General features: G+C 47.0%; 50 protein-coding genes and 1 pseudogene. 7 read left to right on the top strand and 44 right to left on the bottom strand.

Translation table 11 applies throughout. The features are described 5' to 3' along the window. Window positions 1-391: 391 nt before the first annotated feature. The 11 genes from GGU45_RS18555 to GGU45_RS18505 form a co-directional block, all read right to left on the bottom strand. The gene (locus GGU45_RS18555) at window positions 392-1,855 is read right to left on the bottom strand and encodes a sulfatase family protein (protein ID WP_435227279.1); all 1,464 of its coding nucleotides are present in this window, start codon (window positions 1,853-1,855) and stop codon (window positions 392-394) included. Further along, complete coding sequence (locus tag GGU45_RS18550) at window positions 1,852-4,443, bottom strand: glycoside hydrolase family 95 protein (RefSeq protein ID WP_435227277.1); 2,592 nt, start codon at window positions 4,441-4,443, stop codon at window positions 1,852-1,854. Before GGU45_RS18550 ends, GGU45_RS18555 begins: the two co-directional genes overlap by 4 nt. Window positions 4,444-4,624: 181 nt before the next feature. Continuing rightward, window positions 4,625-6,064, bottom strand: a complete 1,440-nt coding sequence (locus tag GGU45_RS18545) for a sulfatase-like hydrolase/transferase (protein ID WP_435227275.1) — start codon at window positions 6,062-6,064, stop codon at window positions 4,625-4,627. 63 nt (window positions 6,065-6,127) lie between these two features. Further along, window positions 6,128-7,624, bottom strand: a complete 1,497-nt coding sequence (locus GGU45_RS18540; protein WP_435227273.1) for a sulfatase family protein — start codon at window positions 7,622-7,624, stop codon at window positions 6,128-6,130. Between the two features lie 77 nt (window positions 7,625-7,701). Then, complete coding sequence (locus GGU45_RS18535) at window positions 7,702-9,303, bottom strand: sulfatase family protein (RefSeq protein WP_435227271.1); 1,602 nt, start codon at window positions 9,301-9,303, stop codon at window positions 7,702-7,704. A gap of 55 nt (window positions 9,304-9,358) precedes the next feature. Then, window positions 9,359-11,080, bottom strand: a complete 1,722-nt coding sequence (locus tag GGU45_RS18530) for a RagB/SusD family nutrient uptake outer membrane protein (RefSeq protein WP_435227269.1) — start codon at window positions 11,078-11,080, stop codon at window positions 9,359-9,361. Window positions 11,081-11,092: 12 nt separating this feature from the next. Continuing rightward, window positions 11,093-14,407 (bottom strand): TonB-dependent receptor, encoded by a 3,315-nt coding sequence (locus tag GGU45_RS18525; protein ID WP_435227267.1) that lies wholly within the window; start codon window positions 14,405-14,407, stop codon window positions 11,093-11,095. Between the two features lie 315 nt (window positions 14,408-14,722). Further along, the gene (locus GGU45_RS18520; RefSeq protein WP_435227265.1) at window positions 14,723-15,913 is read right to left on the bottom strand and encodes a FecR family protein; all 1,191 of its coding nucleotides are present in this window, start codon (window positions 15,911-15,913) and stop codon (window positions 14,723-14,725) included. Between the two features lie 63 nt (window positions 15,914-15,976). Continuing rightward, window positions 15,977-16,561, bottom strand: coding sequence for an RNA polymerase sigma factor (locus GGU45_RS18515; protein ID WP_435227263.1), 585 nt, complete (start codon window positions 16,559-16,561; stop codon window positions 15,977-15,979). A gap of 263 nt (window positions 16,562-16,824) precedes the next feature. Then, window positions 16,825-17,160, bottom strand: a complete 336-nt coding sequence (locus GGU45_RS18510; RefSeq protein ID WP_435227261.1) for a hypothetical protein — start codon at window positions 17,158-17,160, stop codon at window positions 16,825-16,827. 198 nt (window positions 17,161-17,358) lie between these two features. Then, window positions 17,359-17,691, bottom strand: coding sequence for a hypothetical protein (locus tag GGU45_RS18505; RefSeq protein WP_435227259.1), 333 nt, complete (start codon window positions 17,689-17,691; stop codon window positions 17,359-17,361). Window positions 17,692-19,284: 1,593 nt separating this feature from the next. Here GGU45_RS18505 and GGU45_RS18500 point away from each other — a divergent pair. Beyond that, on the top strand, window positions 19,285-20,508 hold the full coding sequence (locus GGU45_RS18500) for a hypothetical protein (protein WP_435227257.1): 1,224 nt from the start codon (window positions 19,285-19,287) through the stop codon (window positions 20,506-20,508). A gap of 185 nt (window positions 20,509-20,693) precedes the next feature. Here GGU45_RS18500 and GGU45_RS18495 read toward each other — a convergent pair whose 3' ends face one another. The 15 genes from GGU45_RS18495 to GGU45_RS18425 all read right to left on the bottom strand — a co-directional run bounded on the left by GGU45_RS18495 (window position 20,694) and on the right by GGU45_RS18425 (window position 37,625). Next, window positions 20,694-21,461, bottom strand: a complete 768-nt coding sequence (locus tag GGU45_RS18495) for an ABC transporter permease subunit (RefSeq protein ID WP_435227255.1) — start codon at window positions 21,459-21,461, stop codon at window positions 20,694-20,696. Beyond that, window positions 21,458-22,168 carry an ABC transporter ATP-binding protein gene (locus GGU45_RS18490; RefSeq protein ID WP_435227253.1) on the bottom strand — a complete coding sequence of 237 codons (711 nt, stop codon included), beginning with the start codon at window positions 22,166-22,168 and terminating at the stop codon, window positions 21,458-21,460. The genes GGU45_RS18495 and GGU45_RS18490 overlap by 4 nt, the downstream gene beginning before the upstream one ends. Beyond that, a complete protein-coding gene (locus tag GGU45_RS18485) occupies window positions 22,165-23,418 on the bottom strand; it encodes a nitrous oxide reductase family maturation protein NosD (RefSeq protein WP_435227251.1) in 1,254 nt (417 codons plus the stop codon). The genes GGU45_RS18490 and GGU45_RS18485 overlap by 4 nt, the downstream gene beginning before the upstream one ends. Continuing rightward, on the bottom strand, window positions 23,408-24,433 hold the full coding sequence (locus GGU45_RS18480; RefSeq protein WP_435227249.1) for a nitrous oxide reductase accessory protein NosL: 1,026 nt from the start codon (window positions 24,431-24,433) through the stop codon (window positions 23,408-23,410). The genes GGU45_RS18485 and GGU45_RS18480 overlap by 11 nt, the downstream gene beginning before the upstream one ends. A 249-nt stretch (window positions 24,434-24,682) precedes the next feature. After that, window positions 24,683-26,671: a Sec-dependent nitrous-oxide reductase gene (nosZ, locus tag GGU45_RS18475; RefSeq protein WP_435227248.1), complete on the bottom strand. Its 1,989-nt coding sequence runs from the start codon at window positions 26,669-26,671 to the stop codon at window positions 24,683-24,685. Between the two features lie 49 nt (window positions 26,672-26,720). Continuing rightward, the gene (locus GGU45_RS18470; RefSeq protein ID WP_435227246.1) at window positions 26,721-27,215 is read right to left on the bottom strand and encodes a c-type cytochrome; all 495 of its coding nucleotides are present in this window, start codon (window positions 27,213-27,215) and stop codon (window positions 26,721-26,723) included. Window positions 27,216-27,314: 99 nt separating this feature from the next. Beyond that, complete coding sequence (gene hemN / locus GGU45_RS18465; RefSeq protein WP_435227244.1) at window positions 27,315-28,691, bottom strand: oxygen-independent coproporphyrinogen III oxidase; 1,377 nt, start codon at window positions 28,689-28,691, stop codon at window positions 27,315-27,317. Window positions 28,692-28,760: 69 nt separating this feature from the next. Further along, window positions 28,761-29,465 (bottom strand): sulfite exporter TauE/SafE family protein, encoded by a 705-nt coding sequence (locus GGU45_RS18460; RefSeq protein ID WP_435227243.1) that lies wholly within the window; start codon window positions 29,463-29,465, stop codon window positions 28,761-28,763. Next, the gene (locus GGU45_RS18455) at window positions 29,466-29,903 is read right to left on the bottom strand and encodes a FixH family protein (RefSeq protein ID WP_435227242.1); all 438 of its coding nucleotides are present in this window, start codon (window positions 29,901-29,903) and stop codon (window positions 29,466-29,468) included. A gap of 163 nt (window positions 29,904-30,066) precedes the next feature. Continuing rightward, window positions 30,067-31,482, bottom strand: a complete 1,416-nt coding sequence (gene ccoG / locus GGU45_RS18450; RefSeq protein ID WP_435227241.1) for a cytochrome c oxidase accessory protein CcoG — start codon at window positions 31,480-31,482, stop codon at window positions 30,067-30,069. Window positions 31,483-31,485: 3 nt separating this feature from the next. Next, window positions 31,486-32,613, bottom strand: a complete 1,128-nt coding sequence (locus tag GGU45_RS18445) for a cbb3-type cytochrome c oxidase N-terminal domain-containing protein (protein ID WP_435227239.1) — start codon at window positions 32,611-32,613, stop codon at window positions 31,486-31,488. Between the two features lie 48 nt (window positions 32,614-32,661). Continuing rightward, window positions 32,662-32,826 carry a CcoQ/FixQ family Cbb3-type cytochrome c oxidase assembly chaperone gene (locus GGU45_RS18440; protein ID WP_435227238.1) on the bottom strand — a complete coding sequence of 55 codons (165 nt, stop codon included), beginning with the start codon at window positions 32,824-32,826 and terminating at the stop codon, window positions 32,662-32,664. 24 nt (window positions 32,827-32,850) lie between these two features. Then, window positions 32,851-34,974 carry a cytochrome-c oxidase, cbb3-type subunit I gene (gene ccoN / locus GGU45_RS18435; RefSeq protein WP_435227236.1) on the bottom strand — a complete coding sequence of 708 codons (2,124 nt, stop codon included), beginning with the start codon at window positions 34,972-34,974 and terminating at the stop codon, window positions 32,851-32,853. A 9-nt stretch (window positions 34,975-34,983) separates the two neighbouring features. Beyond that, window positions 34,984-35,139 (bottom strand): cbb3-type cytochrome oxidase assembly protein CcoS, encoded by a 156-nt coding sequence (ccoS, locus tag GGU45_RS18430; protein WP_435227234.1) that lies wholly within the window; start codon window positions 35,137-35,139, stop codon window positions 34,984-34,986. Window positions 35,140-35,210: 71 nt separating this feature from the next. Beyond that, the gene (locus GGU45_RS18425; protein ID WP_435227233.1) at window positions 35,211-37,625 is read right to left on the bottom strand and encodes a heavy metal translocating P-type ATPase; all 2,415 of its coding nucleotides are present in this window, start codon (window positions 37,623-37,625) and stop codon (window positions 35,211-35,213) included. Window positions 37,626-37,911: 286 nt separating this feature from the next. Here GGU45_RS18425 and GGU45_RS18420 point away from each other — a divergent pair, with 286 nt between their 5' ends. Together GGU45_RS18420 and GGU45_RS18415 are read left to right on the top strand one after the other, a co-directional pair. Continuing rightward, on the top strand, window positions 37,912-39,144 hold the full coding sequence (locus GGU45_RS18420; RefSeq protein ID WP_435227231.1) for a PAS domain-containing sensor histidine kinase: 1,233 nt from the start codon (window positions 37,912-37,914) through the stop codon (window positions 39,142-39,144). Window positions 39,145-39,147: 3 nt separating this feature from the next. Then, window positions 39,148-40,206: a response regulator gene (locus tag GGU45_RS18415; protein WP_435227230.1), complete on the top strand. Its 1,059-nt coding sequence runs from the start codon at window positions 39,148-39,150 to the stop codon at window positions 40,204-40,206. 547 nt (window positions 40,207-40,753) lie between these two features. Here GGU45_RS18415 and GGU45_RS18410 read toward each other — a convergent pair. From GGU45_RS18410 to lipA, 9 genes and pseudogenes are all read right to left on the bottom strand, one after another. After that, window positions 40,754-40,870, bottom strand: a pseudogene (locus GGU45_RS18410) (transposase); the annotation flags it as partial. Window positions 40,871-40,980: 110 nt separating this feature from the next. Next, window positions 40,981-41,376 carry a hypothetical protein gene (locus tag GGU45_RS18405; RefSeq protein ID WP_435227228.1) on the bottom strand — a complete coding sequence of 132 codons (396 nt, stop codon included), beginning with the start codon at window positions 41,374-41,376 and terminating at the stop codon, window positions 40,981-40,983. Window positions 41,377-41,497: 121 nt separating this feature from the next. Then, window positions 41,498-42,496, bottom strand: coding sequence for an MlaD family protein (locus tag GGU45_RS18400; RefSeq protein ID WP_435227226.1), 999 nt, complete (start codon window positions 42,494-42,496; stop codon window positions 41,498-41,500). 3 nt (window positions 42,497-42,499) lie between these two features. Further along, on the bottom strand, window positions 42,500-43,273 hold the full coding sequence (locus tag GGU45_RS18395; RefSeq protein WP_435227225.1) for an ABC transporter ATP-binding protein: 774 nt from the start codon (window positions 43,271-43,273) through the stop codon (window positions 42,500-42,502). A gap of 2 nt (window positions 43,274-43,275) precedes the next feature. Further along, the gene (locus GGU45_RS18390) at window positions 43,276-44,067 is read right to left on the bottom strand and encodes an MlaE family ABC transporter permease (protein ID WP_435227223.1); all 792 of its coding nucleotides are present in this window, start codon (window positions 44,065-44,067) and stop codon (window positions 43,276-43,278) included. 115 nt (window positions 44,068-44,182) lie between these two features. Continuing rightward, on the bottom strand, window positions 44,183-44,632 hold the full coding sequence (locus GGU45_RS18385; protein WP_435227221.1) for an SRPBCC family protein: 450 nt from the start codon (window positions 44,630-44,632) through the stop codon (window positions 44,183-44,185). Window positions 44,633-45,296: 664 nt separating this feature from the next. Then, a complete protein-coding gene (locus tag GGU45_RS18380) occupies window positions 45,297-45,929 on the bottom strand; it encodes an NAD(P)H-dependent oxidoreductase (protein ID WP_435227219.1) in 633 nt (210 codons plus the stop codon). A 57-nt stretch (window positions 45,930-45,986) separates the two neighbouring features. Next, the gene (locus tag GGU45_RS18375) at window positions 45,987-46,559 is read right to left on the bottom strand and encodes a YceI family protein (RefSeq protein ID WP_435227217.1); all 573 of its coding nucleotides are present in this window, start codon (window positions 46,557-46,559) and stop codon (window positions 45,987-45,989) included. Window positions 46,560-47,554: 995 nt separating this feature from the next. Further along, window positions 47,555-48,466, bottom strand: coding sequence for a lipoyl synthase (gene lipA / locus GGU45_RS18370; protein WP_435227215.1), 912 nt, complete (start codon window positions 48,464-48,466; stop codon window positions 47,555-47,557). Between the two features lie 411 nt (window positions 48,467-48,877). Between lipA and GGU45_RS18365 the strand changes: the two genes are divergently transcribed. Both GGU45_RS18365 and GGU45_RS18360 read left to right on the top strand, forming a co-directional pair. Next, entirely contained in the window at window positions 48,878-49,291 is a 414-nt protein-coding gene (locus GGU45_RS18365) for an OsmC family protein (protein WP_435227213.1), read from the top strand. 97 nt (window positions 49,292-49,388) lie between these two features. Then, window positions 49,389-49,520: a hypothetical protein gene (locus GGU45_RS18360; RefSeq protein WP_435227211.1), complete on the top strand. Its 132-nt coding sequence runs from the start codon at window positions 49,389-49,391 to the stop codon at window positions 49,518-49,520. A gap of 387 nt (window positions 49,521-49,907) precedes the next feature. On the opposite strand, the gene GGU45_RS18355 is transcribed toward GGU45_RS18360, so the two are convergent. From GGU45_RS18355 to GGU45_RS18325, 7 genes are all read right to left on the bottom strand, one after another. Beyond that, window positions 49,908-50,429 (bottom strand): DinB family protein, encoded by a 522-nt coding sequence (locus GGU45_RS18355; RefSeq protein ID WP_435227210.1) that lies wholly within the window; start codon window positions 50,427-50,429, stop codon window positions 49,908-49,910. 115 nt (window positions 50,430-50,544) lie between these two features. Continuing rightward, entirely contained in the window at window positions 50,545-50,982 is a 438-nt protein-coding gene (locus GGU45_RS18350; protein ID WP_435227209.1) for an SRPBCC family protein, read from the bottom strand. Window positions 50,983-51,021: 39 nt separating this feature from the next. After that, the gene (locus GGU45_RS18345; RefSeq protein WP_435227207.1) at window positions 51,022-51,888 is read right to left on the bottom strand and encodes a VOC family protein; all 867 of its coding nucleotides are present in this window, start codon (window positions 51,886-51,888) and stop codon (window positions 51,022-51,024) included. 23 nt (window positions 51,889-51,911) lie between these two features. After that, on the bottom strand, window positions 51,912-52,322 hold the full coding sequence (locus GGU45_RS18340) for an iron chaperone (protein ID WP_435227206.1): 411 nt from the start codon (window positions 52,320-52,322) through the stop codon (window positions 51,912-51,914). Next, entirely contained in the window at window positions 52,322-52,606 is a 285-nt protein-coding gene (locus GGU45_RS18335) for an RNA polymerase alpha subunit C-terminal domain-containing protein (RefSeq protein ID WP_435227204.1), read from the bottom strand. The genes GGU45_RS18340 and GGU45_RS18335 overlap by 1 nt, the downstream gene beginning before the upstream one ends. A gap of 9 nt (window positions 52,607-52,615) precedes the next feature. Then, window positions 52,616-53,143 carry a DinB family protein gene (locus tag GGU45_RS18330; RefSeq protein WP_435227202.1) on the bottom strand — a complete coding sequence of 176 codons (528 nt, stop codon included), beginning with the start codon at window positions 53,141-53,143 and terminating at the stop codon, window positions 52,616-52,618. Between the two features lie 53 nt (window positions 53,144-53,196). Further along, window positions 53,197-53,415: a hypothetical protein gene (locus GGU45_RS18325; protein ID WP_435227200.1), complete on the bottom strand. Its 219-nt coding sequence runs from the start codon at window positions 53,413-53,415 to the stop codon at window positions 53,197-53,199. 213 nt (window positions 53,416-53,628) lie between these two features. On the opposite strand from GGU45_RS18325, the gene GGU45_RS18320 reads away from it, so the two are divergent. Then, window positions 53,629-54,603 (top strand): GlxA family transcriptional regulator, encoded by a 975-nt coding sequence (locus GGU45_RS18320; protein ID WP_435227198.1) that lies wholly within the window; start codon window positions 53,629-53,631, stop codon window positions 54,601-54,603. A gap of 3 nt (window positions 54,604-54,606) precedes the next feature. Here the strand turns inward: GGU45_RS18320 and GGU45_RS18315 are convergent, their stop codons facing one another. Continuing rightward, the gene (locus tag GGU45_RS18315; protein ID WP_435227196.1) at window positions 54,607-55,449 is read right to left on the bottom strand and encodes an alpha/beta fold hydrolase; all 843 of its coding nucleotides are present in this window, start codon (window positions 55,447-55,449) and stop codon (window positions 54,607-54,609) included. A 340-nt stretch (window positions 55,450-55,789) separates the two neighbouring features. Between GGU45_RS18315 and GGU45_RS18310 the strand changes: the two genes are divergently transcribed. Beyond that, a complete protein-coding gene (locus GGU45_RS18310; protein WP_435227194.1) occupies window positions 55,790-57,232 on the top strand; it encodes an RtcB family protein in 1,443 nt (480 codons plus the stop codon). A 198-nt stretch (window positions 57,233-57,430) separates the two neighbouring features. On the opposite strand, the gene GGU45_RS18305 is transcribed toward GGU45_RS18310, so the two are convergent. Continuing rightward, window positions 57,431-57,671, bottom strand: a 241-nt coding sequence (locus GGU45_RS18305; protein WP_435227192.1) for a hypothetical protein, incomplete at its 5' end; no start/stop codon positions are given.

Genomic DNA, 57,671 nt, shown 5'->3' with positions numbered 1-57,671 from the left:
TCAACCAGTGGCACTATGATCGTTTGTGCAAACTTCATTCCTTGTCTCATTATAAAAACATGAGTGAGTTACTCAGGGATATTGTGTCTTAACAGCCATAAATTTATTAATAATATTAGAAGCATCCTTTTTCTTATAATTTTCAAAACCACCAAAATAATTTTCCGTGATTTGAAGAGGACATGTGTCATTGCTTCTTGACATAATATGGAGATCTACCAGCATTCTTTAATATAATAAAGCCTTAAGAGAAAAGATTCCCGCTTATGTGTACAAAAACTATTTCAGCACTTGTATTAAAGTCTAAAAAATTCATAAAACGCAAAATCACTTCTTGAGCAACGGTCTCATCCTGACCATTTGTAATTGAAATTTCCTCCAACAGCGACAATTAGAAATCAAATATCCGGGCGTTTAACGCATTCATCAACTTTGCAACTATTTCAGGATGTTCCACGGCCCTGTTTACTTTTTCGCCCGGATCCTCAGCAAGATTGTAGAGCTCAAAATTCCAGTCGCCTTTGGCAGTTCGGCCCGGTATCAATTTCCAATTACCTTCCCGGAACGCATACTGTCCGGAATAGGTATGATGGACCAGTTCGTTCCGGTGCATTGACGAAGCCGGGTTATACAGGACCTTTGCAAAACTTTTGCTATCCTTTCCGGCCGGCAGGGGCACACCTATTAATTCCGATGCCGTAGCCAGCATATCAAGGTTTGATATAAGGGCATCTGAAACAGCTTTCTTCTTTATCACCGCCGGCCACGAGACGATGAACGGAATGCGATGTCCACCTTCATACAACGCACTTTTAAATCCTTTCAGGTTACCGCAGGACCTGTGGCCATAATCCTTTCCATCATCGCTTGCCGGTGTACCACCATTGTCCGAAGTTACAATCAGGATCGTATTTTTGTCAATCCCCAATTCTTTTAATTTGTTCATGATCTGTCCAACCGACCAGTCAAATTCATAAACCATATCGCCGCGTTCTCCCGCCCTACTTTTACCCTTGGCAACGGCAGAAGGCGTACATGGACGATGCGGCGCCACCGGGGTAAAGTATAGAAAAAAAGGTTTCCTGGCGGTAGCAGCAGACTCAATGAACATTTCCGCTTCGTTCGTCAGGATGGGGCCGATGGCCGTATCACTCCAGTTCTCAGCCATCCAGCCTTCATGGACCTCGGCAGCCGATGTACCAGGAACTGTGGGCGTTTTGGCTGCCCTCCATTTATCAGGGCTACCCATCGCATACCTGTTTTTCAGAAAGGCATGAGGTTCCATATTCTGCCCGCCGGCTGAGCCAAAAAAATAGTCAAACCCCAAATCATTGGGGCCACCAAAAGTGGGCGTCATGAAGTCCACATTCTTTGTCCCCTTCAATCCCGACTCATGGAAATCCTTGGGCACAACGAACCCATATCCCGCTTTCTTTAAAAACCCGATACCGAGGTGCCATTTGCCAATGGCCGCGGTTTGATAGCCAGCCTTCTTAAACAGGTCTGCAATCGTCACTTCATGATTATCGATCAGCGGCTCATCGTATCCTGACCATAATACTTCCTTTTTTAAACGCGACTTCCATGCATACCGGCCATTGATAACGCTATACCGCGAAGGCGTGCACACCGATGATGCCGAATGCGCATCAGTAAACATCATTCCATTTGCTGCCAGCTGATCCATATTGGGAGTTGGTATCTTTGACTCCGGATTATAACATTGCGGATCCCCGTATCCCATATCATCAGCCATAATGAAGATCACATTGGGTTGGGCTTGCGGCTGCTTTTGTGCTGCTACAGCCACATTGCATAAAATAAGTACCGCTAAAAACGTCAGATTTCTTTTCATTTTGCTTTTAAGACAATTTGTTCGCCAATCGTTGTTTTCAAATAATACGTATATTCTTTAGGCTTTACAAAAGCCGTCGTTTCCTGCTTGGAGTGATCGATAAAATCCGTAGTCCGGACCGGTTCCATCAGTGGATTCATTGCGGTCCCCTCTAAAAGCCGGCCGCCGGTTATCTGAAGCGCAACAGGGCTCTTTACAGGTAATACTCCTCCTTTTTTTGACACAATCCGGGCGTCTGTTAACCGGTGATCTTTCCAATGTATATCCACTTCAAAATCCCCACGCGCCTTAAGACCTTTTATAGATCCCTGCTGCCATTTATCCGGAAGGGCCGGCAGCAGTTGCAGGTATCCATCGTGCGATTGCAGTAACATTTCCGCGATTCCTGCTGCAGCGCCAAAGTTCCCATCGATTTGAAAAGGCGGACAGGCATCAAACAGATTAGCGTAACAACCGGAGCCAGAAAAGGCAGGATCATTTTCTTTAATCAGGTGAATGAGTTTTGATAAGATGTTTAATGCCCGATTGCCATCATATAAGCGGGCCCAAAGATTCACCTTCCATCCCATGGACCAGCCGGTAGCCTGATCGCCACGGCGCTCCAGCACCCGTTTTACCGCGCCGGTTAATGCTGGACTACTGTTCGGCGTTATCTGGTTGCCGGGATGAAAAGGGTATAAATGCGACAGGTGGCGATGATGTACGTCCTGCTCTTTAAAATCCCACTGCCATTCCTGGAGCTGGCCAAACGATCCAATTTGGTAAGGCAGCAGCTTCTTTTGTTTTGTCCGGATCTCTGCATCCTGGCCATCCTTAATACCTAATATGCTTTGCGCCTCCAGGAAGCGGGAGAAACTTTCCCGGATAATGGCCATATCCATTGTAGGACCGGGACTAAGGGTTGCGTTTTTCCCATCCCCGTATTCAAAAGCATTTTCGGGCGAATGTCCTACCGGTGTTACCAAGTATCCCTCTTTGTTAGAAATGAGCCAGTCCTTATAAAACAATGCAGCGCCCTTCAGCAGCGGATAAACCTCCGATTTCAAAAAAGCCTTATCTCCCGTAAAAATGTAATGCTCCCACAAGTGACTGGTAAGCCACCCCGCCACCACCGGCCAAAAAGAACAGGCACAGATATCGATCGGATCCGCCTTGCGCCAGATACTCATATTATGATTTCCCATCCATCCCTGGTTGCCGTAGATCCTGAGCGCTGCTTCCTTGCCATTTATCGCCAACTCCTTAATTGCTTTAAAAAGCGGTTCATGGCATTCTGAAAGATTGGTAACTTCTGCCGGCCAATAGTTCATCTCCAGGTTGATATTGGTGGTGTATGCGCTGGCCCAGGGCGGTATTACTTTATCATTCCAGATACCCTGCAGGTTTAACGGCTGCCCCCCCTGGCGGGAACCAGCGATCATCAGGTACCTCCCGTATTGAAAAAAAAGCGTTACCAGGTCTTCATCGCCGCCTTTAGCATAATTCATAATACGCCGGTCGGTAGGCAACAGCGATTGTGGTGTTTGCGCATTTAGCGTAAACCGGACCCGGTCAAATAATTTCCGGTAATCCGCCTTATGCCTTCCCAGCAGCTTTTCATAGCTTATATTCCTGAGTTTTGCTAATTGCGCCCGGGTCCTTTCTGAAGCCAGCTCCGGGAACAGAGCCGGGCTCGTCTGAAAATCCTTATAACTGGTGGCAGCGGTTATATACAGCACAAATTCCTCTACATTTTTCAGGAGGATCGCACCTTCCCTGATCATCATATGGCCTCCCCGATGTTCAAATTTTATCCGGTTTTGAAAATACATGCCTAACCCATTCGCTTCATCTGCGTAAAGCACTTGTTTTGCAAACGGTTTTCTTGACCCATCGAGGTTAAAGATCTCCGGGTACTTGCGTTGATCATGGACCGCCTCCACCTGCGCCAGGGTTCTTCTCAGTACAAAACCCGGCGCCCGGCCGTTTAACAGGTATTGATCCCCCTCTCCCGTCAATTGCATCACCGGCTTGTGTGGCGTTGTTAACCGGATACTTCCGTTGATCTTATCAAGACCTGTTGCCTTCATTTTAAGCACCAGGACCCTGTCCGGGTTGGATGCAAATACCTGACGTTCGTACCTTGTCGTTCCTGCACTGTATTCAATACGCGCCACGGCAGTAGAAATATCCAGGTATCGTCTGAAGTCTTTAATAGCTCCCTTGTATTCAAAATCCAGGAGCAGGTCACTCATGGGCTGATAGCACTCCAATGCCCGGCCCAGCCATTGCCGCGTAATAAGGCTCTGGGCTTCTGCATATTTGCCGGTATTCATCAGCTCCATTACCTCGTTGTAATGTTCACGGACAGTGGGCACTTTGTAGCTGGTTGCGGGATCCCCGGAGTAGAGCGTACTCTCGTTTAACTGGATCCGTTCCTTAACAGGATCGCCGAAAATCATTGCTCCCATAAAGCCATTTCCAATAGGCAGAGCCTCCGTCCAGGTCTTTGCAGGCTTGTCATAATAAAGTTCCAGTTTGTTATTCTGAGAAAAGGCCGTGGGTCCCCAAAGGCAACCTACCATTATGTTGATCCATATGATCCTCATTGAAATGATTTTTTCTTGTTCGCAAATACCCACTTTACTCAACAGGCGGGCTGCACGTTTATTTGCCGGCACCAGACCTCCATGTATTGAAAGCAGGCGGTCATCTGGTTACAGGCAGCTTTCTGCCCCTAATGCTTCATCCAACTAATTTGCGGCCATCTATACGATGCGGCCAACGTTTTCATTCCCACGATCGTTCAATCTCCTTTCTTTCCGCTTTAATTTTCCGCAGCCAGGCCTCCAGCTGTGTTTTCATTTTCCGTGCTGTCTGTAAGTTTCTATCAATAATATTGTTTTTTTCAAAAGGGTCGTCTTTTAAGTTAAATAGCTCATACGTTTTACCGTTATTAACAGTTATTAACTTATAGTCATCCGTAACCCATGACTGACTATTATTGAATATAAAACCGATCGGTTTATTGCGCCGCACTTCCTTTTGCTCGATCAATTTCCATGCGGATCTCCCATCATACGTTCTATCCCCCGGCATATCAATATTGAGCAAGTCTAATATCGTAGGAAAATAATCAGAGGTAACCAACGGAACATCTGTGCTTGTTCCGCCTTTTAGTTTATTTTTCCAGATAACGAAGGCTGGTACACGCACCCCACCTTCATACAAAGCCCTTTTACGCCCCCTGAAATTACCGGCACTGCCGGGTGTTTCCGTTTCGGGACCATTATCGCTGCAATAAAAAATCAGGGTATTGTCCGCTTCTCCAATGGATTCAAGGTACTTCCAAAGTCGTCCTAGTTGTTCATCCAGCGCTGTTATTGCCCCATAATAATTTTGCTCATAAAAACCCAGCCCGGGATATTGATTGCGGTAAAACTGGTTGGTTACTATAGGCAAGTGAGGGGTATGAAACCAGATGGTTGAAAAAAAAGGATGGTAATTTTCCTTGGACTGTTGTATAAAATCGATAGCGTGGTCCATGATCAGCTTCGAATCATCGCCCTTTAGAGCTCCTGTTTCTTTCAACAATCCCGTTTTCCAGTAGTACGTTCCATAAACCTGCGTTTCTTCTTTACGTTCCTTTGCGGCCCATCCGTTTCTCAGGCTTTCGCCCTGTCCAAACTGCACCGGCTTTTCCAAAGGATTATAGGTCGGCACCTTCGACTCTGTTGAAAAATAAACGTCATACCCATGATCCGCAGGAACCGTAAAATGTATGATTTCCCCCGGGCGGCCTCCCCTGTTTGCATCCAGTTCTGTTTTAGAGAATGTCCCTAAATGCCATTTACCAAAATGCCCTGTTTTATATCCTTTTTTTTTCAAAACTTCAGCCAGTGTAATTTCATTTAAATCAAGATGTCCCGCGTTAGCATTAGGTACGCCAATACGGCAGGGGTTCCGCCCCGTCATTACACTGGCCCTGGTAGGCGAACATACGGCCGAAGCCGAATAGAAACGATTCAAAACAACTCCCTGCGATGCCAGGTGATCGGTATGGGGTGTTTTGACCTTCGTATTCCCATTGAATCCTACATCAAACCAACCCTGGTCGTCCGCCATAATCAGCAGGATATTAGGAGCTTTTTTTTGGGGTGATGTTTGAGAAGCTCCCCCGATTGGGTTACTCCAGAACACCCCAAAAAAAATCATATACTTTACACGCATAAACTGAATATTTTAATACAATGTTTCAAGACGCTTTCAGCCTTATTTTACAATTAAAAAAAACTATTTTTCGATGAAATGGTCTAATGAAGCCAGTTGTAAGGGATCATTCAATTGCTTTTGTTGCTTTATCAGCTCGTTATATAGTTTTGACAGCACCGGCCGATGATCTTTTGATGCCGCCAAGTCCTGCATTTCCTCGGGATCTTTTTCCAGGTTAAACAACAGCATCTTATTTATTTCAGGATAAACGATCAATTTATAATTCCCAACCCTAACGGCGCGCTGCAGGTTCATGTAGCCGCCATAGATGGCTTCATGTATCTTTTGTGTTGAAGTGCCCTTTGCCTGTTTTAAAAATGAGCGGAACTCTACATAATCCGGTTTCGGGATGCCAGCAAGCTCCAGGCTCGTTGCCATAATATCCTGCAAGTATACCGGTATATAGCAGGTAGTGTTTTTAGGTATACCCGGTCCTGCAATAATTAACGGCGGCTTCATACTGTGTTCAAACAGGCTTTGTTTGCCCATCAACCCGTGCCGCCCCATCGCCAGCCCGTGATCAGCCGTAAAAAATATATAGGTATTCCCCATTTGGCCCGTAGCTTCCAGGGCGTCCAGTATCTCCCCGATCTGCTTATCCAAAAAAGTGATGGCTGCATAATACTCCTGTGTATGCGTTTTTATAGCCAGTTGGGTACGCGGAAAGGGCGCCAGTGCTTCATCGCGAAGCGAAGGCCCGTTACCCATACCGTCTTTATACGGATATTCCGGAAGAAAACTTTTGGGTATTGATATTCTATTTAAAGGATACTGATCAATATACTCTTTGGGCGATTGCCGGGGATCATGCGGCGCATTAGAGGCCAGGTAAAGAAAGAAGGGTTTACCTTGCTTTTGTGCCTGTTTAATCAGCGCAATTGATTCCTGCTTATACCTTACCGACCAGTGCGTACCCCCGGCCCAGAGGCCCCCGAAACTGATATCGTAAGGAGACCAGGTATCGTCTGCCGGGCGCTGCGGCCTGTTATATCCCGGAATATTCAGATTTTTATTACTTACATAACCCGGCAGTTTAGCACCGGGGGGCGTTGCATATGCCGCCATTCCAGGCCGTATATCAGTTGCTACTTGAAAGACTTTGTGGGGATCCATTGAAATATGCCATTTACCAGTCATAAAAGTGCTGTACCCTGCTTTTTCCATGAGCTTGGCCCAGGTTTGACTGATTACATCATTGAGACGCTTATCATCCTCCAGCTGTTTAACATTCCAAAGCGTTCTTCCGGTCATCATCATGGAGCGAGATGCCACACATACCGCTCCATGCCAGGCTCCCATGTTGTACGCATTCAAAAAAGCCCGCCCCATTTTCGCAAGCCGGTCCATATTCGGTGTCTGAATTTCCTTGTTCCCCAGCGCGTGAATGGTATACCAGGCCTGATCATCAGTGTAGATCAATACAATGTTGGGTTTGGCTGAAGCCTGTCCCAAAGCGATTGCACTATTAAAAAACAACAACACCGATGCAAGTATGCGAACAAAATAAACGGATTTCATATTAATTTTCTTAACGAGCTACAACATAGTACAAGATCGTTGATGACTCGGGAATTGACAACCTCCGCCCCTCCTCCCTAATGCTTCATCCAGCTAATTTGCGGCCAGGCCGGGGCAGGGTCGTTTTGTTGTATGGCCCCCGGTGTGCTTCTTCCCTCAGTGATGTACCGGGTCAGCAAGGCTTTCAGGTCCTTTACTTTGTGCGGATGCCGGCTGTATAAATTATTGGTCTCTCCCGGGTCCGTTTCCAGGTCATATAAAAGAAAAGGCGTTTTCGATTGCAGACTATCATATCGTTTATCTGGCACCCAGGAACCTCCGGCGGTTTTTTCGTCGCATAAAATCAGCTTCCAGCTTCCCTTCTGGATGGCAAATTCACCTTTTGCAGAATGGTATACGATAGCCTCCCTTAACGGACGCGGACCATTTTTACCCAAAAGCAACGGGCTTAGATTATAACTGTCCTCTGCCGCATTATCCGGCACAGCAGTATGTACGATGGACGATACTGTAGCAAACCAATCAGCAAGACTCACCAATTCATTGGTAATGGTATGGGGCGCAATCCTGCCAGGCCATTGCACCACCAACGGAACCCGGTGCCCTCCTTCCCAGCTGTCTGCTTTGTAGCCCCTATAGATATAACTGGGATAGTGCCCGTGATCCTCCATAAAGCGTACATCCACATAGGGAGCAAACCCATTATCGGAAGTAAAAATAATCAGTGTATTTTCGTACAGCCCCTGTTTTTTGAGCGTATTTACGATAGTGCCCACCGTTTCATCCACCTGTAAACAGAAATCCAGGTACCCGTGTATGCCGGTTTTGCCGGCAAAGGATCTATCGGGCGCAATAGGTTTATGCGGCGCTGTAAGTGAAAAATAAAGGAAAAAGGGCCGGGAAGCCGATTGTTCTTCAATATACCGCTTTGCCCTGGCGGTAATATCGGGTAAAATGCCTTCGGGAGTGATGTCCTTTGACGCAGGCCCCGGACGAAAAAAACGGCTCATATCTGTACGTGTATACCTGGAATCCCCATCGATCCTGTCATACTTCTGAACAAACTTCCTGTTTTCAATATACATGTAAGGGGGCATATCTGCCGAAGCAGCAATGCCATAATAGTAGTCGAATCCGAGATCATTCGGCGTTTGCCTAAGCGGCTCCTCAAATTCAATATTGGTTTTCCCCGTTTTGGGATCAAACCGGGCCGCCGCACCGTCCTTAGTTGTATACTCCAGGCCCAAGTGCCATTTACCGATGCAGGCCGTATGGTAGCCCTTGCTTTTCAGCATATCAGCCAGGGTCAACCTGGAAGCATCAATCAATGGCCGGTCATAGCCGCTCACAACGCCCTGTTTGAGCCGGCTGCGCCAGTTATATCTTCCCGTTAAAATTGAATAACGGGAGGGTGTACAAACTGAAGAAGTCGTATGGGCTGCAGTAAATCGCATACCATTTTCCGCCAGACGGTCTATATTTATTGTCCGGATCTTTGCATCGGGATTATTGCAGCTAATGTCGCCATACCCCATATCATCCGCCAAGATAAAAATAATATTCGGATGCTGCTCCATTCCTGTCTGGGCTCTAATGCTCCCCCCAGAAAGGATCAACGCAAATATCAGCACAACGCTTTTTAAAATCCGGTCTCCCAAGAAAACATCAACGAATTTCATAACCTGATTTTTAACAATTTCGAAATCCAAAACACTTAGCATTTCACTTCACAAACTACTTATAACCGGGGTTTTGTTCAAGTACCGCACCGGTATTCCGCTCAATCTCGGCATAAGGTATGGGCCAGAGATTGTGATAGGACTCTATGGACATTCCCGATTTTTCGTTATACCGTTTGGTCCGATCATAGAGCATTCCCATCCGGCAAAGCGTTACCGTTCTCAGTTCTTCCACGTATAACTCACGAAGCCGCTCATCCAGCAAAAAGTCGATGCTCATCTGAGCTGGTGTTACCGGATGCGCATTAGCCCTTGCCCTTACCACATTGATGTCATCTGCGGCTTTACCCAGCTCATTATTCTTAAGATAAGCTTCCGCGCGTAGCAAATAGGTTTCAGCTAGGCGCATCAGGTATACATCTTTCTGGTACACATCACCACTGGAGTTAAGCAGTAAAATGCCGCCAAATGGAGCCTGAACCGGATTTCCTGCCGCATTTTTTTGCCACACTTCCTGGGGAAAATCACCTTCTGAGAGTGTAGCCTTTTTGAGTATAGGAAACCAATTGCGAATGGTGTCGGCAAAGCTGGTTGCTTTAGCCTTGTAACCATCTGCTACATAATATTTCCCATAAGCATCAGAGTTAGCGGGTGGACCATCCAGACGGATGTCGCGTACAATATTATACTTAGAGTTACGCATATCATTGGGATCGTCCCATACCTCATACAAAAAATAATCTGATGGCCGCATCCAACCCACACCCCTACCCGCAAGCTTATCATTAAACCCCTTGATGGCAGGTTGGGAAACGGGCGCGGCACCGCCAACAGATGCGGATACACGTAAATTTGAAAGAAACGGGATGATCGCCCATTGGATGGCATCCCTTGTTGCCGTAGCTGCATTTTGATAATCGGCCTGTATAATAAATATACCTTCCCTGTTTCCACTGCTGCGATTCTGGTTGTTGAGTTCAAAAAGATCCTTATACACATCTCCTTCCCTGGTAGCATGTCTACCAAACCTGTTTTTCATCAGGCTGAGCCCAGGATAAGATATTACAGCCGAAGCAGCGGCAACAGCACCCCCAAAATCCTTCAAAGAGATCAGCACTTCGGTTAAAAGGTGCTGAGCAGCCTGCTTATTTACCGCCCCGTCCGTAATTGCATCAACATTACCTAGCACCGGAATAGCCTCCGTGAGATCCTTTTTACATTGCGTATACACCTCATCGCGGGTACCTCTGGTGTAATCGCGCCTCGGCACAACGGTTTCCTCGAGTATAAGCGGAACCCCACCGTATAAATTTGCCAGGAAATTATAAGCCCAGGCCCTGAAAAATAAAGCCTGTGCCTTAAATTTAACCCGGTCGGCCTCGGGGATCACTGTAGATGTCGCACTGCGCGTTATAACTACGTTAGCGTTACTTACAACAAGATATAATCCCCGCCATATTGCTTCGGGAACCGTATAGGTTGGCACCATTGTATTTTTATAATCATTTAATTTGGCAGGCGGGGCGTAATCGGTGGCATTCACTGCAAAATCAGTAGCATACCGGAGCGGAAAGTAGGATTCCAGGTTATAGCCACCAAATAAAATTGCCCGCATCTGGTTGTGCAGATAATTAATGGAAGATTGAAAACCCGCTGCACTGTTAAAAGCATTATCCGCGGTATAAAAATCAAGCGGATCTTCTGCCAAAAAGCGATCCCTGTTACAGGAAAATCCAGATATAATAACAATAAATATAAAAACAAAAATCTTTTTCATATAATAATTACTTTACAAATCAACACTTAAACCAATTGAATAACTCTTCATGAGCGGATATGCAGACACATCCAGCCCCGTACCGGTTTCCGGATCCCACCCATCCCAATCAGTTATCGTAAATAAATTTTTACCATTCAGGAAAATACGTGCCCGCCTCAATGCTATTCTTTTTGAAACCGACTGTGGGAGGTCATAGGACAGGGTAAGATCCTGCAACCTTATAAAGCTCCGTTGTATGTACGGAGAAAAGTTTTGTCCAACAGCGGTCGTATAAAAGCCGAGCTGCCGGTAACGGGCATCGGGGTTTTCGGGGGTCCAGTAGTCAAAATGAAAGAAATTGTTGCGTTGCATGTTGTCCGGGTTTGGAACTGTTGCAGCCGGCTGGCCATAGTAATAGTTCTTTCCACCCTGTATCGAATTAATAAAAGCTTTTACTTCGAAGTTCTTATACCGAATGGTATTAAGCCAGCTAATCCGGTAGGAAGGATCGGTATACCCCTGGATTTTCCGGTCATCGGCGGCCGAGATCACTTTATCCCCATTTAAATCCTCCACTTTATAGGTACCGTAGGTAAACCCTGCCGGGATGATCCCTGCCCGGTAATCGGCTACCTGCCACATTCCGGTTATATTATAGTCATAAACCACACCAAAGGGCTTGCCCATGAAGATCTTTGAGGCGATCAGGTCATCTTCTTTGCCATCTCCGTTAGCGTCAATTCCCAGGATACTGACTACCTCATTCCGGTTTAAGGAAAAGTTGACGGACGTTGACCAGGTAAAATCTTCCTGTCGCACAGGATCGCCATTTAGCACCAGTTCGACGCCTTTGTTATTCAGTTTCCCAATATTCATCGGGATGCTGGCAAGCCCGTTGACCGAAGGGATATTCACCGTATACAGAAGATCTGAAGTGCTGGAGCTGTACAGATTCAGCTCTCCGGAAAATCTCCTTTTAAAGAACGAAAAATCAACGCCCACATTAAAGGTCCGGGTAGTTTCCCAGCGAAGTCCCTTGTTTGCCAGGCGGGTTATATTTTGTCCCTGCTGTGCCGCGCCGCCATCGCCAAACAGGTATCCATTGGAGAAAGAGGCTGCAAGCGTCGATAGTGTTTGATACCTGCCTACGGTACGGTTACCGTTAGCGCCATAAGACACCCTCAGCCGGAGATCATCCATCGAGGGAAACGCGTCTCTTAGAAATTCCTCGTTGCCCATATTCCAGGCAAAAGCTGCGGAAGGAAAGCGCGCTATCTTGTTGCCCGGCGCAAACCCGGAAAAACCATCGTTTCGAAGTGTACCGGTAAATATATAGCGATCTTTGAAACCATAAATAAGCCGGTACATCTGGTAAAGACTTGTTTCCTTCCAGGCCTCGGAAGTTACTTTCTGTAACTCCGCTTTTCCAAATTCCAGACCATTATATCCCAGTGCCGGGTTGTCAAAACCGGTAGCACTGGCATCCGTACTCTCATATTTGTTGATCTCATAACCATATACAAAAGTGGCATTGATATCATGCTGGCCAAACCTCTTCTTGTAACTCACAATATGATCCAGGGTTTGATTATATCGGGAATCGTTTGATTTGCTCGCAGTACCGGTAAAGTTCTGCCCATAAGGATTAAAATTATAGGATCGCCCCTGGATATAATTATTCCCAAAATTCACCCGATAATTCAGTCCCGGCAAAAAAGGAACACTTAGATCAGCGTATACCAGTGCAAAAAGGTTATTGCGCTTGTCAAAATTGTCCTGTTTGATTTCCAGTAGCGGATTCAATGCCGCATTATTAGGCAGCCGGATGAGCTCACCCGTAGAATCCTTATAGGCCATCTGAGGTGCCAGTTGCAGCACATTGGACAAAGCAGGTGAAACGCCGGAATAGTCGTTAATGCTGTAAGAAGATTGAATACCGGTCTTTAGCCAGTCGGTTATTTTGCTCTCCTGGTTCAGCCGGAAGCTGTAACGCCGGTAAGTATCGTTGATCACTACGTTCTCCTGGTTCGTGTAACCAAGGCTGAAATAATAGGAAGACTGCTCGGTTCTGCCACTTACACTTAGATCATGGTTCTGCAATAACGGCGTTTTATTGGTCAGCAGGTCCCACCAGTTCGTGTTTACGCCTTTCTGGATGCCGTCGGCAACTTCAGCAGGAACCAGTTTCAGCACATCCCAATTCGGATTGGGAGTAAGCAGATCATCACCCGTACGGCTCTGCTCGAGGTAACGATCTGCCCTGAGTTTCAGGTACCCATCGGCATCTACCGGCAGCATTTCCGTATTGCTGATGCGCTGAAAGGTCAGCGATGTATTGAGCGACAGCAAAGGTCTTTTACCACCCGTACCGGTCTTGGTAGTGATCAGTAACACTCCGTTTGAGGCCTGTGACCCGTAAATGGAGGCAGCACTGGCATCCTTAAGAACATCAACAGATGCGATATCCGAAGGATTGATATCACTCAGATCGCCCCGGTAGATAATCCCATCTAATACGATTAACGGGCTGCTGGTCCCGGATATAGACACCCGCCCTCTTATTGAAATGGAAGGTGAGGATCCGGCCTTGTTAACTGCCCCAACATTTAAGCCTGCAACCGTTCCCTGCAATGATTGAAGGATATTCACATTAGGAGATTCCTTAAATGCCTTCAGATCTGCTCTTGATACGGCTCCCGTCACATCTTTTTTACGGGCAGTTCCGTACCCAATGATCACAAGTTCATCCATCTTGCTTTCACTCTGATTTAAGGCAATTTTTAATGCGTTGCCTTTTGCAATGGCTTCTGAAACAGTGATTTCCCGGCTATCATATCCAACAAAGGTCACTACCAGTACTGCTTCGCTCGCTGCCTCAATGATAAACCGCCCATTTTCTCCGGTTTGAGTGGCTTGTTTTGTACCTTTTACTGTTATAGTTGCACCGATAAGCGGGTTTCCGGATACATCAGTAACCGCCCCTGTGATCCGGTCCGGAGGCGGAGGCGCTTTTTCTATCAGGCCGGCTACCTGCGGTTGTATTGAGGCCTGCTCCTTACTTTTAACTATAATGGTTTTATTAATGATCCGGTAAGTTAAAGGCTGGCCTTCAAAACAATCCTGCAATACCGCCTCCAATGTCCTGTCGCTGGCGCTGAGCGTTACTTTTCGGGCCTTTTTTATCAGGTCTTCGTCATACAGGAAAAGATATCCCGTCTGTTTTTTAATTTCACGGAACACCTTTTCAATAGACGTGTTAGCGACGTGGATATTAACGCGCTGAGCAAACCCGTTCGCATTTACTTTCAAACAGGCCACTATCAATAAAACAACGGCTAAACGCATAGCAAGGGTTTTAATTCGCCGGCCTGAAAAGCGGAAGGACCGGCTGCTTTGCATGGCAAAAGCACTCCGGTTTCTTTGCTTTAAGGTGAGCGGCAGATTTTGGTTTTCAGAAAACTGTGTTACAAAACAACAAAGAAACTTAAATGACATAACTTTGCTTACTCCCGATAACCTCGGGAACAGGTTTAGGTAAAACAATCTTAACTCGCTGTTTCAGCGAAGCAATCTATAGCATTGATTTATCTGAACATTCTGCCACTTCGGATGAGCCCCGGAGTGGCTTTTATTCAGACTCCATTTTATCCATATAATGTATTAGCGCAATACAATCGTTCCGTTCCTATTTTCAGCGCGGATGTCCGCAGCAATTTCCAGCATTTGCAACACTTCCGATAAGGGTGCTGTACGGCTGATATAGCCGGTCATTTTTTTGCCAGTCGGTCCCTTAAACACAATCGGTATATTATACCAGTTCTCAAGCTGCCGTGCGATAGCGACCATATCCTCCGATTCAAACTTAAATAAGCCATTCTTCCAGGCCATGACCTGGTCCAAATCTGCCGGTTCTATATCTACCTGGTTATCGTTATTATGCCGTAGCACGGCCTGTTGTCCGGGTACCAGTCTCACGGCCCTGTTTTCTTTCTCTTTTCCCTGTACCGGTGTTACCATAACACTTCCTTCCAGCAGTGTAACCTTTGAATCCGGCTCGTCATCGTAGGTATTTATATTAAAATGTGTCCCCAGCACTTCAGTGCTAAAACTATTTGAAATCACACGGAACCTGCGCTCCGGGTCTTTCGCTACTTCAAAATAGCCCTCCCCCTTTAGTTCAACCTTCCGCTCATTTCCTATAAACGCAACCGGGTAGGTTATGGAAGATCCTGCATTCAACCACACATGTGTACCGTCAGAAAGCTGCATATCAATCACTTTACTTCCTCTGGGATTGGTTAATGTATTATAGATTTCTTTTGTAAAAACGGTACCGTCAGCATTCTGATAAGCCCACTGTCCGTTCGCAAGCTTTATGAGCTTCATATTTCCCTGCTGCGTCAGCTGCCCCACCCCGGCGCTGTCCAGATAAACCGTTCTGCCATCGCTCAGGGTAATGGTTGCCCTGTTGCGGTCCGGAGCCGGAACGGTAACCTGCGCTCTGTTTAACCCGGGTGTTGGTTTATTTCCTTTATTTAGTAAAAGATATCCCCCTGCTCCGGCGACAAGAACGATTAAAGCTGCTACCGCCCACCGCCTCCAGTTAAAGAACCAGACTTTATTTCTTTCCTTATCAATGGCCTGTAACAGCCTTTGCTCAATACGGATGCGGGATTGATAGCTAGTTTTAAGAAGATCCTCAAAGGTCTCCGGATTACTAAACTCTTCATATAACAAACGATTAGACGGATCGGCACCCACCCAATCCTTCAAACGCTCATCCTCCTGCGGGGTGATGCCCCCTTTTAGCTTTTTTACTATTAATGCTGCAATCGTCTGATAATGGTCCATAAATAGTCTTCTTCTATGACTATACGCCAGAAAACGAATTTGTACTCAAAAAAAAGTCTTTTTTTAAAACTTTCCGAATTTTAAAAAAAACGGAAGTAGGATAATCATCTCTTTTCCCGTAAGGGAAAATCGTAGTTGTTTAATTGCCCGGGCTTTATGATTGCGCACAGACTGATTTTGGATGCTAAGTATTTTCGCAATTTCCTCATTGCTTTTTTCATAAATATAAGCCAGCACAAATACCCTTTTTACTTTTGGAGGTAGCCGGTCAATTTCCTGCTGTACCAGCCTCAGTACTTCAGCTCTCAGCTCCTCATTAAACTCCATATCCACATCGACTCCATTTAAATGAGCGAACATACTGGCCCATTCTTTATGTTTTTTGGACTTACGCAGCCAGTCAATACTAGCATTTCTTGCAGTAGTTCGAAGGAAAGCAGCAATATTTTTCTCATTTTCAAAATGTCCCCTGCTGTTCCAAAATTTAATAAAGGTTTCAGCCGTAATATCTTCGGCCTGGGCAACGTCTGTTACAATCTTTTTTACATAAAAGAATACAGAGGGATAAAACTGGTGATACAGGCTGGTAAACGCAGCCGGGTAACCGTTGTTAAAATGGTCGATCAATGCTCCTGAAATCCCTTCCATACGCTGCAATAATACAAAAACTAATTTACCGGATATATTCGATAACCTTCCATTTTTCTGTACACCTATTCCAAATGGCTACTTCCGGCTCCCTAAAACCCAATAAACCGGGAGATGATAAATACATTACTGTCCGGATGTAATCATCGTTTAATAAAGACTGTAAAAGAATTCTTACAACGGATGTATTAAAAAATGTGTAACTCATATTGATCTAATAAAATTGGTTGACTTTGAACCGGCAGTAACGTCTACAGACTGAACTAAATATCTATTTTTGTCGGAAAATGCCGGTGAAAATGACCATGATCCGCCGGAGCAGGCAGCTGTTCCAGTATATCCAACCAATCCTTTGCTTCCTCCTTTTTATTGCATGCCATGGCTATTTCGCTTGCTGCCTTAAATAAAAACTTCACAAGAACCAAGTCAAAATTGGTCCAGTCAGGAAACCATGCGTTCACATTATTATTGATATATTCTGGGCTCGAGCTCAATGGCTGCATTCGTTTATTATCTTTTGCCTCCGTAATATTTTCGATAAAAATGGCTGCATCATGCAGATAAGGATACGCTTTCGACTGAAAAAATGCTGTATCCATTGAATATTTTCATTGCCAATAAAAATGCTGGGCACACCAGGCTCTCACGGTCGGGCTCAATGAATATTGGATCCACCCACCCATTGGGTCGCCGCCAAGTGTGACTACCCCTGGCGTATTCAATCCATCCACATCAAAGTACTGTTTTGTATACCCCTTATTTTTATTGCGCTGGTTCCAGAGCCAGTTAATAAAGCTTTACCCTTCCTTTAAATGATCGCCGGTATAGCTGGGCCAATAGCTCAATTGCGTATTGAGATCATCATGAAAATCACCTTTCCTCGGCGGCGGGCTGCCATTGTCTGCGGTCCATATAGTCTGTACGGAAATAGCGGGGGCGCTGGGACGGGAGATCGCCCCCAACTTATATAGCCCCAGGTAATATTGCTTTGCGATTAGCGGATCCGGTATATTAACGGACGATTTTGACCAAAAAGCGTTCCACCAGTTTTTGTGGGCTGAAAAGCCCGTTAGTTCTTTTAACCTGTTATCTATGTCCGGTTGTACCCCCGGCCTGTCGTTTTCGATCACCCAGCTGCCGATTATTTTATTGCTGGCAGATTGACTGACATGCCTCCATTACTTTCCCTTTATTGTAGCCCAGCTTTTCAAGCCCGCTGCCAGCGTGGCTGTTATGGTTTTCCCGTTTGCTGCCGCCGCTGTTATAATTGTGCACGAGAAGACAGGGCACCAGCACTTCAAGCGCGCCATCTGTGTTCTGCACCAAAATACTCTCAAAAGAAAAATACCCAATGTTTTGCGTTGCATGTATATAGCATTTGACGGTCCCGCCAGGCAGCTTGGTTGGATATGCCGACCTTCTCCCAGATTATACGCAGTGTATAAATTTAAAAATCAATAATGAAAACACACTCTAACTTTTTGACTTCAACGGTATACTTTATGCTGACGATTTACACCTGCTCCATATTTTACCGTAAATATTTGCCTTAAATCAACACTAACCTTAAGTGCCATCCTGACAGTCCGGCATTTCGCAGAATTTCAAAAAATCCTCAACTACTTGGTTCGATATTTCCCCCCTACCTAGTACACAACCACTCTTAAGGAGTGGTTTTTTTGTGCCCATCAGGGACGGATCAGGGCCAAAAAAGCAACTTTATTGTTCGGCGTTCAAAATCGGGATCAGATCTAAATACATTTGCCGGGTATCTTTTCCGGCATCTATTTCAATGAAGTAGCTAAATCCCATTTTCTCGTAGAAGGTTAATGATTCACTGTAAGCATCCGCCATAATTAATTTGCAGGCGTTTTAATGCGCTTTTGGATGCAAAATGCTTTTTCTTCAACTTTCAGGCTACCATTGAAAACGCTAAAAAAGCAACTGTTTTTTCTACTGATTCCAGTAAGTAGGTAACGGCTAAAAGTTCCGTCAATTTATGATTGACATGACATTTACCCTTAATCGATCCTTTACAAATATTTCCGGAATATTGAAAACGTCTGTTTAAAACATGCTATTGATACATATAGGTACTGGGCGGGGCATTTTTTATTTCTTCTTTTCGTTTTAAAATACTATCTACACTCTTAAGAAACCTAATGACACCCAGTCCTTCCACATTTTCCTGACCAAGATCACAGCCCCTATCGATAGACAAGGAATTCATTTGATCATTGACTTTAAATAGAATTTCAGTATAAACTTTAGGCAATTGATCACAGTTATCTAAAAATGGAGTTGAGTGCTTCAACTTATCAATTCCTTCTGCAAAAAAAAGTGTCTAATTAATGAGTCTTCATTAGAAGAAATTGAAAATGGCACAGAAACAAATTTTCCGCCATTAAACATTTTGTATATTCCACCAAATAAATCGATCTCCCTATCAACGCCTTCCTTGATGATAAGGACGGACAATCCCTTTCGACTGTCTCTTTTTTCCTGCACAGCACAACTTCCCAAAATCAACATACAAAATATAAAATGCTTAACCATGTATCAAAATCAACGAATCTCCATATTCAGCACCCTGTGTATCAAACTTCTTAAACTATAAAAGAGCGGCCCTCAGGAATCAATAGAAACAACTCGAAATAAAAGACTTTTTTATCTTTTATTTTAAAAAAAACCTATCTTTGCGGCATAAGAAGCATTTATTTTTCATGGGGTCATTTACCTTAAAAAGCTGGTTTAGAGTGGGGCTGGCAAGCCTTATTCTTGTGGCATTTTATGGAACGGTGATGCGTTATAAAATAGCGTTCAGCCTTCCGTTCCTGGAACAAAAAAACCTGTTGCACGCGCATTCCCATTTTGCGTTTACCGGCTGGATCAGCCATTGCCTGTACTGTGGCCTGGCATTGCTGATAACCCCTTACCTATTAAACCGGCAACAAAAAAAATATGGTATGCTCATCGCCCTCAACATGGTGTCTGCCGTAGGCATGTTGGTGGCGTTCACGCTTCAGGGATATAAAGCCGTGTCCATCAGTTTTTCCACGCTCTCCATTTTTACTGCGGTGGCATTTGCCGTTTGTTTTATAGCAGACGCCCGGAATTTGCCGGCAGGGCATGCCGCAAAGCCATGGGCGGTTACCGGGTTGTTATTAAACGTTCTTTCTTCAGCCGGGCCATTTTCATTGGCATATATGATGGCCAGTAAAAATATCAGTGCCGATTTCTACCTGGGATCCATCTATTATTATCTTCACTTCCAATATAACGGCTGGTTCTTCTTTGGAACCATGGCATTGGCTGCGCCTTATTTAAAACAACAGCTCCCTTCATTAAATACCTATTACAAAGCATTTGCCATTACCATTATCCCTACCCTTTTCCTCTCGCTCCTTTGGGCAAAACTTCCTTCCTGGCTCTATGTCATTACCGTTGTGGCGGCCATCGCACAACTTATGGCCTGGGCCCTGCTACTGATAAAAGGGTGGAAATTGATCCCGCAACAATTAAAGACCGGCACCTCCAACTGGATACCTATCTTCTTTTATACAGCACTCATAGCGCTCACGATAAAATTTATACTGCAGGCGGCTTCCGCTATCCCAGGCCTGAGCCAGCTGGTGTTTGGGTTTCGGCCGATCGTAATTGCTTACCTGCATCTGGTACTGCTGGGAGCATATAGCCTGTTCTTTATTGGTCTTTTATTGGTCAACAATTTTCTACATCTCACAAAAACCACCAGGAGCGGTGCACTGCTTTTCTTATCGGGTGTGGCGCTCAACGAGCTTCTATTAGCCATCCAGGGGCTTGCAGCTTTTGTTTACCTGCCGGTGCCTTATATTAACGAACTTTTACTTGCAGCAGCAGCGCTTCTTCTTATAAGTGCATTGATGCTTACAGGGGCGCAACTGATTAAAAGCAGGAGCCTGAAATGAGGTTGTCATCACTCCAATAAAAGCCGGGGGGCTTTATTTCTTAATGCCTTTTTTGTCTCTATAACAAGCATAGGAAATGCTGATTTTCTGTGCTTCATTGTTTCTGTGGCAATCTTGGCAAACACAGGAGTCTTAGAATACACAGAAAGTTTCAGTGCATCTATGCGTCCGTGGCTCGCTTCTTCTTACAGATCCTTTTTCTTAAACCTTCGTAACGAAAAATAAAAAGGGACGACCACCCAAAGGATCAACAGGAAAAACGATATCGCCAGCCCTCCGCTGCTTCCAAAAAAACTTTTAAACACCGCCCCAGTATAGCCCATCATAGCAGACACATCCAGCCGCAACAAAATCAGGATCCGGCACAGATCGGTAGGACTTAGAGCGCTTAACAATACTACCGGTTTTTCTATGGGGTAGTCGGCAAACTGAAAAAACAGAAACAATACCAGGCCGTCAAACAGTAGTGCAAAATAGAGCCACAGCAAAATGGATACGCCAATACCCCGGGCTTTATCCCGGGCTATAATTGCACTTAAAAAAGCGATCGCTACGAAAATAACAGAAAGCAAAGAACCTGCGGCAATCATTATTAACGCGGTACCGGTATCGGCATACAATAGCAACGGGATACCTGCACCGGCCAGAAAAGCCACCACCATACTCAGTGACAACCCTGAAAATAACGCCCTCCAGATGGCGCTGCGTTTAACCGGCTGACTTACCAGCAACTCAACAAACTCCCCACTGTTATACACATAAATAGTGGCAAACAGTACCGATACCAGCGGCACCGTCAGCAACACCAGGTTCAAAACCGTAAGCAATCCTTTTGCCGCATTGTCTTCCAGGCCAAACGCACTCCAGGAAAACAAAGCCAGCATAAGGGCGTAGGCAATGATGATCTTATTCTTTAAAATATCGATCACTACATATTTCAATATACGTATCATATTGCTGCACTTTTCAATAATTGAACAATAGACCGGGCTACCGTACTTTCCCCCGTATCGCTCTTTAACGCAGGCGTGCTCTTATGCAGCACCAACTTTCCCTCCTGTAAAAATACCACATGGCTTACCAGGTCCTCCAGTTCACTTAAGATATGCGAGGTAACCAGGATTAACCGTCCGGCCTTTTTTTCTTTAGAAATCTTTTCTTTTAACAGGTCCGCAGCAACCGGATCCAGTCCTGCGGTGGGCTCATCCAGGATCAGCACCTGAGGGTGGAACAAAAAGGCAAGAACGGCGCTTACTTTTTGAGTAGTGCCCCCGCTCAGCGTCTGCATTCTCTTTTGTAAAATCCTTTCGATTCCGAACTGGTCATACAATTCCAGGTCCAGGGAGGTCTCATCGCTCCGGATACCTTTAATCATATTCAGCACCTGGCCAATGGTCATGTGTTCGGGGTAACGCCCTATTTGCGGCATATAACCGATTTGCCTGCGGTAGGTATCGCTATTGCGCACATCCTCTTCTTTAAACAAAACGGTGCCCGCATCGGGTCGCACCATCCCCAGTATGGTTTTTATCAGTGTTGTTTTGCCGCAGCCATTTGGCCCAACAAGCGCCACACATTCACCGGAGTTTAATTGCAGGCTCACCTTATCCAGGGCCTGTAGTTTTCCAAACCGTTTGTTAATTTCTTTTATTGTTATCATAATGTATAAGGGCGCATCATGGGCTTTTCATCAACAAAATTATCCGGCGTCAGGCTGGGAATAATCTTCTCTGTTTTATCCAGCAATGTAATCATAAAACTACGGTATAATAACATGGCCGGCGGGTTCTTTTCAACAATAACCGAATACAGGCTAAGCGGGTGATACGGCACATCGCCCCGGCCATCTTTGTTTAAATCGTATCCCTCATATTTATCCCAGTAATTTTCCCAAAAATGGTTCAGCACCAGGGAGCCATTGGTGGCTACATCAAATATATTTCCTTTAAAATTATTATAACGGATATTATTATCTGTACAGTTTGCCTGCAGCCGCATGCCCCAGCCATTGCGACTAATGTTATTATGCTCGATTGTGAGCCGGTTACAGCCATCGAAAAAAATACCGGTGGTATTCCGCACAAAATTATTTCCCTGTAAATAACAATCCGACAATTCTTTAAACAATACCCCGTAAGCTGCATCACCCCAATTTTCTTCAAACGTATTGTTCATCATCACCACCTTCTTGGTAAACATAACCGCCACACCCGCCCCGTTGTTTTTAAAATAATTGGTAATATAGGCATTCTCATGAGAGAACATAAAATGCAGTCCATAGCGGAGGTTGTTCTGCGCTATATTCCGCCAGATGACCGAATGGGTCACAAACTCAAAATAAATACCATCCCGGTGCCCTGACACCTGGTTGCCGATAATCCGGAGGCTATCGCTTTTCCAGCAATGGATACCGTTGCCCGATTGACTTTCCCGGATCTGCGAGGCCTGTATGCGATTATTCCTGACCTCACAATTAGTCGCATATTGCAGGTAGACCCCAAAATAGTTATCGAGTAACACATTGTTCTCTATCAATACCCGGGTTGCATCATACACTTTAATGGCGCCCGGATCGCTCATGGCGGCACGGCCAGACCGCTGAAGCGTAAGCCCCCTGATCACCACGCGGTTGCTTTTGACAGACAGTATCTCGTACTTTAATTCACCATCCAGCACCGGCTGCCCCACTCCCGTAAGGCACACCGCCTTATCAACAATAATATTTCCCTCCTTATAAACACCCTTATATACTTTTATAGTGTCGCCGTTATGGCTTACAGCAAGCGCCTCTTTTATCCGCGAAAAGGGTTTACCCGCCCCCACCTCCAGCACAGAACCCACCGCATCCGTGCATAGTAACAGGCATAACGCACACCAGCCAATAATCGCCTTACAATTGTTAATGCGCATGGCCCCTGGTGTTTACGGTTTGTGCTAATTGCGCCCAATCCATCACACCCCCATCGCCTGCCGCTTCCTTTGTGGCATCATCCTTCGTGGAAAATGCCGCTATATTGCCGCCCATCGGGCTTTTTAGCGCATCGTTGTGGATAAACCAGGCAGCCGTTGCTTCTATCAAAACATTATCCTTTGTAAAATCTGCAACATAAAACTTCGAAGTGCTTTGATCGCCTTTTTCTTCTATATAATGCAGCATACAGTCCAGGTCATCAAACTTATATACCCGGCCGGTTTTCGTAATCAGCTCCGCCGCAAAGCGCCCGTCGGCTATCGTCATCTTACAAAAATCGCAGGCATCTCTATTCAAAAGAACCGGCTGCGGAGCATTATCCGCACAGGAGGAAAACAATACTGCTACAACCAGAAAGGCCGTTGCAAGCGCCTGTGGCTTTTTCCGCTTCGGCCTGCGAATTTCTTTCAGAACCGCAACCAACAACAAAACGCCGGCTCCTACAAACAGCCAGCCACCAATATCCGGAACAGAATAAGCGCCAAAATTGAGCAACTGCTTAAACCCGATCAACGGGGGTTGATAGGTCATACCCGGTACTTTAATAGCCGCATTGGGATCCAGGCTGTGTCCATAGTCATACTCCCATTTCCAAAAGTCGGCCATCGCAATGATGCCAAATAAAACAAAGGCGCCAAATACAATATTCAACCCCTTTCTCTTACCGGCAACAGCCGTCCAGATAAACAGTACTATGTAAAAACAAATAATATAGGGCAACAGCATAAATTCTATAAAATCCCCGCTGTGTAAGGTTTTCATGCCTATGTAATGGTTAAGGCCATTGATGATGTCAACATCTCCCGCAATCCTGTTTGCCCATATTTGCAGCCGCAGCCCCTCCGGGTATTGCGGGGCATCCAGGTAGATGCTCCAAATAGGTACAAACAGTGAAAGCAGCAAAGCGACAGCAGCTGCAATAACCAACATTCTTGAAAGAAACGCGATTTTCATAATTTGTGTATATTTAATTCTCACAGACCTGCACCAATTTTTAAATCCTCCTCTGGCAATCTGCAACATCTGCGAGCTATATAATCGTTCTCACCCATTGCTCCATCCGCTCTTTGTTTTCATAGATTAAACAGATTGGCACAGATCTCTAAAATTCTTCTGTGAAATCCGTAGCGCCTGTGAGTAAATAAAAGGCAACCAGTTTTCTCAAACGGCTGCCTTTATATATGGAAATTTGGCTGACGTGTTCTACCGGGCAGCAGGCGCTGCGGGTTTATCCTTATTACCCAGGCTATAAGAAATGGGCACATTGCTTCCTTTTGGAGAAACGCGCACATACCCCGACATTTCCTGGTGCAGCGCCGAACAGAAGTCGGTACAATAGATCGGGAAGATACCGGTACGGTCAGGGATCCATTTCAAGGTCAATGTTTCCCCCGGCATCACCAATAACTCTCCATTAGCTGCGCCCTTTACTCCAAAACCATGCGGCACATCCCAATCCTGCTCCAGGTTGGTTACGTGAAAAAACACCTCATCGCCCATCTGCACTCCTTCAATATTATCCGGTGCAAAATGCGAGCGTACCGCAGTCAGGTATACATGTACCTGATTACCCTTCCGCACCACTTTCGACTCCGCCTCACCCTTAGTTACATAGGGATTTTTGTTAGCGTTAATATCAAAGATCTTCAATTGCTTATCCCTGATCAGCGCAGCTGGCACCGCCTGTGCATAGTGTGGCTCGCCAATAGTCGGATAATCGAGGATCAGCTGCATCTTATCACCGCTGATATCAAACAACTGCGCACTTTGCGAAAGTTCCGGTCCGGTAGGCAGGTAACGGTCTTTGGTAATTTTATTATATGCCACCAGGTATTTTCCAAAAGGTTTTTTGCTATCGCCACCGGGTATCATCAGGTGCCCCACAGAATAATAGGTAGGCTGCCGGTCCAATACTTTGAGGTCTTTAATATTCCATTTAACAATTTCGGAGGATACAAAGAAGGAAGTATAGGCATTTCCATTGCCGTCAAATTCCGTATGCAGGGGGCCGAGTCCGGGCTTCTGCACTTCCCCGTACAATGCCGCTTCATATTTGATTACCGGTATACCTGAATATTTTTCCGGCTCAAAGGCTTTATCCGCTATTGCTTTCTGAATTTTGTCAAAACTAAATACCGGTAACAGGGCCGCCAGTTTGCCACTGCCTACAATATACTCGCCGGTAGGATCCACATCGCAGCCATGTGGCGATTTAGGGCAGGGAATAAAATAGACCAGGTCTGGGAACTCCGTAATATCCAGCACAGTTACCTCATTTTCCATTTCGGATTTTGCAGTATGGGTAATATCATCATATTTATTATGGGCATATTTTACCGCTTGTTTCTTACCTTTTCCCGCTTTTACATATTCTTCGGCTTTCTTCCAGTTTACGGCCATTATAAAGTCTTTATCCCGCTGCGAAGCGTTTACTTCCAACAGGGTATTGGCCTGTTCGGTATTATAAGTGCTGAAGAAAAACCAGTCACGGGATTTTCCCTTACCCGCATGGGAGAGATCAAAATTTACACCGGGCGTTTTTAACTGAAAAGCAACTTTCATCTCGCCATTTGCTTTATCTACACTTACAAAGCTAATATGCCCTTTAAAATTCTCCTTATAGGAACTGATAGGCACATCGCCGTTGACATCATCCGGCGGAACGCTGAAACGGGTACCGGCTACTATATACTCAGAGTTTTCGGTACTAAAAGGCGAACTGTGATTGCCGGCACTGTTGGGCAGCTCCAGAATTTCTGCAGTACGGAAGGTCTTCAGATCCACGCGCGCCAGACGGGGCGTATTGTTGCCATTTACAAAGACCCATTTTCCATCGGCCGACCCATCCGTCATCGACATTTCCACATGATGCAGATCATCCCAGGGAACAAAGCCATGTGAAGTATTGAGCATGGGTTTGGTTTCTTCACTAAATCCCCAACCCTTTTCAGGATCAACGGAAAATACGGGTATCACGCGCAGCAAACGGCCGCTGGGTAAGCCATATACGCTCAACTGCCCGCTGAACCCCCCGGATACAAAATTGTAAAACTCATCATATTTCCCCGGCGCCACATAAACCTTTGATGCCGCATCGGCACTTACTGCGTTGCCCACACCCTTGGGTTTACAGGACGCGGCAAAGAACACGGACATAATCAATACACCAGCTGTTATTTTTTTGGTTATCATAAATGATCTGTTATTTTTGTGCGTTTAATTTGATTTACCGGTGCTCCGTCTATTTAACTCCATCATTCTGCCGCATATATTCTACAATGCTGCGGGCATCTTCATCTGTAAGATTCTGATTGGGCATCCGCACCAGGCATATTTCCAACTGCGCCTGCACTTTGGGATCTTTATCAATCATCGGATCGGGGTTAGTAATAAAGTTCATGATCCAGTAAGGTTTGTGCCTTTCCGAAACACCTTTCCAACCGGGGCCTACTAGTTTTTCATCGGTTATTTTATGGCAGGAAAAACATTTTGTTTCTGCAATGGCTTTTCCTTTACCGGCCATTGCCGCATCTAATGCACCGATGGTAACATTGCTCTCACTAAATTTCCCCTCCCCGCGGTTCGGATCATAGGAACCCGTAGCCGGCGCCGCAGGCGTTTCCGTTTGCGAAGCGGTTGTGGTTTCTGATTGGGTACCGGAGCCTTGTCCACCGCCACAGGCGGCTATCAGTAACGCTCCTAAAATGCTCATGACTGCGATGATTTTTTTATTCATATTCGTTCAGTTTGATTTTACCAAAGGTAGTGTGGTATGCAGGCCCTATTTCATGACTGCGGTCATAAGAAACCATGACTTTTATATAGAAACCCTGACTCAAATCGCCTTGCTGAATAATCCCTTGCTGGCCGACACACCAGTTCTTTGCAGATGCAGGTCGAAGGCACTGCAAATAGTGCGAATAAAATAATGCCCCGCCGGTGTAAGTATAGTCTCATTTTGGTCGCAGATCACCAGTCCATCCGCTTTCAATTGTGCGAGCAGCGGAAAAGAAAAGGTTTCCAGCAACCCCCTATCCTCTTTATTAAATACCGTGGCCCCCTTGCAGGCAATATCCTTAATATAACGCCTGAAAGACCGGTCTTCCCCGTTAAGAAAATACCCTTTTTTTACCGCCAGCTGCTCATTATTAATAGCGTTATAATAGTCATGCAGGTTCTTTGCATTCTGTGCAAATGCCTTACCGGTATCACTGATGGCCGATACGCCCAGGCCAAGGAGAAACGGGCTGTTTTGAATAGTATATCCCATAAAATTTCGATGCAGCGTGCCTGCTTCCCGTGCCCGAAATAATTCATCATGCTGTAAGGCAAAATGATCCATGCCGATATCCCGGTAGCCGCCATTAAGCAGTAACTTTTTACCTTCCAGGTAAAGCTGTATTTTCTCTTCCGGCCCAGGCAGCTGTGTTTCATCAAACAAGCGCTGGATACGGCTGGTCCAGGGAACGTGCGCATAGCTGTAAAAAGCAATCCTGTCGGGTTGCAGCGCCAGCACCTGTTGAAACGTAGCTTGCATCCCCGCCACCGTTTGCAGGGGCAGGCCATAGATGAGGTCAAAATTAACCGAAGTAAAGCCATTTCCCCTTGCTTCCTCTGTTGCACGCTGCACATTCGCCAAGGGCTGTATGCGGTTGATCACCCGCTGCACTTCAGGATCCATGTCCTGCACGCCGTAACTGATACGCCGGAAGCCCAGGGATGCCAATACCTCCAGGTGTGCTGCCGTGGTATTATTGGGATGGCCTTCGATACTGAATTCGTGCTCCGGATGCAGGTTACAGTCTTTGAGTATGGTTGTCACCAGCCGTTCGAGATTATGGGGAGAGAAGAACGTGGGAGTACCGCCTCCCAGGTGCAGTTCCCGGATCACCGGAGTTTGAGGCATCAGGCGCCGGTATTGCTTCCACTCCCTGGCTATAGCCAGTAAATAAGGCTCCTCTACGGTATGGTTGGTCGTTATTTTTTTGTTGCACCCGCAATAGGTACATAAAGATTCACAAAATGGAAGGTGGATATACAGGCTAATGCCGTTACGGTCGTTTTCAACGACAAACTGCTCTTCAAACTCTTTCATCCATGCGCTTTGCGCGATCGTATGCTGCCAGAACGGAACCGTTGGGTAGCTCGTATAACGGGGAACGGGCTGATCATATTTTTTTATTAAAGCCGGGTCTATTTGTATTTCGCTCATGATGACCCAAAACTAATGCCGGCATAACCCCGGGGCTATGATTGCGGTTAGTGGTGTTGCAGATCTTCATCAGGGGCGGCATACGACTTTTTCCGTTGGCGTATGAGTTGAAAAAGCAGGACTTACATAGGGAATCCCAAGATTCAACCCCCGCAGGATCATCAGGCAGGCAACAAAAGCCGTAAACCAGGGCAGCCCCCTCTTTAGCTTGTTGCGCAGCGGGAAGGACAGTTGATGTCCTGTAAGCATTAACAGGCCCATCAGCGGCACCGTTCCTAACCCAAATGCGGCCATTAATAAACCGGATTGCAAAGGGCTGCCAATAACCAGGGCCGTGGCGATTGCCATATAAACCATTCCGCAGGGCAGCAGGCCGTTTAAAATACCGATAACGAAAAAAACAACGGGAGATTTCTTTCCCGAAAGAAAATAAGACAGTGCCCTTTTTACCCGCTGTTGAAAAAAAGCTGCGGGGCCGGTTTGGGACAAATACTTTGCTCCCACTAAACCTATCAGCATTATGGCCCCCACAATAATGGAGAGCCATTGCTGGTAACCGGTAATACTGATACCGCGCCCAAGCAGTCCTAGCAAGGCACCCAGGCCAATGTAGGTAACCATCCGTCCTGCATTATAAAGCAACACCTTTTTTATCCGGGTAAACCTGCCGGAGCCTCCCAGGGGCAGGGAAAGCGCCAGCGGGCCACACATGCCAATACAATGCAAACCGGCGGCCATTCCCATCCCCAATCCTATGATGATTGCGGCTATCATTTAATTAAGAAGAAAGCTTTGTTCCTGGTAATACATCTGCCCACTATTTACCCATTGAACCCGCACTTTGTACCATCCCTTTTGCATATCCTTGACCGGCAGGGAATAAGCAGCGGCGGCGGTATGCTCCATACTGATCTTCCGGTCGTTTTTGCTATCCGACAATTTCAGAAACGATATGGATCCGGTACTTATTTGTGCAGACAGCGCTGGCGGAAAAAGAACCCTCAGGCTGTCTGCCGATGCCGCAATTGTAACTTTACTGCCGGTGGCATGAAGGCGCTGTTTTGCATCGATGACGTTTTGATACACCAGCTCTTTTTCATAGTAATTGGCATCGATCATCTCGTTGGTTTGTTGCATCGATATCCCAACCATTGTGATCATCCCGGCTAAAAAGAGGCCCATTATGATTATCACCCTGTATCCCCAGCTCATGGTACGAAAAATTTTAGTTTTCAGATTTTAGTTTAGCGCGTTAATAGTGAGCGGTCAATAGTCAAAGGAATCTATTATGTTGGGGTTAAGCCAGCGCGTTGTGCATTACGCGTTCAATGTTCATGTTGCCCCAGATATTTCAGATCAAACATTTCACTTCTAACTATATAAACGGCCCCAAAAAGGTTGATTGCACTTTTGTCATTTTTATTCCATTAATATATACTCCAACCGTGATGTCGGAGGACCTCGACCGGATGGCAGATTTCGGAATAAGGATGAAGAACGTAACCGTATTGATGCTTTCCGGTTTTAAACGGTCATGACCGGCGTCTACCATCTTAATCATTCCCGGGATAGCGCCTTCCACTTTTAATTGATACTGTACTTCCTTTTTGGTTTTGTTGATCATTTTTGCCTGAAACAGGTTGGATAAGGAATCAGTACCTACTTCCTGATACAGCTGACCTTTCACGCGGGAAACGGTCGTATCAATACTTTTGCGTGAAAAGACAAGGGCGCTGATGATGCCCATCAAAAGCACCAGCACAATGGAATAAAATTTCATTTTGCCGTTGAACCGGAAGGGCAATTTTTTGGATACCTGGTTTTCTGATGCCATGCGGATCAACCCCACAGGGCGGTCGATTTTGATCATCACCGCATTGCAGGCATCAATGCAGGCCGTGCATCCCACACATTCCATCTGTACCCCGTCACGAATATCAATGCCCGTTGGGCATACGTTCACACAAAGTTTACAGTCGATACAATCGCCCAAGTCCTGCTGGCTGTTTTTTTTCAGCTTACCCCTGGGCTCGCCCCTGTTATAATCGTAGGACACCTGCATGGTATCCTTATCGAATAAAACGCCTTGTAATCTGCCGTAGGGGCAAATAGTCGTGCACACAATATCTCTTACAAATGCAAAGACAAAATAGAACAGCAGTGTAAAAAACAGCAGTCCGGCCAAAATGCTCCAGCTTTCGCCAATGGGCCCCCGGATCATGCGCCACACTTCCTCCACACCCAGTATATAGGAAAGGAAGGCATGGGCCACCAGGAAGGACACCACCAGGAATACCGCGTGCTTCAACGCCTTCCTGGCAAATTTTCCGGCGCTCATGGGCGCCGCATCCCGCTTCTTTTGCTGCGCAGGTGTCCCCTCAATCCACCATTCAATTTTGCGGAAAACAAATTCCATAAAAATGGTTTGCGGGCATACCCAGCCGCAGAACACGCGGCCGTAAATAACCGTGAAGAGCGCAATAAAAACGATCAGCACGATCATGGCAACTGCAAAAATGATAAAATCATCCGGCCAAAATATCTGCCCCAATAAAATAAACTTAGCCTCGGGGAAATTCAACTGCACCGCCGGAAGCCCGCTGATTTTTATAAAGGGGAGCGCAAAGAAGATACCCAGGTATACAAAAGCCAGCCATTGCCGGTACCGGTAAAGGGTACCGCCGGGTTTTAACGCATATACCCATTTGCGTTTGCCGGTTTCAGTAGTGTTGCTATGCCGGTCACGAAAACTGTCTCCGGCCTTAGCAGGACCTATAGGCGCTGTTTCCATGCTTTATTTTTTATCATCTTTCAGTGCTGTACTGTCTTTACCGCTTGCGGCCGCTTCGGGTGTATCCTTGTCAAGTTCACCCTGTGGCGCCTTGGCTCCCGGAGGGTTGGTACCCTGAATCGATTTGATATAGCTGGATATCTGAGCGATCTGTTCTGCGGAGAAAATATCTTTCCAGCTCATCATTCCTTTTTCCACCACGCCAAACTTGATGGTATGAAAAACTTTTCCAATGGAGCCGCCATGGAGCCAGTAGTCATCCGTTAAATTGGGCCCTACGCCTCCCTGTCCTTCATTGCCATGACAGGCGGTACAGTTATTTACAAAAAACTTCTTACCCGCCTCAATTCCGGCTGCGTCAAGCATTGTAACCGTATTCTCATTCACCGCATCTCCCTTGGTTTTCATATAGGCCGCTACCTGAAGGTCGCCTTTGGTTACCGCAGCCTGGTATTCTTCATACTGGTTCAGGCCCGAGTGGGTCACCTCATAGCGCCAAAGATAAGCGAGTCCAAACAGGATAGATGCAATAAAAGCGATAGAAAACCAGGCCGGAACGGGGTTATCCAGTTCCCGGATACCGTCATAGCTATGGCCCACATCTAATGTGTGTTCCTCTTCAATAGGTTTCAATTTATTGACACGGCTCCACCAAGATGCGGCTCCTTTAAGCTGCTTCTTTTTTATTACTGCCTTTTCCCGCTGCAATTCTTCGATGCCGGTAAAAAACCGGATCCAGTAAATAAGCACAAACATCACCAAAAACTCCAGCACCACCACACCGATCAGCATATAGCGCAGCAGGTTGGCATCTGAAAAAGGATTCCCGGCCGGCGGCACGCCCTCCTGTCCCCATACCTGTAATGCTCCGGCCGAGGCCATGATCAACAGCAGGGATTTTAGTACTTTTTCACCGGATTTTTTCAACCCTTTATGCTTCCGGTAAATATCCGTGGAGGCCAGCAGGATATAACTGAGTACACCTATTACCAGCAGCAGTAACAATGCAATAACAATCAGCAGGGTGTTTACACTCAGGGTAAGGGATGCCGTACCCGGGGATTGCCCCTGTGCTAAAAGCGGGACCATTATCAATTGCAGTGAAGGCTTTTTTAAGTTGGGTCGTTTCATTTAAATTTCTTTATATGTGATCGGCTTTGGTATTGCATCAGATTCAGATCATTCTCCATCAAGCGGCAGCCGCTCCATTTCGGAGATGGTTTCCCTGCTTACTTTTAGCGCATAGATCACTACAAATGTGAACAGCACGGTAAACAATACAAGGGAAATCATTGGATAAATTCCAACACCGCTTATCTTTTCCAGGTAATTGACAAATTTCATAATCGGGGTATTTATTGATTGGGGTTATTGGTGCGCACTGTCTTCACCCCTGATATCGGTGCCCAGGCGCTGCAGGTAAGCAATAAGCGCAATGATTTCTGTGTTACCGGAGATGTTTATCTTTTCCTTTTTTAGCCGGTTACTTATTTCGTCTGCCTGACGTTTCAAATCCTCCACAGCGGTTGCTTCATAGCCTTCTTTGTACGGAACTCCCAGTTTACGCATGGCATATATTTTCGAATTGGTGGAAGCCAGGTCCAATGCTTTATCGAACAACCAGGGGTAAGAAGGCATGATGGATCCCGGAGCCATAGAAGCCGGCTCCAGCATGTGGTTAAAATGCCAGCTATCAGGATATTTTCCGCCGATGCGGGCCAGGTCCGGGCCGGTGCGTTTGCTGCCCCATAAGTGCGGGTGATCATATACAGATTCCCCGGCCTTGGAATATTCGCCATAACGAGCCACTTCGTAACGGAAAGGACGGATCATCTGCGTGTGGCAATTATTGCACCCTTCTCTTATATAAATATCTCGCCCCTGCAATTCGAGCGGTGTGTAAGGTTTTACACTTGAAATGGTCGGCACATTCTCTTTCACCAGGAAGGTGGGCACCATTTCAACAAACCCGCCAATAGCCACCACAATAAGGCTCAAAGTAAGCAGTAATAACGGTTTGCGCTCGATACGGGCATGCCAGTGCGAATGCGCCGGGGCCTTGTAGCGCTTTTCCAAAGGCGCGGCGCTGGCCTCTTCGCTTGCAACGAAACTACCCTTCCGGGAAGTTTTGACCAGGTTATATACCATCAGTACAACACCGGTAAGATAAAGGGTGCCGCCGATTGCCCGGAGTATGTAAAAAGGTACAACGGATTGCACCACATCTATAAACTGGTATTGCAGCTGCCCCTCCGGTGTAAAGGCCGTCATCATAAAATAGCTTCTGAAAGCCGCCCAGTACATGGGTACTGCGTACAGGATCATACCAAAAGTACCAATCAGGAAATGCGTGCCTGCCAGTTTGAGGGAATGCAGTTTGGTATTGAATAAGCGGGGAAAAAGCCAGTACAACATCCCAAAGGTGAGAAACCCGTTCCACCCCAATGCGCCGATGTGCACGTGCGCAATGGTCCAGTCGCTGTAATGCGAGATGGCGTTTACATTTTTCAATGAAAGCATGGGCCCCTCAAAAGTGGCCATGCCGTAACAGATAACAGCCACTACAAAAAATTTGAGTACCGGATCCTCCCGCACTTTATCCCAGGCGCCCCTGAGCGTAAAGAGCCCGTTGAGCATACCACCCCAGCTGGGCAGCAGCAACATTAAGGAAAGGGCGGTACCCAACGACTGGGCCCACTCCGGCAAGGCCGTATTTAAAAGGTGGTGCGGGCCGGCCCATATATAAATAAAAATGAGGCTCCAGAAATGGATAATGCTTAACCGGTAAGAATAAATGGGGCGGTTGGCCGCCTTGGGAAGAAAATAGTACATGATCCCTAAAAACGGCGTGGTCAGAAAAAAGGCCACGGCGTTATGCCCGTACCACCACTGTACCAGTGCATCCTGAACTCCCGCATACCAGGAGTAGCTTTTCATAAAGGAAGCAGGCAGCTCCAGGGAATTGACAATATGCAGCATGGCGATGGTAACCCAGGAACCGATAAAAAACCAGATGGCCACATACAGGTGCCGCTCCCGCCGGGTGAGGATGGTACCCATCATATTAATACCAAACAGCACCCACACAATGGTAATGGCAATATCAATAGGCCATTCCAGCTCTGCATACTCTTTTGAAGAAGTATATCCTAACAATAACGTAATGGCCCCGCATATAATAATAAGTTGCCAGCCCCAAAAATGTATTTTACCAAGCGCCTTGCTCCACATTGGTGTTTTTAACAGGCGGGGCATGGAATAATACACCGCCGTAAAAATAGCATTACCCACAAAAGCAAAAACCACGGCATTGGTATGTACCGGCCGCAGCCTCCCGAAGGTGGTATAAGGAAGGCCCATATTCAATGCAGGGAATGCTAACTGAAATGCAGCAAATACGCCCGCCAACATACCCACAACGCCCCAGGTGATAGTGGCAATGGCAAACAGCTTTGGAATCCGGTTATCGTAACTAAACTTCTGTAGTTCCATACATTCTGGTTATTTATTTTTTTGTTTTTTTTCGTCAAATAAGATGCGGCGGGGCGGCGAAAATTCATCTTCATACTGCCCGTCTCTTATGCTCCAGAGCAATCCTGCCAGGAACAAAAGGGCAATAAACAGGCTGCCGATGGCGGTTATGATAATAATGCTCATTTTCTAAAGCAAAGGTCTGCCGAAGCAGCAGCTCCGGGGATGACAACCGGCAACAGCAATACTGATATGGATCATGCTTTAACCGGCTTTAATTTTCTTCCATACCATTCTGAAAGGAAAAAAGTAAGCAGGATAATACTTACCGAACTCAGCGGCATCAGCAACGCTGCAACCACGGGTGAAAGCTGCCCCTGCAGCGCAAAATATAAACCTGCTATATTGTATATTATTGATACCAGGAAGCTGATGCGCACTACTTTCCCGGATTTCTTTGCCAGGTACAATACCTGGTCCAGTTGGGTTACCGCAGCGCCATCCAGGATTGCATCAGAAGCCGGCGTAAAGGTTTTAGCCCCTTCCGATACGGCGATGCCAACATCGCTTTGCCGGAGGGCTCCTGCATCGTTGAGGCCATCTCCTACCATTAATACTTTTTTGTGGCAACGTTGCTGCAAGGCGAAAACCGCTTCATATTTATCGTCCGGCGACTGGTAAAACCGAATGTCGGCATCAGCCCCCAGCAGCTCCTGCAACCCGGCCAGCTCCGCATTATTGTCCCCCGAAAGTATCGATACCGTTCCTTTTTGCTGTAGCCGTTTCAGGAAAGGAGCCAAATCCTCGCGGTAACGATGCAGCAGTTCAAAGAACCCGGTACTGGTACCATCAATTTTTAAAAAAACACGCGTGGCGTTCATCGCTTCAGTGTCCGGCTTACCCAAAACAAAGGACGGGCTGCCAATTTTCACATGCCGTTCAGCTATCCAGCCCTCTACGCCCTTGCCCGGCAGGTTTTTAAAATGCAGTACGGGAATGGTATTCCTGACATTAAGATAAGCGGCCACGGCCTTGCTTAGGGGGTGGGTGGCATGTTTCAGCAACGAAGCCACCCAAAGCCGCTCTTCACCGGTTAACGGGTGGCCAAGGTAAGTTACCTTAAACCCATCGCCTTTTGTAATAGTCCCCGTTTTATCCAGCACCACCTGGTTAATGCCCGCCAGCGAACCAATGACACCGTCATTCTTTAAATAAAGCCCGGCTTTTTTAAAAATACGCAGCACATGCCCATTTGTAAAAGTAGCTGCCAGCAGCAAGGCACAGGGGCAGGCAACAATAAGGGTTGTAGTAAGCACCCGCCACCCGGCTGCTGCATTACCATTTAAAAACCAGTAAAACGCGCTGCAGGCCGTCAGCAGCAATACCGCCAGTGTAAAATAGTTGCTGGTTTTATGCAGCTGCTCATTTTGTTTTTTGTCTTTATCCGGCACTTCACGGTTCCAAAGGCTGGTAAGGTACCCCTGGTCGGAGGGTTTTAAGACCGCCAATTCGAGGCGCTCCCCTATTTGCCGTCCCCCGGCATACACCAGGGCACCCTGTTCTACCGCCTTTGGGAGAGTTTCTCCGGTTACAAAACTATAGTCAATAACTGCTTTTCCCTGGAGCAACAGGCTATCGGCGGGAATGATCTCCTGGTCAAACACTTCGATAATATCGTTTTTTTTCAGCGCACCAATACCGGTGGGCAGGGTTCGCCCCCCGTTTATTACATTTACGGATACCGGAAAAAACGAGGTATAATCCCTGTTAAACACTAAGGAGCGCTGTGTTTTTTCCTGTGCCCAGCGCCCGATCAGCATAAAAAAAACAATGCCGCTTAAACTGTCAAAATACGTGGCACCATCCAGAAAAAACAAATTATAGCAGCTTCGTGAAAAAGTAAGCAGCAGGGCCAGGGCAATTGAAAAATCGATATTCAGCCGGGCGGCTTTGAGTCCTTTCCAGGCATTGATAAAAAACTCCCCGGCTGCATAAAAGAGCACCGGCAGTACCAGCAGTAAGCCCATGTACCGGAAAGTGTTCCCGATCCTTTCTTCAAGGTAGCCTGCCAGCGAAAAATACTCCGGGAGGCTCAGCATCATGATGTTGGCAAAACAAAAACCGGCAATACTTATTTGCAATACGCGCCGGTTTTGCATCGGCTCCGGCCTTCCTTTACCAGGGTTGTTCAAATCCAGGCAGGGCTCATATCCTATGGAGGTTAATGCTTCTACCACACTGCGAAGCGAGCATTGTTGATTATCAAAAATGATAAAAACCGTTTTTTCGGAAAAGTTCACGCGTGAAGTGAGAATACCGGCCTGCATCTCTCCGATACTTTCCAACAGCCACAGGCAACTGCTACAATGCATGTGGGGAATATTGAGGGTAACATGGGTTTGCTGTCCGTCAGAAAAAGATACCAGGTCTTTTATTATTTCCTCTTTTTCCAGAAAAGCAAACCGGTCTTTCCGGGGCTGCCGCACCTGTTGCTGCCCCGGATGCCGGTTCAGATCGTAATAGGTGCAAAGTTTCTTTTCATTTAAAAGCTCAAATACCGTCCGGCAGCCATTGCAGCAAAAAAAATGGTCTCCGGCCTGAAACGGCTCATCGGAACAGTGGTCCCCGCAATGATAACAGTATACTTTTTTATGGGCTCCGTTTTCTATCAAAATACACCTTCCATTTATAGAATGCCCAAAACTCCGGCTGTTTACACTGCTATCAAATGGCTTTTGTCATACCGGTGGATGATTGGTATCAGCACCGGGAGGGATATTGGATGCTGGATGCGCGATGCTGGATGCTGGATACTTGACGCCGGATACTCGATGCTGGATGCTGGATACCCGATATTGGATGCCCGATGCTTCGGCAACTTGTAACCGGCACCGGGTATCCACAGAACATTTGTCTATAAACCCCATTTGTTTTATTTTTAAATTTCATTCCAATTGTATGGGCGTTGCGGATCAAAAAGGGCAGGACAGTTATCGTTATGAGGCGTTTTTCAACCAGGCTTCCGTCGGGATTATTATCGTAAACAGCAAGGCCCTCATTCAATCGGCCAACCCCTTTGCATTAAAGCTATTTGGCTATACCCTGGAGGAGCTGCTGCAGCAATCCATTGAACGGCTGATCCCGATGCGGTACCACTCCAAACACATTACCCATCGTACTGCCTATGCCCACCACCCTAAAAGCCGGCCCATGGGCGTAGGAATGGATCTGTATGCCATAAAAAAGGACGGCAGCGAATTTCCGGTTGAAGTTAGCCTGAGCAATTACAATGATGCGGGGGAGGAATTTGTAATTGCATTTATCAGCGATATCTCTATCAGAAAAAAGGCTGAGGCGGATATTGAAGAGCTGAATAATAAGCTGGAGTTTACCGTTGAGCAACGCACACAGGAGCTCAAGGCCGCCATGGACGAATTAAAAGCATCAAAAGATGAACTTTCGGGGCTGCTGGAGCGGGAAAAAGAGCTGGGCGACCTAAAATCAAAATTTGTATCCATTGCCTCTCATGAATTCCGGACCCCCCTGAGCACCATATTATCCTCGGCGTATCTTATTGAAAAATATACAGGCGCCGGCGCCGATGAGCATACAAAAAGGGAGCGGCATTTGCAGCGCATCGTATCATCGGTGCAGTTGCTCACCGATATCCTGAACGACTTCTTAAGCGTTGGAAAAATAGAAGAGGGGAAAATACAGGTGCGGCTTACCGGATTTAATATCCGGGAATTGATCCTGGACATTACCCGCGAAATGGAAATTAATTTAAAAAAAGAACAGCGGATGAGTTATCATCATGAGGGCCGGGAAAATGTTTGCCTGGATCCTTCCCTGTTAAAACATATCCTGATCAACCTGCTGTCTAATGCCAGCAAATTCTCACCTGAAAATGGTTTAATCACGATCCGGAGCACCGTTAACGATCAGTCCGTTCAACTTTCCGTTACCGATGGAGGTATCGGCATCTCGCGCGAGGATCAGCGGCACTTAACCGAGCGCTTTTTCCGGGCCGCCAATGCCGGAAACATCCAGGGTACGGGGCTGGGGCTACATATTATTTCAAAATACACAGAGCTTATGAACGGCTCTATACAATGCATCAGCGAATTAGACAAAGGCACGGAGTTTATCATCAGGTTTCCTGATGATGCGGCGGCAGCCTATAAACTGTAAGCAATGAAAAAGATTTTGTTAATTGAGGACAATGACGACATCCGGGATAATACAGCTGAGATCCTTGAATTATCCGGCTATACTGTTATTACAGCGGCCAATGGGAAAACAGGGGTGGAAAAAGCGATTGAACACATACCCGACCTGGTTATCTGCGATATTATGATGCCCGTTCTTGACGGCTACGGCGTATTACATGCACTTCATAAAAATGCGGCCACCAAAAACATCCCTTTTATTTTCCTTACAGCAAAAACAGAGCGCAGCGATCTGCGCCGGGGAATGGAGCTGGGTGCCGATGACTATATTACCAAGCCCTTTACCGGCACCGAATTGCTGAATGCCGTAGACGGGCGGTTAAAAAAAATAGAAGGGCTCCGGCAGGAATTTGCTACCGGGCTGGACGGACTGCAGCAACTGCTGAAAGTTTCCGATAGCAAGGCAGCGCTGCTTTCTTTAACGGAAGACCGCAATATCAACAAGTATAAGAAAAAACAGGTCATTTATTCCGAGGGCAATCATCCCGGCAGGTTGTACTATGTTGTAAAAGGAAAAGTAAAGGCCTACCGCACCAATGAAGACGGAAAAGAACTGATAACAGAACTGTTTAATACCGGAGATTTTTTGGGGTATATACCCTTGCTGGAGGAAGCCGTATATAAAGATACCGCGGAGGCATTGGAAGATACAGAGCTCGCTGTTATCCCAAAAGAGGATTTCACAGAACTGGTTGGCCATAACAGCGCTGTAGCACAAAAATTCATACGGCTGCTGGCTAAAAATGTATCGGCAAAGGAAGAGCAGCTCCTGCGCCTGGCATACAATTCGCTTCGTAAGAAAGTAGCCGATGCCTTACTGCTGCTTGAAAAAAAATACCGGAAAGAACACGAAGAAAACTTTATGATTGTGATCAACCGCGAGGGGCTTGCGGCCATTGCCGGTACCGCCACCGAGTCCTTAATACGCACATTGAGCGATTTCCGCAGCGAAAAACTAATCGATATCAAAACCGGGGGCATTGAAATTTTAAATCGCAAAAAACTGGAAAACCTGCTCAATTAGGGTCTGCTATTTAACTCGCAATTCAACAAATTCCAGCGTAAAAGCGGCAGGTTAATTTTTGTCACCTGAAGCTGCAGCGCAGCGCTGATCCTGTTAGTAAATGACCATACAGGTAATAAAGGTGCAGCGCACCGGTAATCATTGCGGTTTGCACAAGCGGTGCACAGGAAATTACCGCCGCGCTGCGGCTACGGGATGTTTTGGGCGCTCATCGTTATAAGGATCAACGGCGCGCTGCGCCTGTTTTCCATTAAAAGATGCGATCTTTTTGGCGTGAAAGGCTTACCCCTACTATATTTCATGGTAACTTCAACCCCGATTGATCCTATCGTGTGGACACATTTCTTAAAGACGGTCAAACAACCTGGAGTTTCATAAAGGGTAAATTTACAACAACTGAATAGCGAATACTTATCGAAATAAAACAGATGTGGCCCAAAGGGTCCAATGTGCATAGCCCCTGGCTGCGCCAGGGGTAACAGATGCGTAGCAGGCACGGCCCCAACGGGGTCGTAGGTTTAATGTTTCGGGGCATATAAGACAGTGCTTATAATAAATATTTTTCGTCAAATTCAACGCCATTCTCAATTAGCAACCGCTTATATTCATTGTAAAACGTTTCATTCTTATGATGCTCTTTTTGATTCCTGACATAGTTGATGATGATTTCATAGGTTATAAAATATTGTTCTGTCCGCTCTAATTTACGTTTGATTTTCAAAAATCCAATCGGTGTTCATCACATTCGACCCCTCCGGGGCAGCACATACCCGTTCAGTTTCCTACAATGGCGCCAATGTTTCCGCGCAGGTAATTGTTAAATTCTGATTTCAGTTTGCTAAAATGTTTCTCCAGGTATAAAAGGTTATGTTGCAAACGGTCGATCTTAATATCAAACTGCTTTTCTGATGGCGCCGGAGTAACAGTACCTGCCTGTACCAGATTACTGACATACATCAGGTCATCGCGAAAGACGCCAATCAATTCATCATTGCGCACCAATTTGGTTTGCAGCCGCTCAACACCTTCAAGCAATGGCTTGTCAAGATGATGCTTTAAAATTTCGGATAGCCGGTTTTTCATACTGACAGACTCCTCTATCATGAAAAGGACAGCTCTTTTCCATGTCTCGCACTCATACCTTACCTGTTCCAGTTTCAGCTCTTTCATAAAAGAATAAACCGATGCTTCCTCGCTTATTAAATTTGACAGCTAAACTACTCCGGAAAGGCGTGTGTTTAAATGACTGAGGTCAGCAGTAATGGTGATTGGCATCAATCATATAAGAGCGCTATTGCTTTCGTTCCGCCTTTCTCCGCTGTTTTTCCTGTTTCCGGAAATAACCTCTGAACAGGAAATTATGCCGCATCGCCTCCATATTGGTATCCAGCTTGCCCGTGCTGCTTTCCAGGTTGCGGATGGTTTGCTGCAGCTCCCGTGCGGTAGCCGTGTCGTTGAGGAGTACGCCGGCGGGCGAGGTATTGCTGTTGACACGGTTGCCAATATTGGCGCTTACAGCCTGGAGATCCTGTGCCACCCTGCGGGCCTGTGTAGCCGCTTCCTGCAATTGCGTAGCCGTATTCCGGAGCCGGGGGAAAACGATGGTGTCGGTTACCAGGTCGTTTGCCAGCACCCCGGGCGACTGCAGCCGGGTGGCATAACCTGCCAGGCCTTCCGTAAGCCGCTGGGTATTACCCGCTGTTTGATGCAGTACTGCCAGCGTACGATCGAGCTGCTGATAAACCGAAGAATCGCCGATCAGTTTGCCGAGCGTGCCCCGGCCGGCAATAATATTTTCCATAATGGTTTTGAGATTACCGGTAACCGCCACCAGGTTTTTATTATTAACCTGGAGCGTTTCCATCATTTCATCGGTACTGACGCCTGCTTCCACCATCACCACATCGCCCTCTTCAATAGGGGCGGCCTGTGCAGTGCCCCCCTCCAGGGCAATGATCTTGTTGCCCACCAGCCCGTCCGCACTGATCCGCGCCCGCACATCCTTATGTATAAAAGGGAGGGCGTGTTTATCAATATTCATCAGCACTTCTATCCGGCTATGATCCATAAAAGTGATCTTTTTTATGGTGCCCACTTTTACGCCGGAGTACCAGATATTATTGCCTTTGGTGAGGCCTCCCACATTTTGAAAGATGGCTTTTATTTGCACGGATTGCATAAACGCTTTCTTTTGCCCACCCAAAAAAAGGATGGCTGCGGCAAAAATAATCAGCCCCAAAACCATAAATATACCCACGGTAGCGGCCCTTCTTGAATCAGTTGTTTTCATACATTATTGAATAAAATTATACGCATAAAATTCCCGGATCAGCGTTTCATCGGAGCTGAACACTTCATTAAAGTTTCCCTGTCGTATAAACCGGCCTTCTTTCAACACTGCAATCCTGTCGCCCGTTGATTTGGCGCAGGTAAGATCGTGTGTAATGATGATAGAGCTGGTTTTGAACCGGTGCTGCACTTCATTAATCAGGGCATTGATTTCGGTACAGGTAATCGGATCCAGCCCCGCCGTAGGCTCATCGTACAACATGATTGCAGGGCGCAGTATCAGCGTACGGCCAATGCCGATGCGTTTCCGTTGTCCACCCGACAGTTCAGCAGGCATCTGGCCAATGGTATGGGACAGCCCAATCGCATCCAGCACCATTCCGATACGCCGGTCGCGCTCCTTGCGGCTCATCGCGGGTTCATTCCGCTTTAGCGGAAAAGCAAGGTTTTCGCCTACAGTCATGCTATCGTACAAGGCCCCGTTCTGAAAACAGAAACCCACTTTCAGGCGCAGGTTGCGCAATGCCTGAGCGTCCAGCTCCTGCACCTCCTGTCCCAGCACACTAACCGTGCCTGCGTCCGGGTACAACAATCCCACAATCGCTTTTATAAGTACCGACTTGCCCGTGCCCGACCGGCCCAGCACCACTACATTCTCCCCGCTGTGCAGGTCCAGGTTTACCCCACGCAATACATGATTATTATCAAAGGATTTGTGCAGGTCCCTGATGGAAATTACCGTTTGCTGCAGGTCGATATCAGGCTGGAAGGTTTTCATAGTTATCGGATTGTATTGACCAGTTGCACAATAATAACTTCTTCTATAAAGATCAGGAACATGGATGCCACTACCGATACATTGGCCGATTTGCCAACGCCTTCGGTACCCCGGGCGGCATGAAAGCCCTGGTAACAGCTTACGATACCAATGGTAAAGCCATATACAAGCGCCTTCAAAAGCGATGCAGCCAGATCCAGGAACGAAATATTGGTAAACGCATTCTGGATAAAAGTATCCATACTGGTTTGCTCGTTAAGATGGACGTCTACAAAAGCGCCCACAAGCGCTATGAGCCCGTTATAACACATAAGCAGCGGCAGACATACAACACAGGCCAGCACCCTTGTTACCACCAGGTACCGGAAGGGATGAACGGCCGATACCTCCATAGCATCTATCTGCTCGGTCACTTTCATAGAAGCCAGCTCGGCCCCGATACCCGACCCCACACGCCCGGCACAGATCAACGCTGTTACCAGCGGAGCCAGGGCCCGCACAATGGCGATGGATATCAGCGATGGCAGCCAGGAAGTGGCCCCAAATTCTGCCAGGGAGGGGCGCGACTGTTTGGTAAATACCAGCCCGGTAATAAAACCGGTAAGGGTGATTAGTGGCAGCGACTTGTTGCCAATATAAAAACACTGGCGAAGAAATTCGCGGGTTTCAAAAGGACGGCGCAGCGTTTCGCGAAAAAACCGGCCGATAAATCCGAATATCGCGTATACAGTAATAAAGAAACCATCAATACGTTTCGAAACAACGGGCTTCCCTGATTGTTCAATAGGTTCCATCGCCAGGTTTTAACATTCACAATTTGAGTGTGAATGTAACATAACGTACGCCAAGAATAAAATAATTCCCCGTTAAATACCGTAATCCGCAAAAAAAGGAACCCCGGAGGCCCTATCAGGCATCCGGTATCTCCGGCTCTACCAGCTTAGCCAGCTTTTCCAGCGACTCCTGCCAGCCCAGGTAGCACATTTCTGCCGGTATCATCACCGGTATGTTCTCCTGCAAAACCTTCAGCTCCGTACCTACGGAAGTTTTTTGAAGCCATACAGAAGTGGTCATCACATCCGGCATATTGGGATCCTCAAACTTGTCGGTATACTTTAAAAACGCCCCTGGTTCAAGCGCCAGGTAATCCCCGCCAAAGGAGTGACTGTTCCCGGTTGTAAAATTCTGAAACGACATTCTAAAAGAACCGCCAACCTTCACATTCATTTCATGTACCGTGCAAAGAAAACCATAGGGGGGCAACCAGGAAGCAATGGCCAGGGCATCGGTAAAAGCCCTGTATACTTTTTCGGGAGATGCTTTAAGCACCCGGTGTAATGAGACTTTGTTGTCTGACATAAAAATAGTTTTTATAAGTTCCTACTCATCTGGCTTTTCGGTTTCGCCCGTTTTTATGGTGGTAGCTGCTCCACCTTTTTCTGTTTGCCGTTTTCCGGCTTCGTTTCCTGTATCAAAGGTGCAGGTAAATACCGGTTTTGAACAAGGGAGTATACGACATTCTGCAGGGCATTTTGCGAATGGCCCCGCAGATCGTCAAAGAAATCTGAATATTACCTGCCAGCCCCTCTGTATGGATGCATTCCAAATTATCGCACTCCCATAAGCGTAATATCACCCTGAAGATGTCATCCCGGGCTTGACCCGGGATCTATTCTTGTTTCAGGGTCTATTGAACGCCAATATGCATAGATGCTGAAATAAATTCAGCATGACAGCGACAATTTGGAATACACCCCTCTGCATTGCCGGGGCAATTTCGTAGCAATAATTCCCTATCTTTAAAAAAAACGTTCTTATGCGGGATTTTTTTGATCTGGTGCTCATTAAAAAAGAGAAAGCCTGACCGCTCCATTGATCCCCCTTAATATATCAGCTATGCTCACTATAATACTCATTATCCTCATCTTCGTAATTGTTGGAGGCTATACCCAGCGCAACAAATAAAACAAGCCTGGCACCGGAACAACCGGGCCAGGCTTTTACCACAACCAACACGTACAACTCAGTTCAATTCTGTTACAAACTGTTCTCTATGTTTTCTCACCTTCTTAAGGTTTACCAGCCAGTCTTTTTCCGTATCCCGGTATCCCAGGGCAATGATCACGGCACTCCGCAATCCTTTTTGTTTTAACCCAAGGATGGCATCCAGTTGCTCCTGATCAAATCCTTCCATCGGGGTACCATCTACGCCTTCCGCCGCCGCTGCAACAATTGTTACCCCCAGGGAAAGGTAGGCCTGCCGGGCCGCGTGGGCATAGCCCTGGTCTTTATCCATGCGTCCAAAATTATTCAGCAGCGACTGGCGGTGCCGTTCCAGCCGTTCCGGATCGCCACCCCTTTCTTTAGCTGTATGTGCAATAAACCCGTCAATCCGTTCTGAGGTGTACTGATCCCAGGCCGCAAATACCAAAAGGTGGGAGCAACCGGTGATCTGCGGTTGATTAAATGCCGCCGGGCTGATCTTTTCTTTTAACTCCCGGTTGCTGATTGCAATGATCTCGAACGGCTGCAATCCATTGGAAGAAGGCGCCAAACGGGCCGCTTCCAAAATCCGCCCGATCTTTTCTTCCGGAATTCTCTCTCCGTTCATGGCTTTGGCGGCATAACGCCAATTCAGTTGTTCAATAATTTCCATCGTATTTATTTTCTGACGATATTTAAAAAATGAAATAGCAGCAAAAACAAGCTCCTTCTACTGCCGTGGCTGCAGCTCCAGGTAGATCCTTACGTCTACGTCCTTTGCCACTGCCTGGCCCGTTGGGTCAAAAAGGATATGGTAGTCAAAACGGTTGATCTTCAGGGAGGTCTGGAAACCGATCACTTCCTTACCCATCTGATTCTTTGTTTTTCCACCGTAGGTGGCTTCCAGAACAACGGGTTTGGTAACATCTTTAATAGTAAGGTTGCCCTTAAGGACATACCGGCCGCCCTTTTTCTTTTGAAACCCGGTGCTTACAAATTTCATTTCAGGGAACTTTTCCACCTCAAAGAAATCAGCAGTTCTCAGGTGTTTATCGCGGGGAGCCACACCGGTATTGATGCTGTTGGTAGCTACTGTAAAGCGGATCTTTGCATCAGAAAAATCTGCTTTTGATGTTTCCAGCGTCCCCTGGAACTGATCAAATTTGCCCGTCACAAAACTAATCCCCATGTGTTTAATGGTAAAATTGATAGAAGAGTGCATGGGATCCGCCGACCAGGTGGTTTGCGCAAATAGCTGAAGACTGAATATTGAAAGCCCGAGAAATAAAAAAACTTTTTTCATGATTGTTTAGTTAAAAAATTAATGCTGCCTGCTGCAGCAATGCGGGTGCAAAACTGCTGCAAGTGCTGCTCTTAAAAAATAACCTAGATTAAGAAGCGACCGGGAAGACCCTTCTTTGGGAAACCATTAAGATTTTTTGTTAGTGCCGCAAAGACACGAAGGCACAAAGGGATTGTACGACTTTAGAAATCTTCGTGTTTCCTGGTGTCTTAGAGCCTTCGTGGCAAAGGGCTGTGGAACCACAAAGACGCGAGGACACTACGTTACGCAAAGGAATGTTTAAAAGATGCAATTGTGCCGCAAAGATACAAGGGCACGAAGATGCACGAAGCATTCGATAAAACCGCCGCGCCTTTGCTCCTCCGCATCTTTGCGTGAAATAAACAAACATCGGAGACGCAGAAGTACAGATTCATTTAATTTAGAAAAACGGGGCATTTCAGTGTTCCGGGCGTTCGCAACAATGGCAAACACAGCAGATATTAAGATACAGGCAGCATCACGAAAAAGAGGCTCAAAAGTCGCTGTTTTGTCATGCCGTCCCGATAGCGACCGCATACGCGTCAGGTTAGCACGAAACTGTACCCGCCGCATAGCGGCAGATGAATATTGTAAGAGCGGGTTTTAACCCGTCTCGCCATCCAGGCGAAGGGTTGAGAGCCGTCAGCCCAAAGCATCTGCCGTGCCTATGGCACTCACATCTGTCTTTTCGCTGCTAACATCGCGCTGAAGCACGATGTTCCAAAATCTATCCGGGGCTATGCCCCTCAAAGCCTTTAATAGCGCAGATTTGCCGGCATGCTTACATCCCCTTAACCTGACGCCAATGCGATAGCGACCGGGATTGTTTCGGCATCTAAAGATGATTGTTCGTCAATAGATGCTGAAACAAGCATAGATCCCCGGGTCAGGCCCGGGATGATATCTTCAGAACGACATCATGCTGTAAAGCGACTTTTGAGACAGCCCCATCATTTCAAATATATTACGACAGGCTACCCTACCATCCGCTTGCTTTCCTCCCACTGCATCCGGCCCAGCCCCGGGTGCACATGACGGTCGCTGTGGTAGGATGAACGTACAAGGGGACCACTCTCTACATAGTCCAGCCCCATTTCATAGCCCGCATCTTTATAAAACGCAAATTCATCGGGGTGTACAAACCGTTGTACGGGCAGGTGTTTGGCCGTTGGCTGCAGGTACTGACCAATGGTCACCACATCACAGCCATTGTCTTTCAGGTTCCGCAGGGTTTGCAGCACTTCTTCCCGGGTTTCACCCAACCCCAGCATGATGCCGCTTTTGGTGCGGGCGCCACCTTCTTTAAGGGTACGGATCACCTCCATACTGCGCCAGTATTTTGCCTGAATGCGTACCTGCCTGGTCAGCCGCTCTACTGTTTCAATATTATGAGAGATCACTTCCGGGGCTGCTTCCATCACCGTTTGGATGTCTTCTTTTTTTCCTTTAAAATCGGGGATCAGGGTTTCCAGGGTTGTTTGGGGGTTTAGTGATTTTACAGCGCGGATGGTATTAAACCAGATCCCCGCACCTCCGTCTTTCAGCTCATCGCGGTCTACTGACGTGATCACCGCGTGTTTCACCTTCATGAGGTAAATCGCTTCGGCCACCCGTTGCGGCTCATCGTAGTCCACTGCTTCCGGACGGCCGGTGGCCACCGCGCAAAATCCGCAGCTGCGCGTGCAGATATTTCCCAGGATCATAAAAGTGGCGGTTCCTTCACCCCAGCACTCGCCCATATTGGGGCAATTGCCGCTTTCACAAATCGTATGCAGTTTATGTTGATCCACCAGGCCGCGTACATGCTTATAGCTTTCGCCAATGGGCAGTTTTACACGCAGCCAGTCGGGCTTTTTTATCTTCGTTGTTACCGGTAATTCGATCATGACGCGAAAATACTACAATTTATAATCACTATTTTTCATTTTGGGGCTATGGGCTACAGAACAGATCCCGGCTGCAGTCCCCGCTGTTCCGGGCTGCGGCCCCCGGGGCCTCACTCTGGCAGAGCCGGGGGCTAAACCCTCCACATCGGGCAGCCCATCTACTAACAACAGGTGGCATCGTTTTGTTGTAAGCCCCTCCTGTTATTATAACAGAGGCACTCGCTTTTCGCTATAAAACAACAGATCACAGCCTGTTGCATCATCTTTTTTTAACGCGAAGCGCGCCAGGAATCCGCAATGGTCGCAATGGGAATGTCCCGGGCGTTGTTCGGGGCTTTCAGCCCCGAACTTCTATTTTATCGCCTGTGGCGATCTCAAAAAAACTACCTTTACGCTTTAAACAATATACTGATGACTTCTGAAGTACGATACAACGGCGACCTGCGCACTACCTGTACGCATTTAAAAAGCGGATCGCATTTTGAAACCGATGCCCCTGTTGATAACAACGGAAAAGGCGAGCGGTTTTCCCCCACAGACCTCCTGGCTACCAGCCTGGCCGCCTGCATGATCACGGTAATGGGCATCAAGGCCCGTACCATGGACTTTGACCTGAACGATGTAAAAATTGAAGTACTGAAGAAGATGGCCGCCGATCCCCGGCGGGTAAGCGGTATCGACCTGAAAGTGCATATCCCGGAGAACCTGGCCGTCATCGATGCCAAGACCATCGACATTCTGAAACGGACCGGCAATACCTGCCCTGTGGCCAAAAGCCTGCACCCGGATATTGAAGTAAATATCGACTGGGGCGCCTGGGCTTGAGGTTGGATACCAACCGGAGTCTCCGTATTAATTTGAAAATGTGCTGATTTGATCCCGCTATCGCATCCGCGTCAAGTTAAGAACAGATCATATTGCCATGAAATGTAGTACGGGTAAGCCGTTCACGTCAAAAAAGATCGCATCTTTTAATGGCAAACAGGCGCAGCGCGCCGTTGACCCTTATAACGATGAACCTCCAAAACCTCCCGTAGCCGCAGCGCGGCAGTAATTTCCTGTGCGTCGCTTGTACTACCCGCAATGATTACCGGTGCGCTGCACCTTTATTACCTGTATGGTCGTTTACTAACAGGATCAGCGCTGCGCTGCAGCTCCCAGGGCAAAAATCAACCTGACGCGCATGCGAAAGCTATCGGGATGAAAATAAGATCCGGGCATTGCCGGAATCCTGGTATCTCATCAGAGATCAGACATCAACTTTGGTATTTGGTATTCAGATTCGGGGTATTTAGACTTTAGCGCTCAGCAGAACCTTTAAACCCGGAACTTCGGGGAGATTTGAAACACCCGAGTTTAAAAATTGCTCCAACCTGAAACCTGCCCGTCCGGTCAGGCGGGCTTTAAACCTCAAACATGAAACTCTTCCTCAGCCATCAGACTAATACAGAATGCTTTCGTCTATATCATACTTCATCCCCGGGTAATCGAGGATCCGGCGCATCAGGCCAATCTGGCCAAACAGGTAATCTTCACGCCCGATACACATGCCTACCATATTGAGTTTGTTCTCTTCCACAAACCCCACTCCCATCCCAAAAGGATAAGCCTCATTTAACTCCGCATCGGTTACGGAATGCAGCCTTTGAAAAAGCACCGGCGATATTTTATGCCACTCTTCTTTTAGCGCCGCCAGGGAAGGATAGGTTGCCGCTGCATCCAGTGCCTTCGCATCTTTAAAAAGATGTTCGTTCGGATCCTTATCGGCAATCCCCAGTATATTGGCCAGCCAATACCTGCAGTTGACCAGGTTACCGGCCATCCATACAATATGATTGGTACGGCCTTCAATCCGTTTCAATGCATCGGCTTCACTAATGTCCGCAATAGCATTGTTGAACTGTTGTGTATGCATCCGGTAAGCTGGAATGATCAGCTGCAACCGGCTAACGGTAGTGTTCATATTTTATTTTTTTTATTTAGATGTGTGAGAGGTGAGATGTTGGGGAGTGAGATGTTACGAAGTGAAATGTGAAATGTTACGAAGTGAGATGTTGAAGGGTAAGATGTTGGGGCCGTTACTTTTCGGCCAGCGCCTTTATCGTTTCAAGTCCTTTGGTAAATCCGTTATCCATCATTTCCTTATATTTCGGGTCCGTATCTACCACAACTTCCAGCGTTGTAACGCCGCCTGCCTCCCTCAAATGGTACTGTTCCAGCGCACCAGCCCATTTCTTTACCGCTTCGCTGGTAGTATCTTCCACCCCGTTTTCGATAGATCCAAGGTGTTCAAAAACGAGCTCCTCCGGTACCCGGATGCTGCGGATGGTACTGATCATCCCGTTTCCATTTCCATCCAGGAAACGGGTACGGCCCTGCACTTTCCAATCAGACTCTATGGTGGACCCGGGGGCAAAAGCCGCGGTCCATTGCCGGTACGTATCGGTACTCCAGAGCAGATCCCACACTACCTGTGCAGGTGCCTCAATTTGCTGTTTATAAGAATAGGTTTCCATAAAACTATTTTTTAAAGTGGACACTGATCTATTAACCTGTTAAGCCTGGTTGCCGTTGTAGGCGGCCTCCAGGGCAGCAATATCCAACTTGTTCATCTTCATCAGCGCCTGCATCATCCGGCCGGAGGCCTCCTGGTTTCCGGCCGCCATTAAACGGCCCAATTGAGCGGGAATGATCTGCCAGCTCAGACCAAATTTATCTTTTAGCCAGCCACAGCGGCTTTCTTCACCTCCATCTGCAATCAACGTATTCCAGTAGCGGTCAATTTCTTCCTGCGTATCACATTCCACCACCAGGGAAATACCTTCGTTGAAATTAAACGGATGCGCCAGTGAGCTGTCCATCGCGCCAAGCGTATACCCGCGGATATGAAACTGGGCATGTTGCACATTGCCAGCCTTGTCCCCACCCCCTTCCGGGTATTCCAAAATGCCTTCCGTTTCCGAACCGGGGAACAACCCCGTATAAAAACGGATGGCCTCTTTTGCGCGTCCGTTCTGTTTGTTAACAAACATCAGTGTAGGCGTAAAGTACTGTGTGGTATTGCCCCGCTCTCCCGTATACAGCTGCCAGGATATGCCGTATTTGTCCTGCACCCAACCGTACTTTTTACTAAAAGGGTACACTTCCAGGGGCATCAGGGCCATTCCTCCCTTTATCAATTCATTGTACAACCGCTCCGTTTCCTTTTCATCTTCATTGGCAACCAGGAACGAAACGGAAGGATTGGGCGTAAACATGGGCCCGCCGTTCAGGAACATCAGTTTCTGACCACTGCATTCAATGGTTACCACCATGCCGGTATCTGAACTGATCTTCGTATCCGGAAAAATACCGCCATAAAATCCGGCCGCTTCTTTGCCGTTTGCATCGAACCAAACACAAGGGTAAATTAAGGGAGTCATGATTTTTTCGTTTTAGTAAGGAGTTATTTTTTTGCTACCGTTTTCTTTTTGTTTTTTTCCGCTTGCTTCATTTGCGCCCTTCCGGCTTCTGTAGTTGCCCGGTAGGCAATCATTTCCCCAATCAGTTTTTTGGGCAGCGCGGCATCCAATGGGAACTGCACCGCCCCCTTTGAAGTTTTGTATTCCCCCAGCCGGTCTGCAAATACCGTTATCGGCGAGCCAGTAGGATAAAAACCGATATGCTTTTCGTACGCAGCATAATAGACCAGCACTGTACTTGTTTTTATGGCCGGCATATTGTAGCTGATAACCTCCGTTGCATTTTTGGGAGCCGCCTGCTTTACGATCTTCCGCATCTCCTCCAGCTTTTTTTTATGAATGCCGGAGAAGGCATCGATATATGCATCTACGGTTGTAAATTTTTGAGTAATCATCAATCTTTGAATTTTAATCCGGATGCCTTCAGCGCCGCCTTTAAAACCGGCAGCGAAGCGGGTCCCATTCCATGCAGACTCAATAGCTCTTTTTCCCTGTGCCCGGCCAGCGCTTCAACATTGCTGATACCTGCGCGTTCCAGTGCCCTGCGTGCCGGCGCACTCAGCAAAGAAAGAAAACCGGCCTGTGGCTTTTTTTCCTGCTCACATATAGGGCAGGTCGGGCAGTCGCTGCTCTTATAATACTGATGCCCGTTGGCGCAGACCCGAAGCGTTTTTGCCATACCTATTAATTACAATATACTAAAATAGGGCCGCATCTGCTCCAACTGGTGCGTATGACGCTGCAAATGATAGGTTCCAAACAACACCCATTCCATACCCGTCAAATCACCAATAGTAGGAAAAGGAGCGCCTTCGTATAACTTCAACAGCGGGCTTTTTTTTATCTTTACACCCAGTGCAGCAACCGTAGCTGCCAGTGTACTCAATAGTACCCCTTTATCGATCGGATCGGCCGAAGGCTCAATAAATGCCGGCGCTTTTGATTTTTGTTCAAAGTTTAAAAAAATCTCCCGCAACACCGGTTCATGGGCATCCGGCGCACGCCCCGGTTCTGCCGTTGGCAATTTCAGCACGTCTTTTATCCCGTTTAAAAACTTTAAAACATGATCGCCCACCTGGGCCGGAGACCAACTGCCATCAAATGGAACACGGTTAAAATCTGCACCAGGAACGGTCTTCAGCCCTTCAACAAAAGCATTTGCCGAAATCATAAATTGCCGGAACAGCATTGCTGTATGATCCTCTATTTTTTGCATAAAAAGATGTTATTAAAAAGAGTGCCCATTTTAATGGAACCGATCTATTGGCCTTAATTCAAAACATCGGCCCGGTAGCCTTCCGTTTTTAATGAAAAAGCAACCTGTCGCACATCAATCGGTTCCGATGACTCAATACGCAGGATCCGGTCGCAGTCATCAAGGTCAAAACTGATCTTTGAACCCGGAAAAAGCTGCCTCAAACTTTTCACCAGCATCCTTGCCGTAGCCTTATCCAGCACATTTGTTCTAAAGACCTCGATCAGTTTCATCTGTCATTTATTTGGCCAAAAAGCTTCCATCATCTTAAACGTAACCCGTCCAAATAAAATTGTTGCAGACTTTGAAAGCTTCTGTAAATTTTCCTTTGTTGCTATTACAAACCTACAACGCAGAACATCAAATACAAATACGCAAATACGACAATATCTGGGGTTGATTACGACAATCTTCTGTTTTATATTTGCCTGACAAAACAGGAACATATGAAAAAAGTAGTCATCCTCCTGCTAAGAGGAGCAAATCTTTCCAGCATCGAAAACCCCCGGCAGGGCTTTGAGGAGGCCAACCAATACCTGCGGGCAAATGGCCGGCCTGCATTGTTTGACGTACAACTTGCCGCAGCAGCGCCACGGGTACAGCTAAACAACGGGCTTTATGAAGTACAGGCACACCGGCTGGTGCATGAAATAGACCAGGCCGACCTGGTACTGGTACCTGCACTGCAGGAGCCTATTGCCGCACATATCCTGGAAAACCAGTCCATTATTCCATGGCTGAAGGAGCAATACAACGGTGGCGCAGAAATTGCCAGTCTTTGCATGGGCGCCTTTTTGCTGGCAGGTACCGGCTTGCTGAATCATAAAAAATGCGTTACCCACTGGAAGGCCAGCCATGAATTTTCAAAACTTTTTCCCCAAGTAAACCTGGTAGCTGATAAGATCCTGACGGATGAGGGTGGGGTATATACCAGCAGCGGCGGATTCTCTGCCTCCAACCTGGTCCTTTATCTTATCGAAAAATATGCCGGCCGTGAAGTTGCGGTCTATTGCTCCAAGTACTTCCAGATCGATATCCAGCGCAGCAGCCAGTCGCCCTTTATCATCTTCTCCGGCATGAAGGACCATGGCGATGAAACCATAAAAGAGGCGCAGGATTATATTGAGCAAAATTTTGATGAGCGGCTTCCTATAGATACGCTTTGTGAACGGTTTGCCGTTGGCCGGCGTACCTTTGAACGCCGTTTTAAAAAGGCGACTACCAACACGGTGGTGGAGTACATCCAGAAAGTAAAGATTGAAGCCGCCAAAAAATTACTGGAGCAGGGACGTAAAACCATCCAGGAAGCCATGTACCATGTAGGATACAATGATGTAAAAGCCTTTCGCGATGTTTTTAAAAAAATAACCGGCATGACCCCGGTTGACTATAAACTGAAGTACGAAAAAATACTGGTGTAAGCGTTAGCGATGCCGGTACTTAAAAAAGAACCGATGAAAAAACGCATCTACTTCGCGGTTAAACTGGCGACTGTGATCCATGAGTGTGGCATGCCCGGAGTTGGGTACAATCCATAATTTACCCCGGGGAATATGGGCGGCAATCTGCCGGGTATGCGCTACAGGTATCAGGTCATTATCCCCCCCGATGATCAGCGCCGGGCACTTTATTTTCCGCAGTTCTGTTAAGGCGATATCCGGCTGCTCATAATCCAGCATAAATACCTTGTAATCGTTTTTCTCTTTGGCATCCGTAAGCGGCATCCGTTTTTGCCAGGCTTTATATTCTTTTACACCATCCTGCCACACATCGGGTCGCAGGCCTATGGAATCGGCCCGGAGATTGGCCCCGGTGCTGGCCAGCCGGATCACTTTTTCCGGATGGCGCATGGCCAGTTCCAGGGCAATGATGCCCCCATCGCTCCAGCCTAAAACATAGGCCCTGGGTATGTGCATGGCGGTAAGCAGTGCGGCATAATCATCTGCCATCATTTCAAAACTGAGTGAATCCGAGGGATCCACCGAACGTCCATGCGCCCGGCTATCTGCCAGGATCACTTTGAATTTTTTTGAAAAATAAGGCACATTATTGGCAAAGGCATTCATATCGCCCCCATTGCCGTGGATCATCAGCAGTGGCTTTCCCTTGCCGTATGTTTCCGTATACATCCGAAAGCCCCGGATATCATAATATGCCCCGGCGCTGTCATTATACCCCGTAGTAAGCACCCGCAACCGGCCGCAGCCCGATATCCCCGATACCAGCAGCAGCATAATAAGTCCCATCCCGATCTTTTGCGATTTCATCTCCAACAAATTTACTAACTCCATAAAAATAGGATACTTTAACCCGAATCCGGAAAGAATAAATGGGTTACCATTTTCTGTTTCCCGTATTAACTGCCGTTATGCGTGTCTGATAATTACATATCATCTTTTTGCGATACTCCTTCCCGGAGCAGTCTTTCTATATCGCGATCTTTTATCAAATTATTTTTTCAATTGTGCAAATAGATTGCACAGGAGCAGATCAATTTTGTTTTGTGCTTTGCCCCGGGGAAGTTCCTCAGCAGGTTTAGCGTATCATCAATTTCCGTCTGTATATGCTGTACTTCTGAAAATTCAGGTACACATTAAAAACACAACAATGAACAAATTAAAAATAACCGGAAAAGAGTTAAGACAACTGGGTTATCCCGAAGGTCCGGTCATCAGCATTGCTATGAACCTTATGCAAAAACATTACAAATACGAATCAAAGGAAAATGCGCTTATTATTTTAAGGGCCTTATTACAGACCCCTTCGGATTTTGTATCGGATGCCATGCTGGCGCCTGTAGCGCAGCAGCTACTACCTCCGCCGCCCAAAGAAACAGCAGGTATGGAAGTATCCTTAAATCAAACAGGGATTGTTTTCAATGTATTTGGGAGAGATCATATCGAGGAAGGAGCAATGGCGCAGATGTACACTGCGGCCAAGCTGCCGGTATCAGTTGCCGGGGCCCTGATGCCGGATGCGCACCAGGGCTATGGCCTGCCCATTGGTGGTGTGCTGGCCACAAAAAATGCCGTGATCCCCTATGGGGTGGGGGTAGATATCGGCTGCCGGATGTGCTTAAGCATCTTTGACATTGATCCTAAGGAGCTAACCAACCGTGAGCACTATTTTGTGCGGGAGATCAATGATGCCACGCTATTCGGAAGCGGCGCCCAGTTTCAAAAAGCGGAAAACCATGCAGTAATGGATCATGAAGCTTTTCAGCAACTGTCTTTTTTAAAAGAGCTGCATGGCCGTGCCTGGAAACAATTAGGAAGCAGCGGAAGCGGCAACCACTTTGTAGAATTCGGTATCGTAGAAATCCAGGAGCATGATGAAGCGCTGCAGGTTCCGCCGGGGCTGTACCTTGGCTTATTGTCCCACTCCGGCTCCCGCGCCCTGGGTGCGGCTATTGCTAATTATTACACAAAGATCGCCGTCAGTAAAAGAAGGTTGCCGCAGGACGCCCGCAATCTGGCATGGCTGGACCTCGATGAGGAAGAAGGACAGGAGTATTGGCTGGCTATGAACCTGGCGGGAGAATATGCCTCCGCATGTCATCACATCATTCATGCAAAAATTGCTAAACAACTGGGGCGCCGGCCCATTCAAATAGTGGAGAACCACCACAACTTTGCGTGGAAGGAATGGCTGAACGGAGAGGAAGTGATCGTGCACCGTAAAGGGGCCACGCCTGCCGGAAAAGATGTGCTGGGCATTATACCCGGCAGCATGACGGCCGCTGGGTATATTGTAAAAGGCAAGGGCACAGCAGCAGCAGTCAACTCCGCCGCTCATGGAGCAGGCCGTAAAATGAGCCGCAGCCGGGCCTTGCAGAGCATCACAGACGCCGACCTGAAAAAGGAGCTCGCCCGCCATGGGGTTACACTGATCAGCGCCGGCCTGGATGAAGCGCCCTTTGCGTACAAAGACATTGAGGTGGTTATGAAGAGCCAGCGGGCACTGGTGGATGTAGTGGGAAAATTTACCCCAAAAATTGTAAAAATGGCCGGGGACCGGATCCGGAAATGGCAGGAGAAAAGAGCGGATTGAGGCGATACCCGGTGCTGCTTGTTGTGTTGGCGATTCTTGTGGTTTAATATTAACCGCAAGGGGCGCAAGGTTTTTCGCAAGGTGCGCAAATATCTTAACCCCAATAACCCTGTTGCCTCCTTTGCGGGTGTTTTACGTACATCGCGGTAAAAACAAACCGCAAGGGGCGCAGGGTTTTTCGCAAGGGGCGCAAATATCTTAACCCCAATAACCCTGCTGCGTCCTTTGTGGATGCTTTACGTACATCGCGGTAAAAATAAACCGCGAGGGGCGCAGGGTTTTTCGCAAGGGGCGCAAATATCTTAACCCCAATAACCCTGCTGCGTCCTTTGCGGATGCTTTGCGTACATCGCGGTAAAAATAAACCGCGAGGGGCGCAGGGTTTTTCGCAAGGGGCGCAAATATCTTAACCCCAATAACCCTGCTGCGTCCTTTGCGG

The organism is Niabella hirudinis, from assembly GCF_051201075.1.
Lineage (GTDB): Bacteria > Bacteroidota > Bacteroidia > Chitinophagales > Chitinophagaceae > Niabella > Niabella hirudinis.
The sequence above is the reverse complement of the archived record's forward strand: the minus strand, read 5'-3'. Positions and strand labels throughout refer to the sequence as shown.

Coding starts and splice junctions, on each gene's coding strand:
- GGU45_RS18555 (WP_435227279.1), bottom strand. CDS start 1,855: ATGAAAAGAAATCTGACGTTTTTAGCGGTACTTATTTTATGCAATGTG.
- GGU45_RS18550 (WP_435227277.1), bottom strand. CDS start 4,443: ATGAGGATCATATGGATCAACATAATGGTAGGTTGCCTTTGGGGACCC.
- GGU45_RS18545 (WP_435227275.1), bottom strand. CDS start 6,064: ATGCGTGTAAAGTATATGATTTTTTTTGGGGTGTTCTGGAGTAACCCA.
- GGU45_RS18540 (WP_435227273.1), bottom strand. CDS start 7,624: ATGAAATCCGTTTATTTTGTTCGCATACTTGCATCGGTGTTGTTGTTT.
- GGU45_RS18535 (WP_435227271.1), bottom strand. CDS start 9,303: ATGAAATTCGTTGATGTTTTCTTGGGAGACCGGATTTTAAAAAGCGTT.
- GGU45_RS18530 (WP_435227269.1), bottom strand. CDS start 11,080: ATGAAAAAGATTTTTGTTTTTATATTTATTGTTATTATATCTGGATTT.
- GGU45_RS18525 (WP_435227267.1), bottom strand. CDS start 14,407: ATGCGTTTAGCCGTTGTTTTATTGATAGTGGCCTGTTTGAAAGTAAAT.
- GGU45_RS18520 (WP_435227265.1), bottom strand. CDS start 15,913: ATGGACCATTATCAGACGATTGCAGCATTAATAGTAAAAAAGCTAAAA.
- GGU45_RS18515 (WP_435227263.1), bottom strand. CDS start 16,561: ATGGAAGGGATTTCAGGAGCATTGATCGACCATTTTAACAACGGTTAC.
- GGU45_RS18510 (WP_435227261.1), bottom strand. CDS start 17,160: ATGGATACAGCATTTTTTCAGTCGAAAGCGTATCCTTATCTGCATGAT.
- GGU45_RS18500 (WP_435227257.1), top strand. CDS start 19,285: ATGGGGTCATTTACCTTAAAAAGCTGGTTTAGAGTGGGGCTGGCAAGC.
- GGU45_RS18495 (WP_435227255.1), bottom strand. CDS start 21,461: ATGATACGTATATTGAAATATGTAGTGATCGATATTTTAAAGAATAAG.
- GGU45_RS18490 (WP_435227253.1), bottom strand. CDS start 22,168: ATGATAACAATAAAAGAAATTAACAAACGGTTTGGAAAACTACAGGCC.
- GGU45_RS18485 (WP_435227251.1), bottom strand. CDS start 23,418: ATGCGCATTAACAATTGTAAGGCGATTATTGGCTGGTGTGCGTTATGC.
- GGU45_RS18480 (WP_435227249.1), bottom strand. CDS start 24,433: ATGAAAATCGCGTTTCTTTCAAGAATGTTGGTTATTGCAGCTGCTGTC.
- nosZ (WP_435227248.1), bottom strand. CDS start 26,671: ATGATAACCAAAAAAATAACAGCTGGTGTATTGATTATGTCCGTGTTC.
- GGU45_RS18470 (WP_435227246.1), bottom strand. CDS start 27,215: ATGAATAAAAAAATCATCGCAGTCATGAGCATTTTAGGAGCGTTACTG.
- hemN (WP_435227244.1), bottom strand. CDS start 28,691: ATGAGCGAAATACAAATAGACCCGGCTTTAATAAAAAAATATGATCAG.
- GGU45_RS18460 (WP_435227243.1), bottom strand. CDS start 29,465: ATGATAGCCGCAATCATCATAGGATTGGGGATGGGAATGGCCGCCGGT.
- GGU45_RS18455 (WP_435227242.1), bottom strand. CDS start 29,903: ATGAGCTGGGGATACAGGGTGATAATCATAATGGGCCTCTTTTTAGCC.
- ccoG (WP_435227241.1), bottom strand. CDS start 31,482: ATGGAAACAGCGCCTATAGGTCCTGCTAAGGCCGGAGACAGTTTTCGT.
- GGU45_RS18445 (WP_435227239.1), bottom strand. CDS start 32,613: ATGAAACGACCCAACTTAAAAAAGCCTTCACTGCAATTGATAATGGTC.
- GGU45_RS18440 (WP_435227238.1), bottom strand. CDS start 32,826: ATGAAATTTGTCAATTACCTGGAAAAGATAAGCGGTGTTGGAATTTAT.
- ccoN (WP_435227236.1), bottom strand. CDS start 34,974: ATGGAACTACAGAAGTTTAGTTACGATAACCGGATTCCAAAGCTGTTT.
- ccoS (WP_435227234.1), bottom strand. CDS start 35,139: ATGAGCATTATTATCATAACCGCCATCGGCAGCCTGTTTATTGCCCTT.
- GGU45_RS18420 (WP_435227231.1), top strand. CDS start 37,912: ATGGGCGTTGCGGATCAAAAAGGGCAGGACAGTTATCGTTATGAGGCG.
- GGU45_RS18415 (WP_435227230.1), top strand. CDS start 39,148: ATGAAAAAGATTTTGTTAATTGAGGACAATGACGACATCCGGGATAAT.
- GGU45_RS18405 (WP_435227228.1), bottom strand. CDS start 41,376: ATGAAAGAGCTGAAACTGGAACAGGTAAGGTATGAGTGCGAGACATGG.
- GGU45_RS18400 (WP_435227226.1), bottom strand. CDS start 42,496: ATGAAAACAACTGATTCAAGAAGGGCCGCTACCGTGGGTATATTTATG.
- GGU45_RS18395 (WP_435227225.1), bottom strand. CDS start 43,273: ATGAAAACCTTCCAGCCTGATATCGACCTGCAGCAAACGGTAATTTCC.
- GGU45_RS18390 (WP_435227223.1), bottom strand. CDS start 44,067: ATGGAACCTATTGAACAATCAGGGAAGCCCGTTGTTTCGAAACGTATT.
- GGU45_RS18385 (WP_435227221.1), bottom strand. CDS start 44,632: ATGTCAGACAACAAAGTCTCATTACACCGGGTGCTTAAAGCATCTCCC.
- GGU45_RS18380 (WP_435227219.1), bottom strand. CDS start 45,929: ATGGAAATTATTGAACAACTGAATTGGCGTTATGCCGCCAAAGCCATG.
- GGU45_RS18375 (WP_435227217.1), bottom strand. CDS start 46,559: ATGAAAAAAGTTTTTTTATTTCTCGGGCTTTCAATATTCAGTCTTCAG.
- lipA (WP_435227215.1), bottom strand. CDS start 48,466: ATGATCGAATTACCGGTAACAACGAAGATAAAAAAGCCCGACTGGCTG.
- GGU45_RS18365 (WP_435227213.1), top strand. CDS start 48,878: ATGACTTCTGAAGTACGATACAACGGCGACCTGCGCACTACCTGTACG.
- GGU45_RS18360 (WP_435227211.1), top strand. CDS start 49,389: ATGAAATGTAGTACGGGTAAGCCGTTCACGTCAAAAAAGATCGCATCT.
- GGU45_RS18355 (WP_435227210.1), bottom strand. CDS start 50,429: ATGAACACTACCGTTAGCCGGTTGCAGCTGATCATTCCAGCTTACCGG.
- GGU45_RS18350 (WP_435227209.1), bottom strand. CDS start 50,982: ATGGAAACCTATTCTTATAAACAGCAAATTGAGGCACCTGCACAGGTA.
- GGU45_RS18345 (WP_435227207.1), bottom strand. CDS start 51,888: ATGACTCCCTTAATTTACCCTTGTGTTTGGTTCGATGCAAACGGCAAA.
- GGU45_RS18340 (WP_435227206.1), bottom strand. CDS start 52,322: ATGATTACTCAAAAATTTACAACCGTAGATGCATATATCGATGCCTTC.
- GGU45_RS18335 (WP_435227204.1), bottom strand. CDS start 52,606: ATGGCAAAAACGCTTCGGGTCTGCGCCAACGGGCATCAGTATTATAAG.
- GGU45_RS18330 (WP_435227202.1), bottom strand. CDS start 53,143: ATGCAAAAAATAGAGGATCATACAGCAATGCTGTTCCGGCAATTTATG.
- GGU45_RS18325 (WP_435227200.1), bottom strand. CDS start 53,415: ATGAAACTGATCGAGGTCTTTAGAACAAATGTGCTGGATAAGGCTACG.
- GGU45_RS18320 (WP_435227198.1), top strand. CDS start 53,629: ATGAAAAAAGTAGTCATCCTCCTGCTAAGAGGAGCAAATCTTTCCAGC.
- GGU45_RS18315 (WP_435227196.1), bottom strand. CDS start 55,449: ATGAAATCGCAAAAGATCGGGATGGGACTTATTATGCTGCTGCTGGTA.
- GGU45_RS18310 (WP_435227194.1), top strand. CDS start 55,790: ATGAACAAATTAAAAATAACCGGAAAAGAGTTAAGACAACTGGGTTAT.